Origin of the sequence: Acetobacter sp. UBA5411, assembly GCF_002409645.1 — a bacterium.
In the GTDB taxonomy this organism is placed as follows: domain Bacteria; phylum Pseudomonadota; class Alphaproteobacteria; order Acetobacterales; family Acetobacteraceae; genus Acetobacter.
This window is the reverse complement of sequence record NZ_DHNR01000034.1, coordinates 103,904-161,574: the sequence shown is the minus strand read 5'-3', so window position 1 is coordinate 161,574 and position 57,671 is coordinate 103,904. Positions and strand designations below refer to the sequence as shown.

Here is a 57,671-nt window from a genome sequence, read left to right as displayed (position 1 = left end):
GTTGGGCGCAATGCCGGATTTGACCCTGCGATGGCTGCAAAATTGAAGATCAAGGACTATCTGGACATCTCGTTTAATATGGGATGGCGGCTGAATGGTATGCCTGATGCGCGGCGGAACGAGGGGTGTGGGGATAAAGGCGCTTTTGGGAATGTCGCCGTGACGGTGGGATTGTCATCGCCTCATGACCGGCCCCTCCTGAGCGCGTTTCCTTGCCTCTTCTTCTGCCTTGCGCCTGGCCTCCGCCGCCGCTTTTTCAGCGTCCTCGTCCGACGAAGCCGGACTCACAAAATCCCTCGCGCCCTTCTTCTCTGGCCCAAAAATCCATTCCTCAATCCGCTCGCTTTCAATCTCAGCGGACGACGGCCCATCCTCTTTTTTGCGCTCAATTTCTTTCTGTTTCCGTTCAATCTCGCCCTGCACAGCCAGTTCAGCCGTCGGCGCCGATGCCCAAGAACGCTTGTGCTGAGAAAAGTCTGCGGCATTCCCCTTTTCGCGTGATTGCTCTCCCTCATAGATGATCTGTCTGATCACCGCATCACGATCAACATTGTCGCCAGGATTGTCTTTGTCGAGCGCATCTGGCGCTTCAAGTTGTCCCGACGCACTGATCGATGCCGATACCCCGTCACGCCGAATTCTGTTGTCCCGAACATTCAGACCGATCCGTGTCGCATCGACGTAAAGGTGGCAGTCCTCTTTGTGTCGCGTCATACCCACATAGAGGGATTCCTTGTCCATCCCGGCGGCATTCAGAACGTAAGACCTGTTCACACTTGCGCCCTGAGACGAATGGATCGTCACGGCATAGGCGTGCTGGACACGAAGCGGTCGTGTATCCGGCTCGTTACCTTTTGACCTCGAAAGCCGTTCCAGATCAGACCACCTCGTTGTCACCTCGAAGCCGCGATCGAAGGCCAGGGTCACAACAGGTTGACCGTCAATATTGTCACGGCAAACATCTTTGATTGTCGCAACGTCATTGTTCCTGATCGTGCGCCCTGATGCTCGTATATTCTCGCCGAAAATCAACCGGTCGCCTGTTGCTAAAGACAACGATCCTGACACGGGTTTCAGTCCCCGGCTTAACGCTTCAATCTCAATATCTGACCCCGCGATCCGTCCCTCTTTTCGCAGCAGATTGCGAAGATCGGTGTTCAGATTCCGAACCTCATTATGTGTCCTGGCAAGAACCAGACGTGTCCCTGTCGGGTCGCTTTTGACGTCCTTGAGGTAGTCCTCGATCAGTCTCGCCCTCAGTTCCTCTCCTGTTCCGATCACGATCCGATCCCTGTCTGCGTATGCCGTTACCGCTCTTTTGATCTCGCCCGAAGCGAAGTCCCGGCTTGCGTTCCTCTGCCAGTCCACTTTCTGTCGCCGAATTTCGTTGATTCGTGACGAATCAATTGTTTCTGAAATCAGCCGTAAGGGTGACCCTGGCGCCACAGGTTTAAGTTGCCGCGTGTCGCCAGCAAGAATGACCTTGGCACCCGCTTTTGCTGTTTCCCTGAGCAGTTCATTCATTTCCTTTGTGCTGATCATTCCGGCCTCATCGACGATCACGACATCGTTCCGTGACAACCTGATTCCTTGCGTGTGATCGGGATCGGAAATGCGATTCAGGAATGACCGCAAAACGGCGGCCTGCGTCTGATCTGTGTCTGTGTCCTTGGCGATGACTGATACCGCTTGATGACTTGGCGCTGTTACCCAGACACGAAGGCCGGCGTCCCGAGCGGCTTCGGCAGCCGTTCCCAGAGAGAACGACTTGCCTGTTCCGGCTGACCCTTCGACAACAGATATTCCATCCCTATTCAGAGCGTGTCTGACCAGTTCCGCCTGTTCCTCGGAGATTGTATCTTTTGACGCAATCGCTTTATCGATGACGTCTTTCGATACGAATACCCGCTCCTTTTTTCTGTCGAGGGAAATACGCACGATTTCCCGTTCCGCATCGATGACCTCTGGTGTTGCGAAAAACAGGTCTCGTGATTTGCTTTTGTCGTTCCCTGTCAATTCGATAATCTGTTTTGAATTGCGAGCGTTTCGTGCGTGATAGATAGCCTCATCAACGCTCACAGATCGTCCCTGAAAATGCTCAAGGATTGTTCCGATCAAGTGCCGATCTTCGATAACTGATTCTGTCTGCGTCAGTTGATTTAATGCACATTCAAATGCCGTTTTGGTGTCGCGCGGCTTGGCCCGTTCTTCTGCTGCAACCGCTAATGCCGATTCCCAAATTGATTCCTTTGTCCAGCCTTCCTCTTTGATTTCTTTGTCCCATCGTTCGTTCAATTCTGCTCTGGACGGCAGGTCTTTTTTTGCGCCTCGCGTGTTCCGTGAAATATTGTCTGACGCTTCCCGGTGAGAGGCGGTGTCAATTCCCATCTCACGGGCTTCTGAGAGAATATCGTCCCTGCGTTTTGAGAATTTCTGTTCTATTGATTCTGGAACGCCGACGATACGGAAGTTCCTCTCGTACTTGACGGCTTTCATCCCAAGCCTGCGCTCCAGTCCCTGAATCAATGCCAGACGATAGATGGCACCAATTTCCTGTTGGTGTTTTAGAAGTTCCATGTTGTCGATGGTTCCTGTCGTGCCGTCTGCCCTTCGGCACACGTTCAGCAATACCGCATGAGTGTGAATCTGTGGATCACCAGAGCGACTGGTTGTGTGCAGAAATGTCCCCGCCATCAGTTCCGCCGGTGTCTGACGATCATTCCCGTTGTGTCCGCATCGCGTTACGATCAGGCCGTTCTGCTGAATGTATTCCAATGCCTTGAATACGGCTTCCTGTTGCACATCTTCGATAGTCTCGCGTTGATTCCTGTTCCCGGCGGCATAGAGAACCGATACCGATTTGGGCGCAGCAAATTGCAGATCATATCCGACGCGCCGCCTCCTTCCCGTCTGAATCAGAGTTTCCTGAGTGAGGGGGTCACGTCCTGATGCGAGGTTCCTGAAGTCTTTCGCTTGGACTTCCGTTTTGTGGAAAACGAATGGCAGAACGTGTCCCACGTCAGCGCGGGCATTTGTCCACCAGACGCCCGGTTTTTCTCCGGTTCCGTTGTCCAGATAATAGGCGGCTCTGTCACGATCAGACCAGTCTCCGCGTTTCCGGTTGACGGGAAGCGCTGCCACGTGCTGGTTCAGATGTGGTTCCGATTCGCCAGAGTTTGGTTGTTTTACCAGTTTCTGATTCACAGACTCAATGTAATATTCGACGTCAGAAATCGGTGTGCATGTGAACATGATGTTGTGTTCCCTGATGGGTGTATCTGTTCACTTATTTTAGTTCCGATTCATGAAAGTTTCCGGTTCCTGACGGGAAAGGATTCCGATCACGAATGAAAACGGCGGATAATCGCGGATATGAGTTTCGTTCTGCGCGGAATCGAGTCGGGAAAATAATGGGGTGTGACGGAGCCGGATTCCGGCGGCAGCCGGGAATTGTTGCCCACGTCTCAACCCCCGAGAGGATTTTCGTATTTAGATTTATTGTCCTGAAACGCGAAGATGGCCGTTCCTGAAGCGTGATCTGATTCCGTCCTGAACGTGCGTATTTTTCGTATCCAGACTTGTTTCCCGAAACGGGGAATCCTGTCGGGCAATCGTCAAGATTGTTCCCGACATTTTCACGAAGGAATGGCGGTTTACCGCCGTTCCGAGTTCTTGCGGGCGTCGAAGATGCGTGGTGTGTTGCTAAATTATTCTATCTTTTATGTTGTTTAAGGGTTTCGTTTTCGTGACTGTATTCTGTAATCATATCTGTCTGTAAATTATGAGAGAAAATGGGAGATGAGAGATGGAATTGTGAATGAGAGATTTGTGTGAATGTTGAGGTAATAGATAAGGAACAGAATGATGATTTTTACAGAGATGATTCTGCGTTTTGAACGAAACTGAAATTACGGAATCAAGGCTTCTTTCTGTTTTCGTTTCTGTCTATCGTTCTCGATCTGAGATGCAGCATGGACATGCAGACAGTGTGACGTTTTTGGCGCAGCAGTCGTCAATGTCTGATAAAGATGCGTGATTACGTTATACTATCAATCTAAGGCATCAGCCTTCTTAATCAGCAACAGGGAATTTTTGTCATGGCAAGAGCAGTAAAACGATCAGCAGTGAATCTGACAATGACGGTCGAGGAACTGACAGCAGACCTCGCGAAGGAACATGAAGAATGGCTGTCGCACAAACCGCAGACTGTCTATGACGTCATTAAACAGATTTACGAACCGCTCCTGAAAATGAAGCAGGACGGTCGCACGGATTCCGAAATCTGTGACATGCTGACAAAGCGCGGCATCGACATCAGCGCCGGCACGTTTGCAACCTATATGAAACGTGTTGCCAGGGAATTGCGCGGCGGCTCTCGTCCTCGCACGGCACGCAAACCGAAACCGGATTCAGAAGGCCAAGTCGCTCCCCGCGCCACACGCGCCACGCCAGATTCTCGCGTCCAGAATTCCACCCCCGATTCAAAAGTGGATTCCAGCGCACAACAGGCGTCGCGCCCGAAACCTGATTCCGCGCCCGCACAATCTGCTTCACCATCCATGTCCGGATTCACGTCACGTAAACCGCCCGCCCTGGACGCTTAACACGTTATCAGCGGCGTTTGTCGTTATTGAAGGCGGAACTGGGCTTCCCCGGTTTCGCTTTTTTTGTGTCTCGTTGACGCACCCGATCGCGCACCGATCCGTCGTTTTCAAAAATGCACACTATAATGTTTCTAGGGAATGCGGATCGCGTTCCAAAGGAACAGGAGTGTGTAAAAATGGGAGACAAAGCAAAACGTCTCGTCCTCGTCGTCTCAGGAAAAGGCGGCGTTGGTAAAACAACCTTCTCTCGCCTGATGACCGACATCTATCGTGAACGCAACGCGAGGGCCGCGATTTTCGACGCTGACGGCCAGATCGGCGGACTGGTGCGCGTCTATCACGATGCCGGCGTCAATTTCTATGATCTGCGCCAGGACGCAGAGCGTGTCACGCTTCTCAATTCGATTGCCTCGGACGCGGATGTGATTCTGCACGATCTCCCCGGCGGCTCTCGTTTTGAGATCAGCAAGATCGTTGACAACGGCGACGGGGAACAGGTCGAGGGATTCCTTGCCGCACTCGCCGAGAACGGTGTTCGTTTGACCTTGGTGCATGTTATCGACAACGAAATTGAAAGCGCACAAAGCGTTGGTCAATACATGAGCGCATTCGGAACTGATTCCGTTGACCATGTCGCTGTTCTGAATATGCGTGAGAGCCGCGACATGAAGTCCGATTTTCCTTACTGGTTTGGCTTCGACGTGAATGGCGAACGGCGCTACGGCAAAGGTCGCGATCGGCTTCTGGCTGCGGGCGGTATCGAAGTCTCCATGCCCGCGATGCAGGTCGGGGCGCGGGCAAAACTGAACGCGCTCAATCTGAAATATTCTGACTGTGCGCGGCATCCCGAATTGACGATCACTGAACGCACGATCGCATCGCAATTCCTGCGCGGATTCCGCAAGGCGATCGACCCGGCCGCCGGCTTTCTCGGTCTGTGATGGGAGGATGATGCAATGACCATTTTCAACGACACTGCCGCAGCCCTCTCCGTTGATCCCGATGCTCGCAATCGCGCTTGGGCTGCTGTGGGCGCGTCAGGATTAAGCCCCGACGATCCAGAAGTCGTTCGCCTTCTTATCACGGAACACGTTACTTCGCAGATCGAGAAACTGTCCGCTGAACTCGCGTTGTCAGCGGGTAGAGCGATTAGTGATTTTAATGATGCCCAGACGCGAAGTGAGGCAGCGGCGCAGGCACGTCTTGAGACGCGCACGACTGAATTGGCTCAGACCGTGTCGGCACGAATTGCGACTACGATCGAGCAAGCGCTTGAAAAACGTGCCGATGCAAAACTTGATAACGCGCAAACTACGCAATGGGCGTGCGGTGCGATCCTGTTCGGAGTTGGTCTTTATCTGGGGATGGCGTGCGAGGGTTACGTCAACGTGCCAGATGATCAGCTAAATCGATGGCTCCAGGCACAGTCGCCCTATTTTCTCCTGCTCGCCGGCACGGTCGCTTTTTTTGTGATCCGCCTCGCCTTCGCGTGGACATCAACGTCTCCCGTTATCCGCTTCCTTCTTGCTCTGCCTCCTCGCGATGTGACGCGCCGTTGGGGCAAGCGCGAACGCGATTACTGAAAGGTCACGACAATGAAAATCATCAAAACAGGACTGAACATAGCCGCAGGCACGCTGTTTCTGTCTGCTGTCAGCCCGGCAGTCAATGTCATGAATCAAGTCGGTCTCGGCGCCTCTGTGCCAGTGCCGATTCAGACACTGAACAGCGTAAGCAAGACGCTTCATCAATTTGCTGAAAGCGCAATCGCCGCATCAGGGCTTCCGACCGCGCCTGCCGGAATGGCGATCGGCACGGATATGCAATCGCCGGGCCGACTGGAGTTTGCACAATGACGAAAGACGCAAGACCAGATCGTTCTGCTTCGTGTGCAGCGTATCGCGCAAAGAAGATTGCTGAGGGCTGGGTTGATTTACGTCGATTTGTGCCGCGCGACCTGAAGCCGGAGATCAGCGACATCATCAAACGCAAAATCCGAAAATGGCGCGTCGATCAGGACAGCAGAACAGAAAACAACTCAAACGAGAAAGTATGAAGCAATGTCAAACGCACACAAACGTAATCGCATTTTTGCAGCGTTCCTCGTCTCAACTGCTCTGTGTTCTGTGCGTGCGTCTATCGCATTCGCCGGCACCCTGCCAACTGACGGCTCGTTCGTTGCCGGCGCGGGCCAGATCACCACCCACGGCGACCAGATGACCATTAACCAGTCCTCGGCGCGGGGTGTTATTGACTGGCGCGGATTCTCAATCGGTTCTGGCAATTCTGTGCAGTTTAACAACGGCTCAGGCGCGACAATGAATCGGGTCACCGGCGGTCAGATGAGCCAGATCGACGGGCATCTCGGAGCAACAGGTTCTGTCTTCTTGATAAACCCGAACGGGATCGTTGTCGGGCCAGGCGGTCAGGTTGTCACGAATGGGTCGTTCGTGGCATCGACCCGAGACATCGACAATGCCCAGTTTATGCGCGGCGGGTCTATGACTGCTTCGGGTAAATCCGCAGGCGCTGTCGTCAACAAAGGCACGATCAAGGCCAAAGACGGGAATGTCGTTCTCATCGGTCAGAGCGTGACGAACGAGGGCGTCATCGTAACCGGGCATCGGACTGCGGCCATGCTCGCGGCAGATTCCGTTGTCCTGAGTGAGAGTGGCGGGCCGTCTGGGATTTACGTTGCCGCAGGATCGACGGGCAAAGGTGATGTCACGAACGCGGGCCGGATTCAGGCGGCGGTCGTTGAACTGGCATCAGCGCATGGGAATGTCTATGCGCTCGGCGGGAACCATACCGGCGCGATTCAGGCGACTGGCACGAAGGAAGTGGATGGGGAAGTTTACCTGACGGCCGCTGATGGCACTGTCGATGTCGGCGGCGAGGTGACGGCCCATAACGCGGATGGCTCCGGCGGGAAGATCGTCGCAAATGGTCATAATGTGACTGTCGCATCTGACGCCGTCATGGATGCGGGGGCACGGGTGTCGGGCCGGCCTGGCGGAACCATTCTCGTCGGCACATCAGGGCATGGCCGCGATCTGGCACAGACCGTTACGCTGGCAAGCGGTGCAAGGCTGACCGCAGGGGGCAAGGGCGCGGGCCTGATCGAGACGTCCGGTCATCACGTCAAGAACGGGCGGCTTACTGTCGATGCAGGCCATGGCGGAACATGGCTCACAGACCCTGATGATCTGACGATTGATTCCGATGCCGCTTCGACGATTCAGACTGCCTTGAACGCCGGCACGAATGTCACTGAACAGACGACTGCGTCTGGAACGTCCGGTGCAGGAACGGTTGCCGGCGGCAATGGTGACATCAACGTCAATGCCGGGATTGCGTGGTCAGGGAAAGCGACGCTCACGCTCGACGCTTATCGCAATGTGAATGTGAATGCGCCGATCACTGTGAATGATTCTGGTGCCGTCGTGATCAAGACAGGTGGGGATGATATTTTCAATCCAGGTGGGTCGTTGACATACGCGACCCAGAACGCCGGTTCTCTGAGCGTGAATGGCGCGGCTTACACTTTGGTCTGGGGGCTTGGTGGTCTGAACAGCATTGGCGACGGTTACATCACGAACAATTACGCCTTGGCTGGAGACGTTGATAATGCGGGAGCCGCGTTCACGCCCATCGCCCACACAGGCCGTTTTGCTGGGATTTTCGACGGCCTTGGTCACTCTGTCAGCAATCTGAATGTGCATGATACAAGCCATGCAGCAAGCGGTTTGTTCGGCATTTCTTCTGGCACAATCGCCAACATCTCAGTGTCCGGCATCATCGACGGGCGCGGTGGCCCGACCACGTCCTATGTCGGCGGCATTGTTGGTCAGAATAACGGCATCGTGCGTGATTCCCATTCGTCTGCGACCGTATATGGCTATTACGCTGGGGGTCTGAGCGGTGGTTCAGCGACGGGAACCGCGACGATCAAGCGCTCGACTGCGTCCGGCAATGTCTATGCGTTGGATGGATCACCCTATGCCGGCGGGCTTGCTGGAACGGGTTATTCCGTTATTGATTCCTCTGCTTCTGGTAACGTGATTTCCACGGTTGCCAGTTCGTATGTCGGCGGCCTTGTGGGTTATATGACAGGCGATGTGTCAGGGTCATCCGCATCGGGCAACGTCACCGCATCGGGGAGCAGCGTCAAGGTCGGCGGTCTGGTGGGATTCACATCTGGCGCGATTACTGATTCTATTGCAACAGGCTCCGTCACCGCAGGCACGAAGGCAATGGCCGGCGGGCTTGCTGGTCAATCAAACGCAATGACCAATGTCCGCGCGTCTGGTGACGTTGTCGCTGGCGATGGCGCGACCGTGGGTGGTCTGGCTGGAAGTAATTACGGGGTTGTCACAAAAGCGATCGCGATCGGGGATGCAACCGCAGGTGTGGGCGGTGTGGCCGGTGGCCTGGTCGGTAAAAATGCGGCCGGGATCAGCGTCTCGTATGCGACGGGCGCGGCCTCGGCGTCGGGTTCTGCTGACACCATGGGCTATGCCGGCGGGCTGATCGGGGATAATGAAGCGTCCGTCTCTCAAGCATATTCGACCGGGGCGGCGACGGGGCTTGTCAACGCTTACACCGGCGGGCTGATCGGGAAATGGGGTGCAGGCACGGTTTCGGACACGTATGCAACGGGCCTCGTCACCGGCCAGACCAGCCAGATCGGCGGTTTTGCTGGCGTGCGTGTGGGGAATCCGGGGGCGTCTGACGGTTACTTCGATACGACAACGACCGGCACGAAGACGGCGATCGGGAAGGTCGATCAATACACGTATGTCATCAATATCAATGGCCTGACGACTGAACAGTTTGCCCAGGGCCAGGCGTATCTGTCAGGATCGTGGGTGACTGGGGCGCCATACAAAGTGTTGTCGGCGCTGCCTTATATCGTTGTGACAGGCACGGGAAATGCTCATGAGACGTATGGTTCCGCTACCGTAACCGCTCCGAAGACGGTCACGGCGACGGCTTCAGACGGGATCGATACGACGTCTGCCCTGGCTGGGATCGGCCCGTGGCACGGCTATACCCAGAGCAAAGCGGGCAACGCTTATGCGACCTGGGCTGAGGGGGTGACCGCGCCGTGGCATCAGACAGTCTATCGCGCGAATGTCTCGATCGACTATGCGTCCCTGACGATCAAGGCCGGCAATGCGACATCAACGTATGGTCAGGCGCCGGACGTGTCGGGGGCTGGATACACGGTTTCCGGCCTGCTCAATAGCGATTCCGTTTCGGGCGTGAACCTGTCCACGATCGCGACCAAGGGCAGTCGTGTCGGCACGTATGACATCACCGCGTCTGGGGCAACAGGCACGGGGATCAGCAATTATATTGTCGTGTATCAGCCGGGCACGCTGACGATCGATCCGGCCGCGCTGACTGTCATTGCTAATGACCAGAGCGGCACTTACGGCCAGACGCCCTCGCTCGGCACGACGGCTTTCACGGCGAATGGTCTGATCAACGGCGACACGATCTCCGGGGTCAATCTTTCGACCTCAGCAACCGGCGCGAGCGGGGTCGGGACATACGGGATCACGGCTTCGGGCGCGGTCGGGTATGGCTTGGGGAATTACACGATTGCTTATCAGCCGGGCACTTTGACCATCGATCCCGCCACCCTGACGGTGACCGCTGGGAGCGGAACGTCCGTGTATGGTGAGGCTGTGTCCACGCCCGGTTACAAAGTCTCTGGGCTGGTCAATGGCGATACGGTCGCGGCCGTATCTGTTGACAACACTGCTTCGTCAACCTCAGCCGTTGGTCATTATGCGGTCAATGCTTCGGGGGCGACCGGGTCGGGTCTGGGCAATTACAATGTGCAGTATGTCGCGGGGGATTGGTCAATCACGCCGCAGATGCTGACGGTCAAGGCCGGCAGTGGTTCGGTCGAATATGGTCAGACGGCGGGCGGATACGGCTTTACCGCAACCGGCCTGGCGAACGGAGACACTGTCGATAGTGTCACGTTGTCAACCCCGGCGACCGCGCAGTCCAGCGTGGGGCAGTATGCGCTCAACGCCTCCGATGCGGTTGGCACGGGCCTGGGAAATTACACGATTGCGTATCAGCCGGGAACGCTGACGATCACGCCCGCGCCGCTGACGGTGACGGCTGGGAGTGGTTCGAGTGTGTATGGAACGACACCATCCTCCGCCGGGTATAGCGTTGCCGGGCTAGTGAATGGCGATACTGTCTCAGGTGTCTCTGTGAATCAGCCCGTGACCGGGGCTTCGGGGGTCGGGTCGTATGTGACGACCGCTTCTAATGCCGTAGGCACGGGCCTGGGGAATTATGCGATCGACTATGAAAACGGATCGTGGAACGTCACGCCCGCGACGCTGACTGTTGTCGCCAATGATGCTGTATCGACGTATGGTCAGGCGCCGAAGACTGCCGGATTCAGCACAAGCGGTCTGGTCAATGGCGACGCGGTTTCAGGTGTTGATCTGACAACGAAAGCGACGGCGGCTTCCTCGATCGGCGATTATGCGATCGATGCGAGCAATGCGACGGGAACGGGCCTGAGCAATTATGACGTCACGTATAAGAGCGGCACGCTGACGATCGATCCGGCGGCGTTGATCGTAACGGCTCTGAACCAGTCATCAACGTATGGTCAGAACCCGACCCTTGGCACGACCGGCTTCAGCGCGAGCGGTCTGGTCAATGGCGATACGATTTCGGCTGTGCGACTGACGACTGCGGCGACGGGCGCTTCCGGGGTCGGTCAGTATGGGATCGTTGCAAGCGATGCGTCTGGTAAAGGACTTGGTAATTACTCGATTTCTTACCAGAGCGGCACTCTGACTGTTGATCCTGCTGCGCTGACTGTGATTGCGGGGAACGGGACATCCGTTTACGGGCAACAGGCTGAACTGCCGGGATGGACGGTGAACGGGCTGGTGAACGGGGATCGTGTGACTTCGGTGAATGTCTATACCGGGCATACGGTGCAGAGCGGGGTTGGGGTTTATGCGACGACGGCTTCCGGGGCGACCGGGACTGGCCTGGGCAATTACACGATCAGCTATCAGAGTGGGTCGTGGACTGTAACGCCGGCTACGGTTGTCGTAAAACCCGACGATCAGACAAGCGTTTATGGAACGACGCCGCTCAGTCAAAATCCGGGTGTCATTGCGACGGCTGCTGTTAATCCTGTTGTGAAGCCGGCGGAGAAAGACGACAAGGTTACGGCTGAGGCGACTGTGTCGTGCAATTCTGGAGGGAATCTGGTCGGTGAGACAGAGATGACGTGTCAGACGCGCGGGAAGTGATCTGGGTCGGCGCGGCTTCGGGCTGCGTCTGATAGAAAAGGGGGCGCTCCGGTTTCGGGGCGCCCCTTTGTGTTTCGAGAAGCTGAAGGGGGCCTCGGCGGGGCGGTCAGGGATTGGCCGGGCTGCCGCCGGCCTGGGCGGTTACGTCGTTTAATGCTTTCGCAACACCACCCCGGCGGAGCCGGGCCTGCCCCCATCGCCTTCCGGCCCCCTTGGGACTGCTTCAGCAACAAAAAATATGGGGAAGCGTTTCGCCGGGTATTAGCCCTTCCGTTTGACCAGCGACGCCTTTTTGGGATCATAAACGTATCCGGTTATTGTCCCATCTTTGATTTTTTCCACGGCTTCATTGATGACAAACAAGGGAACAAGGAACCATTCGCGCGGAATGACGGGGTTCCCGAACCTATCTTCGATTTGAATGTCCAGTCGCGCCGGATCAAAAATACGATGGATGATGTTCTCAAGTTTCGTCCGGCTGATATTGAACAGATTGTAAGTCGCCGCGACCTCGACATCAGCTAACAGGAACGTCGGATCAAGTTTTGCATTAGCTATCCGTTTAGCAACGTCTCCGCCAGTTACGCCGATCTTATGAACAAGGTCTCTGTTAGCCGCGACAATGGGATTGTCGGATTCACTTCTCAGAACGTAAATGGTTCCGCTTGCAAGATCGTCGTCGTCGTTGTCTCCGGCGAATAATGGCCCGGCACTGGGTTCTGACACTCGGCGGCTCGCTTCATCTTTGTAAAGCGCACGCTGAAGGGAACGAAGCAGGATGTTGCTTTCGGTTCCATTGGAATAAATGACGCGCAGACGGGCATCACTCTCACCATTGGGCGCTCTGAAGGTCTCGCCAATCTCGGCAACATATGCTGTTTGACCGCCAAGGATAAAGAACTCACCAGGTCTGATGTCGGTCTTCAGAAAACCGGCCTCTTTCCTGATCGGCCGAGTAATGCGCGTCCCGATCTCGATGTCTCTCTGGACTGCATTGAACAGCGGCTTGAAAGTATCGAAATCCTCACAGCGCTCCCGGTTGGCGATTTCCTCGGCTGCCCGCTTTTCTGCTGTGGAACGGACATGGCGCAGTTCAGTGATTGAATTCTGCTCGATGCCGTCCACGCCGAGCATGGAAAGCAGTTCATCGTCGCTAATGTTTTCATCGATCTCTTCAATGACAATAGCATTGGAGAGAATATCCTGATGATCCATAGGCAGAAGCAATGCCATGCAATCGGGTTGCGAGCGAAGCCGATCGAGACGGACTGCATATAGACGCTCGAAAATGTCGTGATCTTCCCCATGGCGGGGAGCGCGTCCGTGTTCATCCACAAACCGCTGGATTTCCTCAAACCCGGCTATAATGCGCTCTTCTTTTGGGGTTTTAGAGGCTTCTTTCTTTGTCTCGACTTCAACGCCCAGCGCCGACAGGAGCGCATCATCTTCGTCGGTAAAACCTTTAGCCACGAGCCGCCTCCGCCTTCATGCGAGCAAGGAACGCAACGCCCTCGGCCATGCTTTTCTCCCAGGGGTCAGTCGATGTTATAAAGGGGAGCCGGCCACGTTCCTGCATGAATTTCAACGCTCGTTTAGATAAAACACGCGCTTCTTCCAATGTCATCGTCGCACGTTTGGCACCGATTACGGCCGCAACCTGCTTCAGACTCTCTTCGCTCATGGCTTTAGCCAGAATGGAATAAGCCTCACCAAACGGATTGACGCGATCAATCAGATCAATGTCCAGTTCTCGCACGTCCATTGCGAATTTACGCACGCCATCGATCAGGGCCGTGTTGGCTCCTGGCTCTCCATCGCCACTCGTCGCAATATGAGCCGCCTGTTGCGTCAGATTCAGAGCCGCGATGGCGTGCTGCCGAACGGCTTCCTGATCTTCCTCATCCAGTTCGGGATATTTGTCTTTGATGATTTTTCCCATACGGGAGATCGTCAATTCCTCTGGAACGAGTTCTTTATCGAAAAGCCCACGTTCAAGAGCGGTCTTGTCTTGAACAAAGGCGGTAATGACTTCGTTCAGGTCTTCTTCGCAGATGCGGGTTGCTTCTTCGCTTTTGGGTTCAGCCAGACCTTTAATTTCGATCTGGAATTTACCTTTCTCTTCGTTGAACCCGACATTGCATTTATCTGGTTGGTAGCCTTCGTCACCATAATCGAATCCCTCAGTCGGTTCGTTGGTTGGCGCTTTCGATCTGAATTCGAATCGTGGCGCGAGAACCTGTTCCATCAGCAGACTGGCGGCAATGGCTTTAAGGGTATCGTTCACGGCCTCGGTTACGGCCTCTTCCGACGCATCTGGCTCGGCGATCAGGTTTGTAAAGCGAGCGCGGGTTTTCCCTGGCGCATCGCGGGTAGCACGTCCTATGATCTGGATAATCTCGGTCAGGCTGGATCGATAGCCAACGGTGAGCGCATGTTCGCACCAAATCCAGTCAAAGCCCTCCTTGGCCATGCCCAGGGCAATGATGATGTCCACATGGTCGCGGTTGTTCTTCTGGGTTGAGTCTTTCAATGCGGTGGATACGCGGTCACGCTTGTTCTTGTCATCGTCCACCAGATCAGCGATCCGCAACGTCCGTCCGTCTTCCGTTTTTACCAACTGAAAGCCGGTAACAGGGTCAGACCCCTGCCAGTCGCCCAGAGCCTCGATGATATGCTCCACTTCCCTCATCTTGTCCTTCGTGCTTTCGCGCGAATTGACGCTGGGGATGTGAATGATGGTTTTTTGCTTTGGGTCGAGAACCTTCAGGATGTCGTCGGCGTAGGAGCCGGAATAGAAGAAATAGCCGATGTCGAGATGCTTGAGATACCGATAGCCGTTTAACTGCTCGTAATAGGTATAGGTTACGGTATCAAACTTGGCCTCGTCCTGTGGTGACAAGACATCGACTGCGTCGCCCCGGAAATATGAGCCGGTCATGGCGACGATATGCACTTTGTCACGGGCAATGAACGCGCCGAGGTGATGACCCAGTTTGTTGTCTGAATCTGACGAGACGTGATGGAACTCATCGACGGCAATAAGACGATCGTCGAAAGCCTCAATGCCGAACCTGTCCACGGCGAAGCGGAAGGTGGCGTGCGTGCAGACAAGCACCTTGTCGTCACTCTTCAGGAACGCTTCGACCGAATTGACCTTGCCCCCATTATCACCGCCGGCTGCATCACACAGGTTTCTTCTGGGTTCTACGTGCCAGTCTTCCCAGAAACCGAACTGGGTCAGAGGCTCGTCATGGAAACTTGCCCCGATGCTTTTTTCGGGCACGACGATAATGGCCTGCTTCAGTCCCTGATTTGCCAGCTTATCGAGGGCGATAAACATAAGCGCCCGGCTTTTGCCCGAAGCTGGAGGAGACTTGATGAGAAGATACTGTTCGCCGCGCTTTTCATAGGCGCGTTCCTGCATGGGGCGCATCCCCATAGCATTGGCCTTGGTTGAACTCCCATTGGCCGCGTAAGAGACAGAGACAGAAGGGACGGATTGAGTTTTAATATTCATCAGGCTTTTACCTTCTTCTTCGATCCGGTTCCGGCGGTCATTTTGGTATAGAGATCGAACAGTTTTTCCAGTCGCTCCGTATCATTGCGAAAACGTCGGCCAATGTAGATGCGCTCCAGCACTTCGTCATTGCGGTCGTGCGCCTCACGCAAATCGGCGGGCATTTTTTCGGGATCATACAGTTCCGCAATGGTCGCGGGGAAATGAGCCTCGCGTGCCAACAGGATGTCTTCAGCGCAACGGGTCAGGTCGGCCTTCATCTTGTCGGTCAGAGTGGGAACGGGGAATGTATTATACACTACGGTATTGCCGTAACGGATGCCATTTCCTAGTCGTCCTGCGATGGTCTCCGCCCATACCCTATGCATAGTTGATACAACCAGTGAAAACTCAATCAAAGATTTTCCGTATATTGTAAATGCCGCATGATTGGAGACATAACCTGATTTCTTCAAGTCAGCAGGAACATAGTCAAAGCCATTACCGATTGTGTTGCCGACTTGTATGAAATCCTGTTCTTCATATGTCGAATAACAAAACGCATATGGTCGGCGTGCAGCCTTTCGGGCGTCCCTCCCTGCGCCTTCTCTGTATGATCGGCATTTATCAACTATTTTACGTATCTCCGGGATTGCTGTTGCCTCCGAAGCATCTGCTTCAGATACCCACAGGCACCAGCGAGAATTTCCAGAAATAAGCTCTTGAGTGCCGCCATATTTTTTTATGAATTTGGCGGCATGCGGATTATTTTCTAATATAGACTTGATACTTTCTTCGTCGAGAATCAGGCGTTTGCCATCGACCGGATTGCTACCCATCTTCATCGGGCTAATGTTAGAGATCGGTTTATCTCGCGGCTCACAAACTACCTTTGGCCCTGAGATGAGATAGGGAGCTATACTTTGACACTCTTGCGCCTGTTCATCAAAAAACAGAAGTTTTGGTTTTTTTTCTTCTGCCTCCAACCCTATGATAGTACAATAAACGCCCGCATTGTTCGCTGCGGAATTTGCCCATCTAAATGGTCGATAAGCAAAGGAAATTGACGCTTGCGAAAATATCTTTGGCCAAAGTAGTGAAACTTGCTCGCCTTGACATATAGAACTGGTCGATACCAATGCCATCCGACATTTTTCTTGTCCGACAAGAGAAAGTCCCTTCACAATGAATGCACATACGTAATCTAATAACTGCGCATTACCTAATCCTACAGCGTCCATATCCTCGGCTTGCGCGGAGCTTTTCTTCTTTGCTCCAAGGTAAGGTGGGTTGCCGCAGATATATATTTCTCCACCTTCATTATCGAAGTCAATCTGGGGTTGATCCAGCGGGGTTTGAAACAGGTCGTCACTCACTAGCTTAGTGCCGGTTCCTGTCGGCGGACATATACTCAACCAGTCCAAGCGAAGAGCGTTACCGCAGGTAATCCAGTTTTCCGCATTTAGCGGCAGAAACTCAGCCAGCGCCAGTTTCTGACCGCGATACAGCACATCGCATTGGAATTCTGCGATAATGAGCGCAAGACGCGCAATCTCGGCCGGGAAATCGCGCAGTTCTATTCCACGGAAATTAGTCAGGGGAATCTCTGAAGGACGATCGGCTTCCCCGCGACGGCTGTTGATCTCAGCCTCTATGGCTCGCATCTCCTTGTAAGCAATAACAAGGAAATTTCCGCTGCCACATGCTGGATCGAACACCCTGATCCTCGCCATACGCTTGCGTAGGTTTAAGAGCATCCGGGCATTGTCACCGGCCTCGTCTAGTCGTGCCCGCAGATCATCCAAAAAGAGAGGATTCAGCACCTTGAGGATGTTGGGAACGCTCGTATAGTGCATCCCAAGTGCGCCACGTTCCTCATCATCTGCCACGGCCTGGATCATAGACCCGAAGATGTCCGGGTTGATTTTCGTCCAGTCGAGGGCGCCGATATGGATAAGATACGAGCGGGCGATCTTACTGAAACGCGGCACTTCGGGACTGCCTGAAAATAGACCGCCATTAACGTATGGGAACCGATCGGCGTAACGAGCAATGCCTGCTTTCTTTCGCTCTGCCGTAGGGGTGTTCATTGCGCGGAACAGTTCGCCAATCACTTCATGGGTGTTAGACGAATCTCGCTCGGTCATTGTATCGACCGTGTTTGTGAAAGAGTGACCTTCCTGGAAAATATCCGTGTCTTCGGCAAAGAAGCAGAAGATCAGGCGGGCCATGAAATGGTTCATGTCATGACGGCGGTCGGCAGTTCCCCAGTCGGGATTGTCTTTCAGCAATTCGACATACAGCCGGTTTAGCTTGCTGGTCGCACGAATATCGAACGAACTTTCGCGGATTTGCTTGACCGTCGTGATGCCTGCAAGCGGAAGGAACGCGCCGAAATGATTCGGGAAGTCCGCATAGGCACAGGCGACGGTCTCGCCTGTATCCAATTCCTCCGCCTCGAAGGTCTCACCATCCGTCGCCAGGATGAACTTGGCCTTGGCCTTAGACGTGGCTGGGCTATCCCGGAGGGCGGTCAAAGTCCGCGTCACCTCACCGGGCGGGCAGGTCGCAATATGGATGTTATTCCGCTGGAGGACGGCACCTGGGATGTCAGAGGCATTGGTTGAGCCTTTGGCGGCCCGGAGACGCTTGATGGTAGTGTCTTTGTTGCCGAAGGCCAGGAGAAAAAGGTAAGGAAACTCTTCTGCATCAAATGGTTGCTCCGCAAGCGCGGATACTGCTTCTTCAATCTCTACGGCGTTCATCGCCTACCCAACCCCATTTCTATCTCGACAGTCACCACATGGCCCGCTGATCTTATATCTGTTTAGAACAAGAGGCTATGGGACGGAATCGTGTTCTGGGTTGCGGTCTGGCAGACTATTCCCGTCGGCGAGTCAATATGTTTACGTAATAATAAAGCATAACGATTTTAAGGCGGAGAGGTTATCAGCACAATGTCGTTCAATGACGAACAGAAGGAGAGGTTTTTGGATGCGGCTAATCCACATCAATGGTATCGCACATCTAATAATCTACATTCGCAGGCTTTAATTCTTTGGAATAACCGAGGGCGGGGTCATACGACCTTAATGAAAGATGGCCAGCCGGTGATGGTTTGGGATGATGCGAATAAAGGCACTTTCCTTCTAGCCGCTTTCGCGATGGAAAATATGCTGAAAGCATTTTGTATTTACGAAGACCCTTCTCTTGTTTCCGAAGGGCGCATAGACAAAAAAATAGCCACGCATAACCTTTGGAGATTAGCCGAGAGAACCTCTCTTATTCCATACAAATCCCGAGATAAATGGGTGTTCGACATGCTTTCAAGTGGGAATGAAAGTTGGGCACGATACCCTTGTGGTCGTCATGCAAACGACATTGAATTTGAACGACAATTCACCATGCGCTTGTGGAAAAGATATTGTTCTATGATTCTGGTGTATCGAACCAAAATGGAGAAATTACTTATTAAGGGGTGGACAGGCCCCTATGGATTCTATGGAAAATGGACTTTCACCTAGACTGTAAAAGGGGGCAGAGGCCCCTTCTGTATTTGTCCGGGGTGTGTGCGCGGCGCTTCGTAAACGCGCGAGCGGCGGCAGCCGCGTCCTGCACCCCACCCCTTCGGAGGCCCCCTTCAGAATATCGTAATCATTATGCCTCTCTGAACCTTCCGTCTGATTCCGCACGATTCAATAAAATCTCGGACTAAACCGGGACATTGTCATTTATGGGTGCGCGATTTATGCGCCATGCGAAAATCGGGTGTATATACTGGTGTTTGGGCATTCGCTCAGGCGCCCCGGCCGCGCGACCGGCCGAGGCTAACTTGCAATGATGGGACACATCAAAATGCAAGCTGACCTGTTTAACACACATTCCACCCATGCCGCGAACTCTCAGATTTCCGCACACCCATTCGAGGGCGTCGCAATCCGCATCGTCATGATCGACAATGCGCCTTGGTGGGTTCTCGCTGACGTGTGCCGCGTGCTTGACATCCGCAATCCATCCGACGCGGCATCTCGCCTCGACGCCGACGAAAAAATGACCCTCGGTAATACCGAGGGTGCAGAAAACCGCCATTTTTTCGGTCATGGCGCAGCCCCGACGCTGATCAATGAGTCCGGGGTCTATAGTCTGACAATCACCAGCCGGAAGCCGGAGGCCAGGCGATTCAAGAAGTGGATCACGTCAGAAGTCCTGCCGAGTATCCGGCGCACGGGATCATACCACACCCAGCCGGCTCCTGAACCATCCCCTGCGCCATCCATGCCGGCGTTGCTTGCTGAACAGGCGCTTGCGGTCATCAATGGACTTCAGGGTCTAGTCGCTGAGAATCAGGCTCTCGCGCAAGAGCGCCTGGAGACTATCCATTCTCAGACAGACCTCTTGAATTACAGTATGCCCAGGGCCGCGATTCACGACCGTCTGATTTATGCGGAAGGCACCCTCACGCTCTCAGATGCAGCCAAAAATATCGGCGTCGCACCACGAAAATTTATGGCATTGCTGCGCCGGGAAGGGTGGCTTTTCCGGCGCGGAAAATCGCCTCTCGCGGCATATCAAGACAAGATCAAATCTGGTTATCTGACACACAAGATTTCAGTGATCATGGCACCAAACGGCGAAGAGAGAATTACAGAACAGGTCAGGGTCACATCGAAGGGTTTGGCAAAACTCGCGCGTCTCGTGCCGGCGGCGCTTAGGGCCAACGCCGATGTTTCTATGCCAGCGCCCGTGCCCTCAACCTTTGCTGGTCATCGCGTCGAGGACGGCACGCGAGCGAGATACAGACGCGATGCAGAGCGGCGCGAACTGCAAAGGCAGGCAGAGTTTGAGGCGTATCAAGCCGAAGCTGAGAAACATCGCACTGAATATTATTAAGGGTATTGCACGGAAACAAAATAAAAGCCCCGAATAATTACGGGGCTTTTATTTTTTGCTAGATAGATCGTCCGCCCTTCTTTTCTGTTTGTTTTTGTTCTGATGCAGATGCGCGCGCTTTGTCTTGCGCTGCCACCATCTTTCCTAAAGCCGTGCGCGGTTGCTGCGATGCGGGTTTGCGAGGCTGCCGGGAAACTGAAGAACGGGGCGGCGGCATGGCCTGAACGGGTAACGGCTTCTGTTTCGATGCGTTATTGATTGGGGCTAGTTTTTTTGGCGGTAAGGGTGGCGGTTTAGGCGGAAGCGGTGGCAATGGTTCTGGTTTGAATTCCGGCTCTTTGATGGGGCCTGCATGTTCGGGAATAGTGAATGTTACTGCTGGTTGTGACGCCTTTTCTTTCTCTTTTTTGTCTCCCTCAGACGGCTCATGATTTTGCGGTTGTCCTGAAAGATTTTGCTTCAAGCGCTTTTGGACATCAGCGCCGGCAGCTTCAGAAAGTCCATTGCTGAGGGTGTCTGCGACATTTGCTGAGAACGAAAATGCTGCGCGAAGAGCGGAAATTATCGACACCTGGCTTTCTCCTGTTTTTCTGAGTCTTGCCTAGCCGCTCGCTCTGCGTCCTGCGCTGAAATCATGCGACCCAGGGCAGATGCGGGGCGGATTGATCTGGGCGGCATGACTTGCTGCGGCCGGGTCACGCCGTTTCTGTGGTTAAGTAGTGCCTGTTTCGTTCGTTCGATATTGCCCGCCACCTTGTGCGAACACATTTTCAACGCATCGTTTAAGGTTTTCTCGCAGAACGTCGATTCGGAATGCTCGATCCTGACGAACGGGTATTCCACGCCCCATGCTTTGCCTTCGACCTCACGGGCATGTTTAGGTTTAACATTGCGATAGCCTGCAAGGCGGATGCCATGGCGAAGGCCAGAAATGCGATGGTCGCCGAAGTCACGATTTAGGGACTGGAAGTATTTATGCAGTCCTTGACGGTCGAAGCAGGAATCATCATTGCCAACAGCGTCTTTGAATCGAAACGGTTCTTTCGGTACACGAAAGATAATCTGATGTGATTTCCATGACGTCTGCAAGGCGAGGCAGGGTTTGAAGCCGGCGTCGATCCATGACTTGACCGGCGATTCAGACTCCCTGCCGTGGCGATCCAGAGCATCGTCAACAAGGATGTAGAAGCAATGCCTGTCCATCGGCGTCAGCAGCACGTTTAGCCCTTCTCCATTGCGATGACGCAACATACCGACCGAGTTCTGAATATCTTTCGTGTTGTAGAATTTCTCGACCTTCTCGCCGTTCTCCATACGCTTCCCGGCCAGGAACCCGAACCGGTTTTTCCGCTTTTCGGGTTCCTCATCTTGCCCAAGATGCGCGGCGGCCAGATCGGATTCTGATATGATCTCGACCTGAGCATCCTGCTGCGATGTTTCGTCGGCTTCCTTGAACATCAGCGTAATCCGTGCTTCGCTGCAACCCAAGGCATCCATCTGCTGTTTGACCAGCCGATTGATTACGATTTCGGAATCAAACAATTCTCGCTCGACCTTTTTGATCCCGACGTTTCGCGAGGCCGTCTGATCGTGTGCAAAATGCTCATGAAGCCATTCGAGCGCTTGATTATAGTCGCATTTTTTGGCGAATTTGACCGCGTCAATGGCGTTTTCTGCCGGTCGCAGATTGCCGATGCGCTTTGGGATCGCTGTGTTTATAGACAGATCACCTGACGCGATCAGCGCCGCATGGACACCGGCTGGATCAAGACGGCGCAGGCGAGCGATTTCGTCTTTTGATATTTCATCCATTTTCATGATCTCGCATGATGTTGTTCTGTTTGATTATATCATCGATTTGTAGATCAGATGACGCTCTGACACCGAAGCCGCGCTTGGACTGCGGCGAGGACTGACTGCGTATGAAGCGATGTCTCTGCATACCAGTCATCAGCGAGCGCATCGTAATGAACCGAAGGAATGTCATGAAAGTCGATACCCGCAAGTATCTCTGACTTTCTGTTGAAGAAAATACTGTATTTATACCAGTATTCGTAGTCATCTGGATCGTATTTGCGAACCTCACGATCTCTGTCGTCGGGGTCGTCGTGCCAGGAGCGGACAGGTTCGGGCGCCTTTTTTTTGATAACAGTGCCGCCGGCGGCGACGAGGCGATTGATGAGGGCAGTATTGATTTTTGACATGATCTGAATCCTGTTTGCTGAATCGTTCGGGTTATTCTGCCGGAATCGCCGGTCGGGCGGCAGTGATTTTCTTACGCAGAGCAATCGCGTCGCTGATGAGATCATCCAGACCACGCAGCACGCTTTGCTCACAGATGATTTCGTTCTGGTTCGTTTTGATCATGAATAGATCAAAAAGGCCGGGCGGCATGGGGCATGTGCCCGCTTCCCACCGCGCCCAGGTCACAAGCGAAACGAAGACGGTTTGGGCGGCTTCTGCCTGGGTCAGACCAGATGTGGCTCGGGCTGAACGGATGGTGTGTGGTTCGGGATTTTTCATTGCTTTAGCTTCCATGATTCGCTAAAAGCGGTGTGTCGATGCGCCGCTTTGGTGATGAACGGTCGCCGGGTTCCCGCCCGGCGACTGCGGTCTTGGGGGGGGTCAGGCTGCGCTCGCTTTCTTCTTTGCGCGAGCCGCCCGACGCTTCTCATTTCTCTTTACGACTGCGAGCGCCTGCCGGGCGTCCTCCGCGATAATTGCTGCGTGAACGCTCTGAGCCACTACTAAGTCGGCCCAAGCCCGCACACAGAGGCTGTATGGGGGATAGTCCGTGTGAAAATTGACGAAATTCTCGCTATCTTGCCCCGCAAATGCGCCGTCTGTCGTCTCGATAACAGCGAAACGATCGTCGGCGCTACGTTCTATAGTCAAGTAATTGCCGTTCGATAGCCGATTTTTATCAAGCTGAAGCATCGTATCGATCTGATATTCGAAGTATTCAACGGTCTTTAAGCTGGAATAAATCGACCACTCTTCATGAATCTTCACGACATTTAGGCCGTTTTTTCGATGAAACAGACCGTCTGTCGTTTCGGCCAGGAATATGCGCTCGCCGGTTCTCCCGACCGTCAAATAATTACCATTCAACAGCCGCCGGGCTTCAAGGCTATGACGATCGCGTTGCCAGCCGTTCCGTTGGACGCGGGCTTCAAGTTCCTGAGTATTCAAATTTGAAGATTTTGACATTTTTTTACTCACGCAAAGGGCGCGGTGTCGATGCGGCGCCAGATTGATCTGCCAGATTCCCGTCTGGCATCAGGTGTTTTTCTCACGCTGACAATTATTATATAGCACCGTGACATACAAAAATCAAGAAAAACGCTAGAAAAATACTTGACTTTTTAGAAGATCGTAAATCTTCAAGCGGAGGTTGATGTGAAAAGCACCCTAGATGCATGCCTAGAAGCCACGTATGGCGACGATTTAGCTTTTTTTGCGTCTGAGCGACTTTTGAGTAAAAAAACGGCATACGTGGCTTCTGTCGCGAGGTTGGGTTCTAGGATCACGTTTTTGTGATCATTCAGCGGCGATAGGATGCGCGTCGGACTGACCGGAGGCTATGGCTGCATCACGTCTGGCCTGGGCTTCTTCTTCACGCTTACGAACTTGTTCGTAAAATTGCCTGCCGGTCATGATCATGTCCGACATGACCTTACCTTTTTTCATTTCCGTTTCGATTTCGGTGCGGCTATGAGCGTCGAGGCAAAGGTATGCGCCAGACGGCCAGGTCAGACGGTCGTGACTGTATGAAAGGCGGTCGCGGCTCATCAGATCAATGATGATGCCTGCCGTGGCATTGATTACGATGTCACGTTTAACGCCTAGGACTATCGCAAGTGACGCTTCTGTTGCGTCGCCAGACACTGTCATTTTGGTGAAAGACATGATTACTTCTCCACGGCTTTTTTTGACTGCGTTTTAAGCAGAAACATTTCAAACGAAGGCGGCGGCATACGATGCGTCCCAGCCTCCCATTTTCTCCATGTCGAAAGCGCAACGGACACTGTCTCTGCGGCGCATTTCTGGGTCAGACCCGCCGCTTTCCGGGCTGATCTGATCGCGGAGGGTGCAGGGGGCATCACGACACGCCCCTTGCTACACATGCGGAGGCGGGCATCAGAGAACGCAAAAAGCGTGCGATGTTTGTGCTGCCTGAAAGATCGATCAGGAAATCGTCGATTTCGAATTCTGCGATGCCATCTGGTCGATGCCAGATTTTTATTGTGTGATTGTCGCGCTGCATGATCAGCATACGCCCCTCCCAGCCGCCCAGAACGCGCATTTCCCATGCCTGCGCCATAACAAATTTGAGGGCAGCCAGGTCGTCTGTCTCGATGACGGCTTTTGTGTCAAATTTCTGTTGCATTTCTGAGATGACCTGATAAAACAGTGTTGTTGAAGACGGCTCCGCAAGGATGCCTGAAGAAAGGCCCGCAGAATCTTCTGGTTCTGCGGGCCTTTCTCGTTCCGTTTAAGCCGCTGCCTGGGCCGGGGCGTCGGCGTCGGGAGTGATCTCAGCGGGTTTAGGCTTGCGGGTCTTCTTGGGGTTCTCAGCGACGAATTTCAGCGTTGCTTCGATCAGGCGGCGCAGATCGCGGTCGTCCGCGCCACGAGCGTCGGCGAAATTCACGATCTGTCGGATTTCCGTTACCAAATCCCCAACTTCAAAAACTTCAGCGACGTGAGCAACAGTCCGCGCGGCCTTCATTTCTGGGAGGGGCCATGCGCGAGATGGTGAACGGCACGACCGGACAGCCTGGGTGCGTTCATCCGCGTAAAAGCGCCCAACGCTGTCAAATGTGCCGGGAGGGTGGGTTTTGCGTGCTTTGCGGCGCATGTATTCGACAGCCGCAGCGACGCAGGCGTCGAATTCGTCTGCGAAGTCTTCCTTGATTTTTGCGATCTTGTAAGCGCGGGGATCACCCTTGAAATTCGTATCCATTTTACGTCTCCACGACTGCCTGCGGCATGTATCGTCCGGCAGGCTCGCATTTCTGGTGTTGCGTCAGTCAGGAGACATTTGTTGAAGACGGCTCCCTGCCTGACTCTCTACATATAAGTCGTTTCGAGCGATTTGTCAAGAAAATATGGAAATAAAAAGAAGGAAAGGCATTATTTTTATTGTTGTAAATTCGATATGTGTTTGAGGATGTTTAGAGTGATTAGGTAAACATGTTTACATTACATGTATCGTGGTGATGATTACCTGAAACCGGGGGGTTTAAGGAAAGGCTGAAGGGGGCTTGAAGAGGGCGTGGGGATTGCCTCGGCTGCCGCCGGGCTGGCGTTTACGAGGCCCGAGCGTTTCTTTTCTGAATCTTCTGGTCGTGAAGACGCGACATCCGCCGGCGGCAGCCGGCCTTTCCTCGTCTCTCTTCGAGACCCCCTTCAGAATCTCGGAATCACGTCGAAGTTTCCCAAACTCTCACCCTGCCCGACTTCTGCCCGACATGCCCTACATCCGCCCGACATACGAAACACATGTCGGGCAGACTCAAACCATTGATAAACATAGCTTTTTTACCATCTGCCCGACTGCCCGACATATTTTTAAGAAAAAGTGCTTTAAGGGCGAATTTCACACCATCTCTGCCTCCCAGCCCCGGCCCCAGCCTCCGCCCGCCCCGCACTCCGCAAACAACACGCGCTTCTCCCTCTATACGCCGAAAAACATGTCGGGCATGTCGGGCAGTCGGGCAGACCTCAAGAAAATGGCAGTTTTCCGCCATTCTGGGCAAAGAAAAACCTCCACCCAATGTCGGGCGGAGGTCGGGCAGAAGTCGGGCGCGTCTGCCTATTGTGTGTCTGAAGCGTCTCCCGTCGTGAATATCGCGGACGTGACGATGTAGCATCGCACTCGATCTGACATGCCTGGCAGTTTCTGTTTTACCTTCAGGTTCCGGCCGTCCACGATGAGCGCTCCCGCGTCACACACGGCTCTCGCGGCGCGGGCCGGGTCGATCCCCTTACAGATCACGTCTTCCCACGCCTGTGGCGTAATAATGTAATCCCAAGTCCCGCTCCTGTTCAATCGCCGGAATCCGACCCGATTGCGTGCGCCTCCGGTAAAGTCGTCCGGCTGGACATCTGACGCAGCGTCAATCGCATTTTCTGCCCGCTCATAACATGTGAACCGTTCCTCTCCGTACATCTCAAGGAATGAGCGAACCTGCCGGACGGCATTGATTTCTTCGGCGGCACCATCGCCGCCTCGGACTTTGCGCCACGACTGAAACGCCGCGCTGACGCCGGACATGGCCGTTCCTTTCGGCCAGGGGAGCGTCCCGTATGAAGTCGCTATTTCGCCCGCCGCCGCCATAACGCCCATCCGGCTCGCTACTCGACGAACCTGTCCGGTTACCCCAACTGGCACGTTCTTTTCGACGAATTCACGCACATATTTATTAAACTTCATGCAGAATTCATCAAAATTTTCACGCTTCAATTCCTCAACAAGATGCCGAAGGAAGTGCCGGGAGGCTGTGCCATGGTATTTCCGGGCCGCCTTTTTAAGTTGGGATGAGAACAGCGCGGGGTCAGTCTCTCCGTGCAGATTGGAGAACAACCCCATGCCGGCCCCGACGTCTGCTGGGATGGAGGGCATACGAGCCTCAACGCCCGGCATGACTTTGCCGCCGACCGAAGCGACCTGGGTTGCCAGGCTATCCTCCCCCGACGACAGGAACGCCAGCACAAAAGTTTTTGTCGTTCTCAATGCTGTGTCAGAAGACATGCGCGTTTTTCCGGACATATTTCCCAGCATATAAATGATGTCGTTGAGTTTTCGTGCGTCGATAGCTGTCATTTCGTCAAGGAAGAGACCTGTCCCATTCGCCCGTTCTGCCATCCCTTCCATCCCGTTATCCGTTGATTTCCATTGCTTCACGACTGATTTGCCACCCCAAGCGCTCGCCGCAACCACAGCCGCTGTGCTTTTCCCCGTCGAAGACGTGCCGTAAAGGTGAACACCACCCGGTTCGACATCATCATCAGCATCTGACATCGCGCTCTGAAGTGGGGCCAGGAGAGGGCTTGTGAAGGCAATGCAGAGAGCCAGAACGAGAAGATCGTTTCCCACGGCCAGCCGGGCGACATTATCCTGCCATTCTTCGAGCGTTCCTGATTCAGAGTAATCTTCTGCCGCTTTCTCTATATCGACGCCTTCTGAACGGAAGACGATCTTGTCTCCATTCCCGTTTCCGACAACCTCCCCGCCCGGCATGATGAACGCCGACATTTCGGATTTGTCCCAGCCGCATTTATCGACAAGACGGACGAAGCTGCTGCACTTGAGCTTCATCAGGAATGTCCGGAGATATGTCGCTTTCGATGGGTCGTATCCGAAGTCCGCGTCAGACATGCGAGAAAATACGTCTGAGCGAGGGTTGGTGATGTTGTATTTTGGCGCAACAAATGTCTGTGGGCGACCTTGATCGTCTCGCCATCTCATGACGATGCTCGACCCTTTGCCGAGATGATCGCTCGCGAGAGATACGACTTCAAACGGCCTGGTCGTTACCTCGATTTCAGTATCCGACGCAAACTCTCTGGATGAAGTCGCCGGCATCAGATAGATCAAGCCTGATGGGGTCATGACATAATTCTTCGGGTATTCTACTCCGCTCTCGTCGTCAGCATCTGTGATTTCCTTCACTTCAACGGCCGCATCGACAATCTCTTGATAATTGACGTTCTCGCCCTCTGCCGACTGCTGTCCCGGTTTCCAGTCTTCGGGCAACGCATCCGGGAGACGAGCGACCTTGACCAGCGGCGATGCGCTGTCTGCCGGTTGATCGTCGTCGATGTGCTGGGCAATCTCACAAGCCAGTTTCAGACCGTCCGCGCCTGCATCGGGCCATACTGTGACGGTGCGACCGCGCAAAGGCGACCAGTCCGTTTTGTTCGCGGCGCCGGGCATGACGGAGACGGCAACCACACCTTGCAGTTCATTTTGCAGGGTATCGGCCGCCGCCTCACCGCATGTTACAACGACAGGCAGTGATTTTGCACGCGCAAGCATTTCTGCTCGATAAATCGGAAGAACTGGCAGGAGTTTATTCTGTTCAGCCTTGTCGATTACATGCCATGCCGGATGACCATCTTTAGTGCCGTAGACTATTGTTTTGCGGTCGCTTCCGCAATTCAGGACGGCGCAAATTACGTTTTGCTCTGCATTGCAATAAACGTAAATAGCATCGGGTTTCAGTCGCTGAAATGCGTCGATCGCCGGATATTTTTTGGTCGGGATTTCAGGACAGAGTTCGCCTGGGCGGATCGCTTTCGGTTGCCGTTTCGGCTTTTTCGCCTTTTCGTCAGCCTGCCGTGCAGGCGGGGGAGAATAGGTCGTCGGCATCTGGATCACATCAGCAGACGCATCAGCAAAGCGATCTAAAGGGCGTTTCCCTTTGAAGGGGTTGGAGGCTGTGTTCATTTGCGTATTCATCATCTTCTCCATATTTTTTCGGAGAAAACGCTTGACTCGCCACCCAAAACACGCATATCAAAAAGGAAGCGATTCTCTCTTCGATATGTGTGTGTTTTTTGTGTGTTTTTGGGTGGCGCTGGTCGTTCCTGGGGCGGGAACGGTCAGCGTTTTCTTTTTGTCGTCATTGCACTGTTTACGCAGCAACAGCATTGCCCGGTTCTGTTTTACGCGGGCGGCCCCTTATCGGACGAGCGGGTGATGTCGCTGGGCGGACGAGACTGTTCTCAATCCATGCCTCAAGATCAGCAATGCGATACCGCACGGACTTTCCCAGCTTTACATACGCAGGGCCTTGCCGCCCGCCGGCATTGTGACGGCACGCTGCACGCAATTTGACCAGCATCGAAACAGAGACCCCGAGCATAGCGGCTGCCTGGTCTTCATTGAGAAGCAGGCGTGAATCGTCGTTCGGAAGATTCATGGCTAGTGTTCCTTTTATATTTCATGATTCATTGATGTTGCGGCTGGGCTTTTTGCCTTGGCGCTTGAAACAAGCATGATGCAAATTCGTGAAATAAGTAAAGAGCAAATCGCTTCAGGTCGATTGTGCAAAAAGTGACAATCTTATTGTGCAAAAACGGTCAAAAAAATAACCGCTTTTGCACAACCATATCTTTCATATCGAATTCGTTTTTAAGAAAAATCGTTCTATAATAAGAGAATAATCAGAAAATATGATAATTTGCCCTGATTAGGTATAGATGACTTCTGTTGTGATTTTTTTCTTTGCTTTTTTGTTATGAACTGCAAATTCAATTATTAAAAAACGTCCATGAATTTGAATTTTGCTCATTTCATGGCGTTTCGGAACATCTCTGGGATGAAGATTCAGGCGTTAGAGTGTTGCGACGCGCTAGGGGGTGGGAGGGCTAGCGCTAGGGCATTTAGGGGTAGCTAGGGGCATCTAGGGGAGTCTGATAACAACTCCGTGATTAAGGAAATATTTATTGGGAACAGAAAAAGAACATGACGGAGCGAATCTTGCGACAATTTGCGACAATCGACCTTCCGTTTGAGGGTATTTCTATCCATCATCATACATCTAGGGGTAGAGAAAATCGTTGTAAAACAACAACATAATTCGATAACCCCTTGATGGGAAAGGGGTTCATTTTTGGTTTGCTAAACCGTTATACGCTTAACAGCGTATCGTGGGTTCGAATCCCATCCCCTCCGCCATTTTTCATAAAATTTGAAGACGATAAAATATCTGCTGATTACATTTGTAATGGCTGGAATAGATGTTTCGCATCCGGCTCAGGATGTGGTTGCAGCCATTCCAACCAAGTGCTTCTTCAGGCTTTTCCAGCATCAAGACACGAGATCCGTGTCATCCCAGCTTTTTGTGGGGTGCTGGAATGGCATTTATTGAGATGGGCGATAACAGAAGGCGTGATGGGGGAATTGGGTTGCCGTGACTATGTTCCACGGCTTTCAGGTCGATTGTTCAAGGCAGGTAAAATATAAGATGTATATTTATAATTATTGGTTGATTCCCCCACCTTGACTGAGGTCGTAGCTGGGTAATGTGAGAGTGGTGACCGTTAAAATCCATGTGTCATCGAGATTGTTGAGGGACATAATTCTGTTTGCTTGTGTTGCGTCCCCCAAATATTTAGCGGCGATATGCCATAGTGAAATATCACTGGCACTTACGTTAATTGTTTTTCCAGCTTTCATTTTCATTTCACGATAATATATTTGAAAGAGAGATATTATTGGAAGAGCGCGTTAAGTAGGAGTTATTCAGTGCTGATGTCGCCAATATTCCGGAATGTGCGGTAGCAGCAATCAGGGATGGTGCTCCTGAGACCAGATTATCACCAGAATTAGCTGAAATAGATGATATTTCCGTGTTGGAAGCATTGAATATTGATGAATTCAAGTTTGTGGATGAAGAAATATTACTTTGAAGATTCGTAAAATCTAGATTTGAACTTAAAGAAGATAGAGCGCCAGCTTGTGTCGAGAGACCTGATAATTTGCTGTTTAGGGTAGATACTTCACCACCCTCGCCAATCAAATTAGCTAAAGGGGTTATTTGTCCGGCATAAGTGCTTGAGACATTTGTGAGATAACTTACATAGGAACTGGCGTCAGAAAGTAAGCTTGTTGTGGTGGAAAATGCGCTTGAAAGATCGGAGTTCAGTAAACCAACCAGAGAAGATAAGGTGGAGGCTGATGTAGCTACAGTCTGGGGAATGACTTCACAAAATATTTTGTAAGGAATAATTGTTCCACAATTTGTATAAGAAGCCTGAAAAGCAGTGATAACGACTTTTCTTGAAATTCCGCCACCTGAGAAAGTATAAGAATTACCACTTCGAGCCATGGCATCGAGTGTTCTTGCTTTCTGAAGAGCTGAACTGCCTCGAAAAATGCCGCTCCAAGTTAGTGGCTGATCATAGTATCCATTAAGAATGACGACTTTCGCGCCACCGATCTGATGAAATGTTTCAGTTGCTTGATAGCCGCCCCAGAACAACTCAGAAGGTACTTCTGTATCCAGAAAAGTAATTGGCCCCAATATAAAATTTTGAGTGCCAAGAGCAGATTCTATAGAGGAAACAATGCCTAAAAAGCTCATTAGATATGTAATCCAGGATAACTTGGAACACTTTGCACCCATGACATTAATGAGCCGCTGGGAGGGGAGCGAAGCGATTGGTTTATTTCAGATTCAACAAAGTTCATTATTTCATGAAAATCAGTTTTGTTGATTGAATTTTTTTGAATATTATTTAATTCGTCTTCTATGTTGTGTGATGGTGGAAGGCTTCCGTTGTCGATTAGTTTATTTAATGATTTTCTTGGTGTGTTTGAGAGGTTTGTTTTAGTATGTCTCCGCTCTGTTATTCCCTTCGTTATTGTATTTTTATTGTTGTTGTATGAATAAATAAAATTCTTATTTATGTTTTTTGAGTCGCCTGTTTTAAATAAATTTGTATTTTTTATCTGTGTGTTTGATTTTGTAAGATCAATATGAGAGTTGTGTGAGGTATGTAAAATTATTCCATTTCGGTTGTTAACAAAAAGTGTTTTGTTTATATGTTTTCTGTTTTCTGTCTGATTGATATTTCCGTTATGTGTTTTGTATTTGTATAAATGTATGGGAGTATTTTTTGTGTTGTTATGGGTTTTTATATTTATTTGTGTTGTTTTTTGTATCTTATGATGTGTGTGAGAAGGTCTCTTTGTTAATTTTTCTATAATTCCTCTTGTTTTGTTGTGTATTTTTTCTTTTTTTATGTGGGTTAATTGTTTTAATATTGTGTAATGAGTTTGAGATATTAAATTCTGTGGCTGAAAATTTCTTGTGCTTTTGTTTAAATTAATTGTGAATTTATTTTTTAGGTAATTTATTCTTTTGTTAAATGTATTATATTGTTTGTTAAATAATTTTTGTAAATTGTTTTTTTTATTGTAGGCATTTATTCGGAGTTTTGCTCCAACCATTGAAGGCGCTCCCACGAAAACTCCCCTCCATCCATTTTCCCTATGACGATAATAGCAGCAGCACGCAAACGCCAGTCCCATTGCATGATCAGGTCATAGGGAATATTCGCCTTTAATAGAGTTATTATTTCTGATAAAGATGAAGAGGATGCTAGTTTTTTATTAAGTTTATATCGTTTTCTTCACTGTCTTCTTTTGATATTAGATAGTCTTCAATGGATTTTATTCCATCCATACCAATATCATTAGCTAACGTATCGAGCATGTTTTTATTTTTCGGAAATGGCACTGGGATGCTGTTAATGGCGCGAATTGAGCACCATTGTTGAACAACATTCATATAAGTTTCATTTTTTGAGCCCTCTGGGCCACAAATCAAAATAACATCAAGAATTTCACTTGGAGTTATTTCCTTGTAGGTAAGTTCTTTCCCAGTTTCACAAACCAGTTTAACCATATTATCCTGCATTATTATATGGCCCTTCTCAGGCTGGCAAAAAAGGTCACAGATTGAGATACCACACTTTCAGCTGTAAACTTTCCTGCATTTGAAAATGCTAAAGTCAGGCCACTATATTCAAACTTAGAAGTGCTCCCGTCACTTTCCTGAATATAACAATATAAAACACCAGATGAAATAGTGTTGGAATTCCAAAAAGCAAGTTCATCTGTATTGAATAAATCGTCTAGAGCAGAATTCCCTCTATCAATCGTGAATGATCCTCTCCACCCTGCAGGTGTGTTGAATTCAACTGGAGGCTTGTTGAGAGGGGAAACTTTTTGAGCACGAATTTCCTGATGGACGCTGAAATCAGTAACATCCTGAATGTCAATTCTGTTTCCATTCCAAATAAGAATAATGGAACCTTGTCGACCAAGTGTATATGCAGTAGCCATTAGTTACTTGAAACCGTTACGCCGGCTCCCCCTGTAATATTTACAATAAATTTCTTATTGATACCAAAATAGGTGACGTTGATATCAGCCTGCAAGAATCCCAAAGAAGTTCGAGATTGTGGGTTGTTCGTCGTTGAGCAGATGACGGAATAGGGCGTGCTACCTGAAGCAGTACCGATGACACCTTGTTGCTCCAGATCCGAAAGAAATCCGGTTAAGGTAGCTTCAATATCAGTGAACAAAGTAGGAGATATTGGCTGGCCAATATATATTCCCATTCCATTGGCGAGTGTTTCACTGATAAAATTAGTGACCCGAGTATACTCATCGCCATTGTTTGCTGAGTTGCTGGAAATATTTATACCTGCTCTTACTGTCCAGTAACTTCCCCCTGGGGCAGGATTGCAAATAACATCAATTCCATTGGTGAAAAGAGAGGTCAGTTCAGCCGAAGAATAAGTTGAATTTTGTCCAGAGCTTACAAGCCCAGATTTCTGACTGCCAATAACACCATATATTTGTTTATTAAGGCTTGGAAGTTGAGGTGAAAGAGCAGCTAGTCGCCCTGCAACAAAACCTGTAGGAGGCACTAATCTGGTAAGTGAGTTCTCGCTATCATACCAATAGAGCCAGTCACCCAACATAGCCTTCAGGCTATAACTGTCTACACCGACCGAATTGCGTTTTGCTGAGGCTGTTTCGACCGATTCACTGGGGGCGCCAGATGTGATCATGTAGATCCCTTCCGACAAACCAAATTCTGCTTGAGTGGACCAGGTCGTATCATCCGTTACACCTGCAAGAACCGCCAGACTGCATTTTTGTCCTCTTAGAGCATACATGCCCGTTCGAGTAAGTCCGTCTGAGCCTAGCAGTGTGCTGGCTGTTACTCCTGAGTTTCCATCTGTACCACCTGTCAGCGCTGTGGTGCTCACTGCGCTTGGAGTTACATCAACTGCGGTGCCAAGTGCTGCAGTGATTATAGAACTTGGTCCTCTAGTAGATGACTGTCCATTATTAATGGCTGAAACAAAGTTATTCCAAAAAACACTGTTATCTGTTTGTTGGATTATGTTATCAAATGTTTCTGGAAGATAGTTTGGCATTGTTACCGTTATCTTCCAGCTTTTAGGGGCCGAGCCTGGAGAAAGATTAAAGCTGATATTGTTTGATTCTGATCCTGTGTACTTTGACTTTATTAAAACCGGATATGTTTCATTGTCGCTTTGTTGAAGAATTGGCGCAGAACCGACTGTGTCTGTGCCATCTGTAACTCTGACTCCAACAAAATTGGAGGCTCCCTGCAAAATAGCGGTAGAGGCAATGGTAGCTAAATCAAAGGAACTGTCTTGCATGGAGCCAAAATAGGCGGCTCGTTCTGCGGATGTTCCAAAAACTAAAGGCGTGTTTTTGGGCCCCCAAGAGCAAGTTCCGACAATACCGACGATGTCCGTTTGAGCGCCAGAGAGTGAAGTTGTTCCACTTGTCTGGATTTGAATATAGAGATCAGGGACCGTAAGTGAACTTGTGTTCAGGGTTCCTGACTGACTTATAACAGTCATTTTTATTTCCTATAGAATTATTATGAATTTTATAGTGTTTCTATGGTGAGGTCTATGTAATTCCGAATATATCAAGAGAATTTACATCTATAGATGGCCACAATAAGGGAGGGCACGACATTGTGGATATAATTGAAAACTCTATCGACCACATAATATCAACGCGATATAGATTCGCATTTAAATTGTTGTCGCATAATTTCCTATCCTGAAAATTTATAATACCTCTATCGAAAGTTGCATTTGATAGAATCTCCGAGGATAACAAAGATTCCATAACAGCATTCTCGACATTGTCACGTAAAATAATAGATGGGGAAAAAATAGAAGTGCAGAATATATCTTCTAGTCGACTAATCTCCTGATACATAGTTCTATTTTCACCACAAAATCCTTTTATGGCTACGCCTTGTTGAGACGTTATAGTTGATCCATCAATAGATATTTGCGTCGGGTAATCTGATTTAATAAGATCGTATATGTTGCTTGTGACTGTATCAGAATTCTGACCTAATTGGACTGGAACAGGATATGCCTTTTCAGCTACGACGATGCCAGCAAGACCATTTTGAAGAGCCGTCCCGGAAAATTCGACTTTATAAGATAGGTCGGTAATATTATTTACTGATAGTCCAAATGAATTATTGGTATCAAGAATTTTCCACTGTCGCCCATATCGTGTTTTGTTTTTTGTCTGACCTGGTTGTTGATTGACGGCTACCCAAGAAATTCCTGATGAAGACATCAAATCCTTTGATAATTCTACCTCTTGAGGCCATCCGCGACAAATTTTTATGTCTTCATTGATTGTTGAATTGAGTGTTCCACTGGAATTATCTGGATAAACATAGCTATTTATAGTGCTGCAAATTATATTTTCTATTTCAGAAACTGAAGACATTATGCTTGATCGCTTTTGGCTACTAAACGTAATCCGAATTCAGTTTCTTCAACAGTTAGTACATGATAGCAGTTTTGATCCATATCCTTAATTCTCAGCCCTTGATATAATGTGACATCAGGAATTTTGGGCATGAGTATTTCCCAATTACCGAGAGAAAGATCCGTTCCTAAACCGGTTGGTGAGCGTCCAGATGCAGATACCTCAAGCATTGACACTTGATAGTTAGATGCCACTTCAACATCTTCTTTCCAAACTGGGCCAGAAGGAGGACGGAGACCAATTGAATTGTTATCAGAAGAAAGATCTGATTCGTAAAAAGATATTGATTTATTAGTTTGTACTATAAGTAGGGGTTTCCATGGCTCGAATCGTGCTACAAAGTAAATATCTGTTGTAATGTTGTCTATGTTTTCGTCTGGCTGTGTTTCAAGATAATCGCCCACATTAATGCCAGTGGTATCAATTGAGGCAAATAAAAATTTATGTCCCCATATAGTCGGAGATACCCCAGTAAAGGATGCCGATGGATCTATGAGACACTTCAGGGTAGCTATTTTTTCTGAGGTTAGCGGCATCGATGAATTTTGTGGACGTGTTTGAATAACAGAAACCCCTACAATGGTTGCTGCCTTTTGAAATCCATATGCTGCTTTTTTCTGTAATTTATCTATATTCATTAGATAGACAATTTTATTAAAGAAGAATTGAATCCTGGACCGACATCAACGCCTATAAATTTAACAAGCTCCAGCCTTTGCTGTTTGAATAAATTTACTCTATCTTGAAATTCGTTTTTATTGTGAGTCCAAATCGCTGCTTTATCTGTATCTAAATTGTCAGCAGAAGTTGCTGGACCTTGCTCGAGAACAGATAATGTCGATAACATAGAGCGGATAACTTGTATTTCTTCTTGTGAAAAATTAGACAGTCTATACTCTAGCATTCCGTAATGAGAAAAATACAGCCAGCTACCCGAGATGTGACTATTTCCACGAACAGGATACCAGCAATAACGCCGTATATTGACTTTTTCTATTTCGCTCAAAACATCTTCTGACATAGATAAAACTTTCTAGAAAATGACCCAGAAATTTTCTGGGTCATTTTAATTATTTAAAGACTTTCAATAATGACGCCACGCTTCAGGTAGCTGTTCGTCGATGTTGGAATGATTGAAGGATTGACAGTCGCATCAGTTGGGAGTGCAAAGCCTCCAATCCAGTACCAGGATTGTGCAATAATCTGCTTCAGGCGATCCAAAGGTTCTCTAGTAATCATCATGATACCGTCGACATTTTCGACCAGAGCTCTGTCACTGTCGGGAATATCAACGGATCCATTATAATCGCCCTCAATTAGAGCGCCCTGGCCGCAAACAATTGCTCTATGAATAACGCCGCTACCAAGGGAAGCCTGCAGTGGAGCCTCCGTCGTAGGAATAAATCTTACTCCCAAAAGTTCCACGACAGAGCCAGAGCGATAAGCTTCACTGCCGTAAGCTCCACGATACAAATACTTAAAATCACCATCACGAAAGAGGCCGAGCATCTGCTGGTCATCGAGGTAACAGTGATAGGCGCCATCGATAGTGGGCACGTTATTCATACGCAGAGCAGCTACAGCAGCGAGGACAGTCTGAATGCCTAGCGTGTCGCCTGTGATGTAATTACTGGAACCGTAATTGCCTTCAGGTGCAACCAGTTGTGCTGTAGTCAGTCGGTTATTCGGACGCAGGACAAGTGGAGCTGTTGAAGCCACGACGGCATTTCCTTCTGCGCCATCGCTAACGGACACGGCAGTAGAGAATGTCAGCACACCCGATACGCCCAGAGGAGCTGTCGAAATATTAACAGAGTCATATGCGACGCTGATGAGGGTGTAGGCGTTGCTTCCCACCGTTACAGTCATCCCGGATGACTGAGCTACCGAAACTACCTGCCCGGTTGCGTTTAAAACTCTTTCAAAACCACGCACATCGTCGACAGAAACCTGTGTGCTGGAGGCGCTGATAGAGGTTGTTACCCGGGTATTGCCGCCCATGTAACCGCCGACACCACCAGACGGACCAGCGAAAAGGGTATTCCGTGCAATTCTATCAAGGGATTGAAGTGCCTGAATGCCATTGGTGTTTGCGTTCGCAAGGAACTGATCGCTGATCCCGACGCCTTCACTGACAACATTGAGATCAATGGTGTCACCGTACTGATTGATTGTCAGTGTATATTGTTCAACAGACCAGGTTGAAGGAGTCAGGCCATTGTCAAAATTGGTGTTTTGCGAAGGCGACATTGGAACGGTGACGGGGGCCTTCAAACCCTTGCGGGTTTTTGTGATGCTTTCACCAATTCTATTTGGAAAAATTTCTCTGTCAGCAATAGCGCGGAAAGCAATTCGAGACTGCAGGCCAGCAGAGAATTCGCGGGCAAGGTAGCCTTCCTGAATAATAGGCTGAAGCTGAGCGGGGAAGTTATCAATAGCCATTAAATTTTGACCTTAATTATAGCGACGAGAGTAAGAAGGCGCTACTCTTTTTAAAGAGCGTTTATATTCAGATTCCGACATATCTTTGACAGGCAGTGCTGCGTTGGCTTTTGCCTTGGGCGTAAGAGCGGAACGCGCCGTGCTGCTGATTTTTCCAGCCCGACTGGTGTCTGCAAAAAGAAAAGGTTTTTTCGATTTCAAATCAGCTATGGCTGTATCAATACCGATAATATTTCCATTTTCATCTAATGTAATTTCAGATGAGTCTAAAAGCGGAAGGCAGTCTAGATCAATAAGCCCGGATGAAATGGCCTGTGATTTGATCTCGGAATCTATCTTGATTTTGGAAATTTCTTGTGCCTGCTTTTCTGCCATTGCCGCTGTTTCAGTCCTTAAATTGAGTAACTCTTCTTCAACAGACAGTGCATAGGCTTTGGATGCGGCAAGATCAGCCTGAACCTGAGCCAGCTGATTTGAAAACGCATTTGCTACACTATCAGCTGCTGACCGGGGGGGATTGGATGCTCCATCTGATGCATTGTTATCTTTGTTTTCAGATGATCCAGAATTTACTTCCATTTATTCTCCGCAGCGATATTGATTTTCTTTTCTTAAGATAATTCATTATCGTTCAATATTTTCTTTATTTCTTCAGCGACATGCTGAACATGCGTCGCAGGCTGCATCATTCTTACTGCGGTGTCCATTGACACGACGCCGGAAGATTTTGCTGACTGCACCGCATTGGCTATAGTCTGCATGTCTCCAAAGGTTGGTTCAAACCATGCAGGCCAAACCAGTGAAATATTTTTTGCCTGGAGTTCGCCATAGTTGTGTCCGGCAATCTGTACATCTGGAAATTTTTGAGTAATCAGAGTAATCAAATTAATAACTGAAACCAGTCCACAATCGCCGTAGGATCTACGTAGACGGCCAACCAGCCATGTCAAACCGAGACACATGAGTTCCATGGCCCGTCCTGATTGTGCAGCACTGACACGGTCTCCATGCGCACGGTTTCCATGCATTGCTTCCAATGCCAGGGAGCGCAAGGCCTGCCACATATTGAGAGCTGCTGCGGCCCCAGTGCCATTAATTTCAAGAAGTTTTGCATCGCTGCCTTGCGGCAAGGCAATCGCATGCGAGGCATCTTTTGTAAATGAAGAGGTTAAACCATTTGAGATTTGATATTCATCAACTGAAAGTACCATCGTTGGGTCAGAGGAATAACGTAGTCCTCTCACTGTTTGTGAAAGAAGGTAATCAGCATCAATCATGGCATCAATACCGGCACTAAAAGTGCATTTTCCATCAGGAGCGTTAGGATCTGCAGACGGAAGATTCTTGATCCAGACGATAGGTATGACTCCTAAACCATGTTGTGTGCAGCGCACTTCATCACGAATAAGCTGTGTATTCTTATCTGCACTGTAGTCGACAGGAATTGGATCGTACCAGATAGTTTCAAATTCAGTAAAATCTCTTGTGAACCAATAATTTCCATCAGGAAATTCGCCAAACCCGGCTTTTTTTAATCCATCAGCATCAACAATATACTGCTCTCTCACATAAACAAGTTTTCTGGGATCGAGAAGTGAGAAGGTTGGCTCAAGAAAACAGGTTCGTTTTAATTCAACTACAAGCTCATTTTCTATCGCCTGAACCAGAATCGCAACCGACCCTACAGATCCCATAACTGCAGCCTGCTCCATAAGAGAGGGCAGGTTGAGATCGAAGCAAATTTTTCGTATTTTTGCTTCGATCTCGCAGTCTTCATTATCATCGTCTTTTTGAACGTGGATGGAAGGCCAGTGAGATGCACTGAAAAGTAAGGAAACAGTATCATCCATTACAACATTGCATAAATGTGTTCTGACGGAAGGACGTCGTTTATTTATCGGGATATATGAACCATCGCCACCACACGTCTTGAAGAAAGGGTATCGAATATGGTCATACAGGCTTCCATCAAGAACTTTTTCCAGAGCAAGAAGATTTCTTGTTCTATTCGAGTATTGTGATGGAAAATTCATACTTTTTTTTAATTCGTGCCAGTCCACTTTATTTCCTATCGATCAAGAATTTTGTTGGAATTTATATCAAGTGTATTTTCAGAGAATCTGAAGTATAAATAATAGCCACTTGCATCTACGAGATGGTCATACCCCTGTTTTTTATCTGGTTCAGAGGTCCCTGTTATGAAAGCATATCTCTCGTAACTTTCTATACTTTTTGTGCATTTCGGGGAAACAAAAGCCCTTCGTTGTTTTAATGAATTCTCAAACATGGAATTCATGAAATTGAGTCTGTCGCGTACTCGTGGCGATTGTTTTCTTGTTTTGACATTTATTCCATATGACAGCAGTATGGATATATCTGTTTTACCCGAAGCTGACGTTTTTCGCGCTTGTCCTGCAGGGTCTGGATAGACTGTTATATGTTGTGCAGAGTATTTTCCTGACCCAGAAAAATCCCTTTCCTTTTTGCCATATCGGTTCAGAATTTCTTTTGAAATTTCATCAGTGTTGGACGTCTGTATAATTATTTCGTCTATTTGTGTAGTAATTGTTATGCCATTCTCATCAACTTCTTCTTGCCAGACAGTTGCGGACATCGGGTTTATGTTGAAATCCATCCCTATATGAACAGATTTGGTCTCATCATATGTGGCATTTTTGATGGAGTATTTTCTTGAGAATGCATATAGGCAACGGCCGCAGAAAGTTTCAAATGAAGCTTCATATTCCTGGCGATATATACGAAGATCGAGGCTGTTCTTGGCATTCTTGATTTCTTCAGCTGAGACGTTTCCTCCATCCAGTGTTGTGTAAGAACAGGACCACCAACCATTTTCATGCGTCTCACCATGCTGACCTTTCAAATAAAGATCATAAAAATGATCTTTGCCTTTAGGTGTGCCAATGAAGAGGGCATGTCCTTCGCATGTTGAAAGCATTGGACGAATAACTTCAGTCCATGCTTCAGGCGGGGTGTCTGCCCATTCGTCACCTAAAAAAAAAACAAGCCACTCCCACGTAATGCATCATAATTTTCTAATCCCACGATGCGTATCGTATGGCCGTATGGCCCAACTTCAAGAGAAAGTTCTGATTCCCTGGGTGGGCGCATAAGCCATTTTTTAGGAATGGTGGCTTTCAGTTTTGGCCAGAATATTTTTTTTGCCTGTTTGTATGTGGGTGCAGCATACCAGATTTCATTATCGGGGCTGATATTTCTCACGACTGTATTTTTTAGTGCTCGTCGAATCTCTTCAGCAGCTTCAAATGTTTTTCCAAATCTTCTGCCGCAGGCGGCGACGCGAAAGCGAGCATGTTTTTTCCAACCTTCCCGATATATACTCATCTGGGGAGATGTTAGCGATATTCTCTCTTCATTCTTCATGAGAATTTGTATTTTTAGTAATACTTTCCTTAGGAGGAGGGTCAGAAATTATTTCATCCCTGAGGCGGGCCGTTTTGTCTTCCGGTGGCGTGTGTATGGTATTTGAAAGGTCTGCCTTTTCTGCGCGAGCCAGACGACTGGAATGATCTCTCAGAAGCGTTGTGATGAGACGTGTATCGGGGATTCTGTCGATGACTGGTTTTCCCCTTTCATCTATAACAATCTTTCCTTTTTCTGTTCGCCTTATTTTGGGAATTCCTCCAAAAGCGAGATCATGGACGGCAGCAGTCATTTCATCATGAAAGAAAGTGCGTGCTATTGTTAAACGCTGGCGTTCTTCTGGATTTTTCTTTAAATAGTAATATAAATCGCTAAGAGGACGATTGGCGAGCCTCATGCAGTTTGCACTGTTTCCTGTTTTTGATACGCAATCACAGATAGAAATAAATTCAGCCTTGGTCATAGGCTTTAGCTTTTTTTTCATTTAATTTTCGTTTAGATTGTAAGTATTTCTTTTGGCTGTTCTGTTTAATTTTATAGCGTTCCAGGAAATTGGATTGCCGGGAGCTAGAGGCTCCCATCCGGCTTCTTTTCGCCTTTCGCTGGCCTGCTTCATTGCGCCAGAAGACAATGCTATTTTAATGGATAATCTGTGGATATAGCTTCGGCTTGCACCAGTTATTTTTGCAATATTTCTTATGGAAAGGCCTTTTTTCTGAAGTTCTGAGATTTTATTGTATACTTCTTTACTGTAATCTTCGTCAAATTTTTTTGCCATTTAATTTTTCATTTTCTTATCGTTTAAACGCTAATTTTTTACGGCAGCACCAAGTGAATCTGTCCATGCTGATCCGTTCCACCACACAGGAATTCCTCTCTGGGCTGAGGTTGATGAACTTGAGTAGCAATCTGAACAGTAGCGTTGGTCACCAGCGTTTGTGTTTGTTGTGGGCAATGAACTGTAAGTGTTGTTAGGTGCGTTGATCGCGCCATTTGATTTCAGAGCGGCGTCAATAACAAATGTGCTTTTTGAAGGGCCGTTTACGCCCAGAACGTGCATGTTTCCATCAGTGCTGGCATAGAAATATCCGGCAAGAGCATTATTGCTATTCATTAAGATAAGTGATTTGCCATCATTAATAACAAGATTATCGTCGACTTCGGGAGTTCCTTGTCGGTTTACGGAAAAACCACAACCCGTGTAGCCGCACAGACTAATTCCATTTGGATAATTGACTGGATTAAACTCGAGATGTTCCTGGGTCGTTCCGTCCATGGAAAGCTGATGCACATCATTGTGTCCATCGACCTGCACGCCCATGCTTGTTGTAATATCGCTGTAGTCATTCTGGTTATTGGTGTCGTCGGCATTACGCGTATTCCAGATTGTCAGACGCATATTGTGCGAATAGGCGGGCCACGCTGTGTCTGCATCCCATCCGGGTCGATTGGATTGAGCAAAATCTGCAACGACCTTTTGGGAGCCTTTTCCATAAGCGGGACCACCATACCCGGCTGATGCAAAGGAGTGAGAGGCAACATTCATTGAATACCATTCACCCGAAAGGACGAGGGTGTTTGCGTTGCCTCCAGCCAGATTCATGTCATAACTGTCAGGACTGGGAGAGGTTGTGCCGCTATAAGCGACAGTAATTCCCTGCATATAGGCGGTTTCTCCGGAAGTATCGTCATTCCAGAGATCGTATTCAATACCTTCGCAACTGCGGACCTGATTGTTGATTTTACCGGTTGGATCATTGATGTCTCCCGGAGAAGCATGAGGCGTTGGACCGGGAAGGTAGCAGATTACATTATTATCAAATGCCTTGGTGTACACTCCAAACATGATTGCCGGATCACCAAAGTCTGACCATACCGTGTCCAGGGCAGGAGTGGTGCCATCCAGTGAAGTCGTCCCCGGCGTTTCTGTGGAGGTGTCAGTGCTTGGAAAATTCTGGGTCTGGTTAAAAATACGCCATCCATCTGTCAGGATGGTTACAACGAGCCCCGATGAATTTGTGTTATAACCCGTCAGTTCACCAACAAAAGTCGCATTTTTATAGCTGGCAGGATTTTCGCCAATTTCATTGGTCATCATCCGTGCATGATTGTGAGATTTAATCCAGTCGGACCACGCCTGAGGAAGAGGGTTTGCGAAAGTTGCTCCCCAGCTATAAAAAGTTGGAATATGCGTTAGACCGTCAGGTGCGGTGACGGCGCTTCCTGTCGTAGTAAAAACCGGTGAACTGGGGCCTGCGTAGGTATAACGGGCAACAGCGTCGTAATTATCGTAAGATGCTGCACCGCTGGCATAGCTGGGGCCGACACCGGCAATCGAACCACGCATGTTTTCCGACTGCATGAAAACACCTTCGACAATTCCCATATTTCCGCCGGAGTAAGGGATATTATGCACAAAGAGTGGAACGCCGTCGAATTCCTGAGATCCGCCCAGACGCAGATGAGTGGGCGGCATATAATCGTCCACCTGAGCAGTGCCGGATGTGTCGTATCCCATTGTCCAGCGATGATTGAAGGCAACTTTGGGATTGCCATACTGGGTGGCTGTCCCGGAGTTGGTGGTCCAGTTGAGCGGATTGTTCCAACCGACAGTAGAGTAATCACTGGCTGTGGAAGCCGTGGTGGAAACGGGCGAGGTGACGTTTCCTGTTGAATCCAGCACCGCCAGACCACCGGCCACACCCATCAGCGATTCCTGGATTGCGCCGACAGCAAGTGAATAAGCGGAACTTGCAGTCGACGTAGTGGATGCCAGAGAATTTGTATTTTTCTGTGTGGTGCTTGCAAGTTGTGAGAGAGTCTTGCCTGTGCCTGTTACAACAGCACTGCCATTGATCTGCGTGACCTGAAGAGTGCTGTCCGCGTAGGCGCTGGATGTGGCTGTTGTCAGGAGAAAAACAAACCAGGGCAGCGGGAAAAGGCAGTGATGCAGGCGCGAGTGTCCGCCTCGCAAAGCGTTAAAAATATTCGGATATGGGAATGTCATTTTATCTCGGCAGGTGAAGACAGAGTGCAATGAATAAATCTTGAGCACATGAAAATGTGTGAGGCTCGAATGCTCGGATATTAACGTGTCCCTACTTGTCGCGCTTCACCGGGACACACCGTCATTCCCCGGTTTTCTGCTCTTCGGGCTTTTCTCCACCGGCCAAAGCGGCTATCCGCGCCCTGAGCAAACAGTTCCGCCCCGCAACAAGAGGGGCATGAGACGCGGACGAGGTCACATGAGCGACGATGTTGATACACTCCGGCAGGACTGCCTCGCGGCCCTGGCTGAAGCCACCGACCAGCGTGCCTGGGATGCCATCCGTGTCTCGTTCCTCGGAAAGTCGGGCCGCCTGACAGGACTGCTCAAGCAGCTCGGACGCATGGACGCCGAAGAGCGTAAGGTGCGTGGCGCCCAGCTTAACCGTCTCCGTGACGAACTGACCCGCGCCATTGAGGACCGTGGCCGCCAGATCGAGGCCGCCGCACTGGACGCACGTCTCGCTGCCGAACGTGTCGATATCTCTGTGCCCGTCGTTGAAACCCCGCGCGGTGGCCTTCACCCGGTCAGTCAGGCCGTCGAGGAAATCACCGCGATCTTCGGCGCCATGGGCTTCACCGTCGCGGAAGGTCCGGACATCGAGACCGACTGGCACAATTTCTCTGCGCTCAACACGCCGGAACACCATGCCGCCCGCACCGACCACGACACGTTCTATCTGCCGCCAGAAGGCGATGGCCGGAACCGCGTCCTGCGCACCCAGACCTCAGGCGTGCAGATACGCACGATGCTGGGCCAGAAGCCGCCGATCCGCATCATCGCGCCGGGCCGCACCTACCGCGCCGACCACGACGCCACCCACTCACCGATGTTCCATCAGTGTGAAGGTCTGGTCATCGATCAGGGCATCACCCTCGGCCACCTGAAAGGCACGCTCATCGAGTTCCTGCGCGTATTCTTCGGCAAACCCGATCTGCCCGTGCGGTTCCGTGCTTCCTATTTCCCCTTCACCGAACCTTCGATGGAGGTCGATATCGGCTGGTCCCGCAAGACCGGTGAAATCGGGGGAGGGGAGGACTGGCTGGAGGTTCTCGGTTCCGGCATGGTCCACCCGCGCGTGCTGGCCAACTGCGGCCTGAACCCCGAGGAGTGGCAGGGCTTCGCCTTTGGCATGGGCGTCGAGCGCCTCTCCATGCTCAAGAACGGCATCCCCGATCTCCGCTCCTTCTATGAGAGCGATGTCCGCTGGCTCACCCATTACGGGACCGATCCGCTCGCGCCCGCCCTGCTGCACGAGGGAGTCTGATCCATGAAGTTCACGCTATCCTGGCTTCACGACCATCTGGAAACCTCCGCCACACTGGAGGAAATCTGCGCTGCCCTGAACCGCATCGGCCTTGAGGTCGAAGGCGTCGAGCAGCGTGGTGCCGCCGTCGCGCCGTTCCTCACGGCCCGCATCCTCTCCGCTGGTCAGCATCCGAACGCCGACCGCCTGCGTGTCTGCCGCGTCGATGCCGGTCCGGGCTTTAATGATGTGCAGGTCGTCTGTGGCGCACCGAACGCCCGTGAAGGCATCGCCGTCATCTTCGCGCCGCCGGGCACCTACGTTCCGGGTCTCGATATCACCATCAAGGCGGGGAAGATCCGTGGTGAGGCCAGCGGCGGTATGCTCTGCTCGCTTCGTGAACTCGGCCTGGGCGCGGAATCCGACGGCATCGCCGAATTGCCGGAAGACACGTTTCCCGGCCAGTCCTACGCCGACTTCGCAGGCCTCGACGACACCGTCATCGAAATCGCCATCACTCCGAACCGTGGCGACGCGCTGGCCGTGTATGGCATCGCCCGCGACCTCGCCGCCGCCGGTCTGGGCAAGCTGAAGCCGTTCCTCGCCGATACGGTCGATGGCACTTTCCCGTCACCGATCAAATGGGACGACACCTACACCGAAGCCTGTCCGTGGGTACTCGGACGCACCATCCGAGGCGTGAAGAACGGCCCCAGCCCGCAATGGCTACGTGACAAGCTGGAAGCCATCGGTCTGCGGTCGATTTCCACGCTGGTCGATATCACCAATCTGTTCACCATCGACCTCGGCCGTCCACTTCACGTCTTCGATGCCGCCCGCATCAAGGGCGATACGCTCACCGTCTGCCGTGGCGGCAACGAGACGATCCGCGCCCTCGACGGCAAGGACTACATCGTCACATCCGATGACTGCGTGATCGCTGATGGCGCTGGCGTTCAGTCCATCGCCGGCATCATGGGCGGCGAGGCGACCGAAGTCACGGACGCCACCACCGACGTGTTCGTTGAGTGCGCCCTGTTCGACCCGATCTGCATCGCTCTGACCGGCCGTCGCCTCGGCATCAATTCCGATGCCCGCTATCGTTTCGAGCGTGGCGTCGATCAGGCCATGCCCGTCATGGCGCTCGAAGCCGCAACCCGCATGATCATGGACCTGTGCGGTGGCGAAGCGAGTGAAGTCGTGTCCGCCGGTGCTCAACCGCACTGGCAGCGCCCGGCGAAGTTGCGCTTCAAGCGTGTCGCGTCCTTCGGTGGCCTTGATGTGCCTGCCGATGAGTGCGTGACCATCCTTGGCCATCTCGGCTTCGAGACCACAGCCCGCGACGAGCACAGCGTCACCGTTGCGGTTCCCTCATGGCGCAACGATGTGGCCCAGCCAGTTGTGCTCGATCCGTCTTCCGATATCCCGGCTGATCGTTGCATGGAGCTTGAAAACGCGGTCTCCCGCATCGAACCGGAATGCGATCTGATCGAGGAAATCCTCCGCATCAAGGGGCTGGATCAGGTCAAACCCGTGCCGCTGCCGACGCGTTCCGTAGTGCCCGGCACGGCACTGACGCCGGGACGCGCCCGTCTGGCTCGCGCCCGTCGTGTCATGACGGCACGCGGCCTGATGGAGACCATCGGCTTCTCCTTCATCGCGTATGACGAGGCCTGCAAGTTCGGTGATGCGCCGGAATCCCTGCGTCTGCTGAACCCTATCGCCGCTGACCTCGACCAGATGCGCCCGACGCCCGTGCCGAACCTGCTCGCCGCCGCCCGTCGCAATGCGGCCCGTGGCTGGCCTGATCTGGGGCTGTGCGAGATCGGTGCAGCTTTCAGCGCTGAAGGTCAGACGACAATTGCCGCCGGTCTTCGTGCCGGTCGCACACCTCGGCAGCCGGGTGTGACAGCGGCCCCCATGACCTTCGCTGCCGCCAAGGCTGATGCGCTCGACGTGCTGACCTCGCTTGGCGTGCCGATGGACGCCCTGACCGCTACACCCGATGCGCCCGGTTATTACCACCCGGGTCGTTCCGGCGTGCTGCGTCAGGGACCGAAGAACGTGCTGGCCCATTTCGGCGAGTTGCACCCGTCCATCCTTCAGGAAGCCGGGTTCGACTCACCGGTCGTGGCGTTCGAGGTGTTCCTCGACCGTATCCCCGAGCCCAAGCGCCGCAAGAAGTCTGCGCCTGATCTGTCGCCGTTCCAGCCGGTGAGACGTGATTTCGCGTTCCTTGCTGCCCATGATGTGCCGGTGGAGAGCATCCTTCGTGCCGCCAAAGGTGCCGAGCGCAACCTGATCACGGGCGTGTCGCTCTTCGACATCTACGAGGGCGACAAGCTGCCGGAAGGCCAGAAGTCGGTCGGCATCGAAATCGTCATCCAGCCGAAGGACGCCAGCCTGACGGACGCGCAGCTGGAAGCCGTATCGGAGAAGGTCATCGCCGCCGTCGCCAAGGCCACTGGCGCTACTCTGCGGTCGTAAGGGAGAAACTCCACATGACGTGGAACCGCCGTGGTGATATGAGCGCAGCATGACCTGCGATCAGCTCCCTTCTCCGGCTCTCCTGCCGCCGGGCTTCATCGACCTCCTCGCGGCGGATGCCCAGACGGAGGCCAATGGCACTCAGGCCCTTCTGTCTGTCTTTGCAAGCCACGGATATGAGCGGGTCGCACCGCCGCTGCTGGAGTTCGAGGACACGCTGCTTGGCGGGGCAGGGGCGGCGCTGGCCGATCAGGCTTTCCGCCTGATGGACCCCGATACACGCCGGATGATGGCGCTGCGTCCGGACATCACGCCGCAGATCGCCCGTATCGCGGCAACCCGTCTGCATGATGCACCACGCCCTCTCCGTCTTTCCTATGCAGGGCAGGCTGTTCTGGTGGGCAATGGCACCGCAGGACAGAATGAACGTCAGATCGGACAGGCCGGAATCGAGCTGATCGGTCCCGACAGCGCACAGGCCGACGCCGAGGTGGTGGCTATCGCTGCCGAGGCGCTGGCCCGTGTCGGCATCACCGACCTGTCCTTCGACCTCACCATGCCGCTGCTCGCGCCTTCGCTTATCGAGCAGGCAGGTCTTTCCGCCGCCACGGTCACCGCGCTGATGCATGCGCTTGATCGCAAGGACGCCGCCGCCGTTGCCGAGCATGGCGGCCCAATTGCCGACGTTCTGATCCGGTTGCTCAATGCCGCCGGTGAAGCGGATCAGGCTCTGGCTGCCCTGCAGGAAGTCGATCTGCCTGAAAAAACACGCGCCTTTAGTGACCGCCTGAGAGACTCCACAGCTGCTATCCGCGCTCGCGTGCCGGGCTGTCAGGTGACGGTCGATCCGGTCGAGTTCCGTGGCTGGAAATATCACACAGGTGTCTGTGTTTCAGTTTATGCGCTTGGGTCGTCGGAAGAACTTGGACGTGGTGGTCGTTATCTGTGCAACGATGACGAGCCAGCCTGCGGCCTGACCCTGCGTCCCAACGCTGTTTTTCGTGTGGCACCCCGCAGAGCACAGCCACAGCGGGTCTATCTGCCGTTCGGTACGGATGAAGCCGTTGGTCGTACGCTTCGTGACAAGGGGCACGTGACCGTTGCGGGTCTCGCTCCTGCCGGAAACGAAGAGGATGAGGCCCGTCGTCTCGCCTGTTCTTTCGTCAGCCGGGATGGCACGCTCGTTCCTGTCAACTGACAGTTCCTTTCCACGGGGGGCTATGGCCTCCTGCATATCTACCCTTCACCATCGGAGAAGCTGCGTCATGTCGAATGTCACCGTGATCGGGACCCAGTGGGGCGACGAGGGCAAAGGCAAGATCGTTGACTGGCTGGCCAGCCGCGCCGACGTCGTCGTTCGCTTTCAGGGCGGACACAATGCAGGCCACACGCTGGTCGTCGGCGATCAGGTCTACAAGCTGTCCCTGCTGCCGTCCGGTCTGGTGCGTGGCAAGATCGGCATTATTGGTAACGGCGTAGTCGTCGATCCGCAGGCGCTGCTGTCGGAAATCGCCCGGGTTGTGGCGCAGGGCCTGCCTGTTTCTCCGAAGACCCTGAAAATCGCTGAAAACGTGCCGCTGATCCTGCCCGTGCATGGTGCTCTCGACCGTGCCCGTGAAGCGGCGCGCGGTGACCGCAAGATCGGCACGACCGGTCGTGGCATCGGCCCGGCTTATGAAGACAAGGTCGCCCGTCGCGCTATTCGTCTGTGCGATCTCGCCGAGCCTGAAACGCTCGACTGGAAGCTCGACGAGCTGCTGCTGCACCACAACACCCTACTTGCCGGTCTCGGTGCTGAAACATTCGAGAAGGCCGATCTGCTGGCCTTCCTGAATGACATCGCTCCCAAGGTTCTGCCTTACATGGCGCCTGTTGCGGACCTGCTGGAAGCCGAGCGCAAGAACGGCAGTAAGATCCTGTTCGAGGGCGCGCAGGCCGTTATGCTGGACGTGGATCACGGCACCTATCCGTTCGTGACCAGCTCCAACACGGTGGCTTCCAACGCAGGCACAGGTTCCGGCATGGGACCGAACGCCGCTGGCTTCGTGCTCGGCATCGCCAAGGCCTACACCACCCGCGTCGGCGAAGGACCGTTCCCGAGCGAACTGTTTGACGAGACCGGTCGCGTGCTCGGTGAACGCGGCCATGAATTCGGCACGGTCACGGGTCGTCCGCGTCGCTGTGGCTGGTTCGATGCAGTGCTGGTGCGTCACGCAGCACAGGTCGGCGGCGTCAATGGTCTGGCTTTGACCAAACTGGACGTGCTCGACGGTCTGGATGAAATCCGGGTCTGCGTTGGCTACGATCTGGACGGCGAAACGATCAAGCGCTTCCCCGCAGGTCCGGCCGCCCAGAGCCGCGTCAAGCCGGTCTACGAGACGCTTGAAGGCTGGAAAGAATCCACGAAGGGCGCGCGTAGCTGGGCCGATCTGCCAGCGCAGGCTGTCAAATATGTCCGCCGCATCGAGGAACTGGTCGAAGCTCCTGTGACGCTGTTGTCCACCAGCCCGGAACGTGACGACACCATTCTGGTCCGCGACCCGTTCGATTCCTGAGAGAATCGTTCTCTTTTATAAGAGTCCGTTAAGAGCTGCCCGCTACCCTTTGCGCATTATGGAAAGCGTAAAGGGTGAGCATGGCCGAGGCGGACGAAGTCGGGCAAACTGAAACAGACGACGGTCGGAGCCTTACGATCGACGGTCGCTATGTTATTGATCTCGACCAGAAGCTCCCTGATTTCGTCAATTGTCCTGCCTATCACGTCAAGGATACGGTCTCCCCGACAGCCGAACTCCTTGCCCTGGCGCCAGCGGCTCTCCTGCCACCGCACGCCGGTGCGGCCGTCATCGCCAAGATACGTGCGCCCAATCTGCTGCCGGTCAGGTCATTCAGCGATGCGACCGGTTCGCTTTGGATCCTGTGTGATGCGCCTTCCGGCAATCCGCTGAGCGAGGGCGGTACATGGACGGAAACTTCCGTTCTTGAGCGCGTCATCGTGCCGATTGCGAGCATCCTGCACGCCTATAACGAGGCTGGTGTCACGCACCGCGCCATCCGTCCTGACAATGTGTTCGATTCAGGTGGCCGCAGCGCTGTATGCCTCGGCCCGGCCATCACGGCCCCACCAGCCTATTTCCAGCCGGACCGGTTTGAACCGCTGACATCAGCCCTCTGTGAGCCTGCCGGGCGTGGCAGCGGCAGCATAGTGGATGATATCTTTGCTCTTGGAGCCCTTGCGGCATGGCTGCTGGGCGGCTGTACGCCCTATCGGGATGACGTGCCGGGTGGTCTTCTTGAAGAACGCTTCCAGAAAGGCAGTTTTGCAGTGCTGGCGGGGCACCTGCCGCTTTCGCAGGATGTAGCGCCTCTACTGGCGGCCATGCTGTCGGATGATCCGGCTGCCAGACCCTCGCCGAGAGATCTGCTGCATGCGGCGGACCACAAAGGGTATGTCGTCCGGCGTTCCTCTGTTGCGACAGCCCCGATCATGCTGGGAGCCGTCCGGATCAAGACAGCCCGCGCGCTGGCCTGGTATGCTGCACGGTACAGGAAAGAATTCGCCAGCCTTCTGGTCAGAGGCGTTATCGAGCGGTGGATGTCCTACGAGCTGGGGATGCCTCAGGCGGCAGCCAGACTGGCTCTCCTGGCTCGGGATGCAACTCTGGCTGAAGACGGCACACTCGCTTCTTCCGCAACACTTATGGAAATCATCTCCGTTATCGATCCAGCCATGCCTTTATGCTGGGGGGAGATATGGTTCTGGCCGGATGCTATCGGTCAACTGCTGACAACCGCGCTGGCTGGAAAAAGCACGGCTTCCGTTGATCCCACGACGGCTGTTTTCGAACTTATCCGCACCGGTCGTCTTGATAAGTTTGCGCTCGTTACGACGGTTCCTGCGCAGGCCGCAGCCTGCGCAGTGGTCCAGAAAGCAGCCAGGCAGGTTTCTATCGAAAACCTGTCAGACCTCGACAGATTGCCTTATGTCCTCAACCCTTATCTCCCCTGCCTGTCGCCCCGTTGCCAGAACGATCGTCTGATAGCGACATGGGCTCTTCTGCAATGGCTTAATGCTGGAGAGGATACGGAGATCTCCGGGACGACTGCGCTGCTCGACCGGCAGATGACAACCTTCATGGCGATTGCTGCTTTGAGAAGTCGTCTTGTGGAGACTTTCAGCGATCTGGCGATATCGAAAAACAGCTGGGCGCTGGATCTGGCATTTCTTGCGAAACTGCAACACCTTTATATGACCGGACCACTGAAAGGCATCGGTCGCAAGCTGTTGCCGCATCTGACGCCGGAACTGAAGCGCTGGCGCAGTCGTAGTACAAGAACTGCTCGCGGAGAACAGCTTGCTGTTGCCGCAGGCGAAGGCGATCTGGGCCTCATGCAGAAAATTCTTGCTGATCCGCAGGCCCTGCGACGCGATCAGGCTGCTTATAACGCTGCGCGCAAACTGGAGAGTAAGCTCAAAGCAGAGAGCGCGCGGCTCGATCATCAGGATACAGACGTGCCCTTGCCCATGAGGAACGAAATGATTCGTCTGGCTACAGCCGTTGGTGTGGTCTGCGCCATCGGTTCTCTTTGTGCGGAGATTGTGTTGTGACGGCCTCTGCAGCCAAGGGGCAACGTGGCTCCCTGACAAAATGGATCAATGGTCTTGCCTGTGGTGCCGCTCTGGCATGGCTTCCCGGATATTCCCTGCTGATCGGGGTCCTGTTGATCCCGCTGATTGCTGTCTGCCTTCTGGACAACAATCGGGGAGAGGTGATGGCCAGAATGATGATGCCTTATGCCTTTGCCGCTCTCGTGCATCCGTTTCATATGTTGTGGAACGCGGACGGATCGATGGACGCTGCCGTCATGCTGTTGATGAATCCCATGACCAGCGTTGTCGGCTGGTGTGCGGCTGGAGGCGGCTGGTTTGTGTTTGAGGTGGCAATTCTGGGAGTGAAACTGACCCGTCAGTTTCAGGTTCGCCAGCGTAAGGCCACCATCGCGAAAGAGTTGGCGACGCTGGCGGAAGAATGGGATGAACAGGCGGCTGAAAGGTCGTAAACTTGATACCCAGATCGTCTGGCTGGTGAAAACCTCGTATCCATCAGGCGAGCGATCTCTACGCAATCATTTCAGCTAGCGACGCGGGCACTCAAATCAGTGGAATAGGGCTTTCCACTCGTAGGTTCTGGGGCCGAGACTAATGCCAGACCTGACAAGAAACTCAGGCGATAGCGCTTTCCCGACTTTTACAGTCAGTCATAGAGCATAGTCCTTAGGGGAGTTTCTTCTGCTCAGGAAGCACTTGTTTGACACTGTCTTTGATCGGCAAGAAGACAATAATAATGAAGGCAGTGTCGTCTGACTGCTCCCGGAGCGTCTCTGGAAAATACTATTGCCATCAACATAGCCATCAAGCATGAAAGCCAGAAACTTTCCTTTTGAAGGCAACGAGAAAGGAAAAAGGTCGGTCAACAAAGGGTGGGAATGTGAAAAGAATACGAGGTCTCGAAGGAATTCGGGGACTATTGGCTCTTGCTGTCGCATATCAGCACACATTCGGTATCATGATAGGCTGGCAATCCGGACGCTCACTGATTACGAACGCGCCTTTTGCTGTCGATGTTTTCTTCGCCCTATCCGCCTATGTTCTCATAAAATCCTATGACGAGAAATTTTCCCGCGTGAATATCCGGGAAAGTATCAATTTTTACTGGTCCCGTTTTCTCCGGTTGTACCCGCTCCATTTTGTCATGTTGTCTGTCGTGGTGGGTATTTTCTACGGAATGGTACACGGTATCCCATCCTATTTCAGTAACAATGTAAAACGTGACCTGATCAGCAATTATCTGATGACCCAGTCTCTCGTCACGTCTGAGTCCTTTTCGATCAATCTGCCTTCCTGGTCCATTTCTCTGGAGTTCTATCTGGGGTCACTGGTCGTGCTGCTGGCGGTGTTCTGTCGCCCATTATTCTATGCTGTATTTGCGTTTTTTCTGTTTATTGCAGAGCAGCACGGATTTCGTGTTGCAGGGAATAATGATCCGGTATTCCACGGTATAAGCGCCGGAATGTTTCGGCTTTTACTGAGCATGGGCATTATGGTTCTCGTCATGGACGTCGTAAAACGCCTGCCAGTCAGAGAGAGTGTTGCTGAAGCCCTCTGTGCATTCGGCGTTTTCACGATTGCTGTCTCAACCATCTGTCTTCCGCCACCATTTCACCCGGTACCGATCTATCTGGTCTCGGTGCTGTTTGCCGCTGTTGCCATAGCGTTCATGGATAAAGCCGCTTTTGTCGACAAGGTCATGGGAAACCCGGTCTTCTTCCTGCTGGGAAAGCTGTCCTACAGTATTTATCTGGTGCATTTCCCGGTCTGCATGTTTCTGGTGTACCTGTTCCACATCGACCTGTCCTATGACGCAGGCAACTGGATCGTGCATTTCTCCATTCTGGTGTCGTGTCTGACGTACGAATTTGTAGAAAAGCCCTTTATTCTCATGGGGCGAAAAGTCCGTCTTTTCGGCAAGGGCAGGCCAGAAAAGTAGGTGCCAAGTATGAGATCGTGGCAATCTCCGGATACTGTTCAGAAAGCAGCATTCACCGTCCGGAACGCATCGGCATCTAGCACAGATATTTGAGTTAATGGGTTGTCGGCATCAATAAAGTTGTAGTGCCTGTAAAGGATACACGACAAACTTTCTGCCTTCAGGATATCGGTAGAGCATCCTGACATCGCTCTAGCGCAAATGCGCCAACGTTAGCACTCTTCGAAAAAATCGCTTCAGTAAAGATTGTATAAGGTGTTTCCTCTCCACATTCTCCGGAGAGGAAACACCTTTAGTAGCAGAAATCAGCCAGTCTCAACGGGTCTGCTGGATAGCCGAAAGTAGCCAGCTCCCGCCTGCGGCCGGACGCACAAACGTCCAGAGTTCCGTCACCGTCACCGGATCGGCGGAGCTGCCGCTGACCACGCGGCCCATCATGTCCGTCGTCAGATCAATCAGGCTGTAACGCAGCGCCACTGTGGCATAGTCATAGCCATTTTCCGACCAAGCTTCAGACAGATCGCCCTGAAGAAAACGGACGTCGGACACCACATTCCGTTCGCCACGGCTCGCCAGTCCCGCCAACTCCTGATTGAAGTAGCTGACCATTTCCGGGGTCGCCATACCCTGCAAAGCCGGAATGTTCTGCTGGCTCCATGCGGCCTGCACATTCAGAAGAAGCTGCTGGAAAGCCTGATAATCCTGTGGTCCGATCTGAACAGTGCGCTGATTACCCTGAGCAGGCTGTCGAACACTGCCTGTAGGGACAAAACCACCGTTACCACCGGATGCGCTGCCACCCTGTCTGCGCATGAAGAGACCGAATAGCCAGCGCACGAGGAAAATACCCAGAGCAATCTGGATCAGCAGTCCGATAAACCCGAAGAAGCCATGCACACCGCCCATCAGGCCATGACCTGACATCAGACCAAACAGGCCTGCTCCCAGCAAACCACCAGCAAACCCGGTCAGAAACGGATGGCGCGACGGAGGACGCATCATGCCGTTATTGTAGGCCGGTGCGCCGTATGTGTTGCGTCCGTAGGCTGGAGCCTGCTGCTGTGGGGCGATGGACCGCTCCATCGGTGCCGCGCCGTAGGGCGAAGTCCGGGTTGGTGCCGGTGCGGACCATGTCCGGCTGCCGCGGCTTCCCATGGAGCCGCCATTGCCCGGCCGCGCATCCGCAATGCCTGCGAATGACGCGAGGGAAAGCGCAAGAACTACCGCTGTCGTCAGAACGGGGCGAGTCTTCATGAGGGTCAGGGGTCAGTCTCCGGTAAGTCATGGGTGGGTAGCGCGTGAGAAAGTCAGCGATACCCGATGTAAACGATTGAGATCTGTCTCAGTTTCCAGCGATGCTCATGGCGTCGATACGGATTGTTGGTGCGTCGGAACCAAACCGGAAAGAGAGATCGTCCGCCACTTGTAGCCGTCCAAACATGTCCAGAAGATTGCCGGCAACTGTGAATTCCGCAATCGGTTCAGCCAGTTGTCCGTTGCGGATCATGAAGCCGGACGCACCGCGACTGTAATCGCCGGTCAGACCGTTGATCGACGACCCCATCATCTCGGTGACATACACACCTTCCGCAATATCCGCGATCAGTTCGGCAGGCGACACGGAACCGGGCGCAAAATACAGGTTGGAAACGCCGGGAGACGGAGGCGAGGATGTGCCCCGACTTGCCCGCCCATTGGTGGTGAGACCAAGCTGACGCGCACTGCGGCAGTCGAGCAGCCAATGCTGCAATACACCGTCCGCGATGAGTTCGAGAGGCTCGCACGCCACGCCCTCACCATCGAAAGGCTTGGAGCGCAGACCACGCTTTCTGTGCGGGTCATCCAGAACCCGGATGCCGGGTGCGAAAACTCGCTGCCCCATTTTCTCTTTCAGGAACGAGGTGCCGCGTGCAATCGCAGCACCATTGATCGCTCCTGTCAGATGCCCGAGCAGTCCATTGGACACACGCGGCGCATAGACCACCGGCATGGTGCCGGTGCGGGGCTGCGTGGGATTGAGCCTCGCCACCGCATTGCGACCGGCCTTTTCGCCAATCACCGCAGGATCTTCCAGATCGGACAGATAGACCGTGGAATGGAAATCCCAGTCCCGCTGCATGCCCGTGCCCTGACCGGCGAGCGCACTCATGGATACGGAGTTGCGTGTGCGTTCATAATAACCGGCAACGCCCGCCGAGCTTGCCAGTGCGACAAGGCTGCGGCCCCATGTGGCGCTGGCCCCCGCGGAATTCGTCACGCCTTTAACGGCATGCCCCGCTTCCTCCGTGGTGCGCGCCCGAGCCAGAAGTTCTTCAGCCGTCGGCTCGGTCGTATCCACGAGATCGAGATCGTTCTCGGTCAGGCGACCAATCAGCGGAATACCTTCAGGCAGGCCCGCATACCCATCTTCCGGCAGAACATGCGCCATCGCCAGCGCCTGATCGACCAGCCCGTCGAAACGATTTCTGTCCAGCGTCGAGGTCGAGATAATGGCGGAACGCTTGCCGACAAAAACCCGCAGGCCAAGATCGGTCGTCTCGGAGCGTTCCAGTTCGTCCGTTACGCCATTTCTGACGCTGACACCGAGCGACGTGCTGCCGACACAGATTGCATCCGCCGCATCGGCCCCTTTCTTCCGGGCCAGTTCGGCAAGCTCGCAGGCAAGATCGAGAGGAGTCAGAGTAGGCGTAGAGTCTGTCATGCAGCCAGTCGTCCTTGCAGGGTGTCGAGCGTCATCACGCCGTCAATCGGGCCGATGGAGGCCAGTGTCGGCTGGCCACTGAAAATCTTTGCAGCCACTCGGCAGATATCAGCAGGCGTCACTGCATCAATCTTGGCG

General features: G+C 52.1%; 48 protein-coding genes (1 of these 48 cut by a window edge). 15 read left to right on the top strand and 33 right to left on the bottom strand.

All coding sequences use genetic code 11. The features are described 5' to 3' along the window. Positions 1-174 precede the first annotated feature (174 nt). Positions 175-3,141, bottom strand: coding sequence for a MobF family relaxase (mobF, locus tag B3759_RS12485; RefSeq protein ID WP_291366206.1), 2,967 nt, complete (start codon positions 3,139-3,141; stop codon positions 175-177). Positions 3,142-4,097: 956 nt separating this feature from the next. On the opposite strand from mobF, the gene B3759_RS12480 reads away from it, so the two are divergent. From B3759_RS12480 to B3759_RS12455, 6 genes are all read left to right on the top strand, one after another. Continuing rightward, complete coding sequence (locus B3759_RS12480) at positions 4,098-4,604, top strand: hypothetical protein (protein ID WP_291366205.1); 507 nt, start codon at positions 4,098-4,100, stop codon at positions 4,602-4,604. A gap of 176 nt (positions 4,605-4,780) precedes the next feature. Then, entirely contained in the window at positions 4,781-5,545 is a 765-nt protein-coding gene (locus tag B3759_RS12475) for a P-loop NTPase (RefSeq protein WP_291366204.1), read from the top strand. Between the two features lie 15 nt (positions 5,546-5,560). After that, complete coding sequence (locus tag B3759_RS12470) at positions 5,561-6,187, top strand: hypothetical protein (RefSeq protein WP_291366203.1); 627 nt, start codon at positions 5,561-5,563, stop codon at positions 6,185-6,187. A 12-nt stretch (positions 6,188-6,199) separates the two neighbouring features. After that, entirely contained in the window at positions 6,200-6,460 is a 261-nt protein-coding gene (locus B3759_RS12465) for a hypothetical protein (protein WP_291366202.1), read from the top strand. Next, positions 6,457-6,660, top strand: coding sequence for a hypothetical protein (locus tag B3759_RS12460; protein ID WP_291366201.1), 204 nt, complete (start codon positions 6,457-6,459; stop codon positions 6,658-6,660). Before B3759_RS12465 ends, B3759_RS12460 begins: the two co-directional genes overlap by 4 nt. Positions 6,661-6,664: 4 nt before the next feature. Continuing rightward, positions 6,665-11,908 (top strand): beta strand repeat-containing protein, encoded by a 5,244-nt coding sequence (locus B3759_RS12455; RefSeq protein WP_291366200.1) that lies wholly within the window; start codon positions 6,665-6,667, stop codon positions 11,906-11,908. Positions 11,909-12,169: 261 nt separating this feature from the next. On the opposite strand, the gene B3759_RS12450 is transcribed toward B3759_RS12455, so the two are convergent. Genes B3759_RS12450 through B3759_RS12440 form a run of 3 tightly spaced genes read right to left on the bottom strand, consistent with a single transcriptional unit; the run spans position 12,170 to position 18,169 of the window. Beyond that, positions 12,170-13,378, bottom strand: coding sequence for a GIY-YIG nuclease family protein (locus tag B3759_RS12450; protein WP_291366199.1), 1,209 nt, complete (start codon positions 13,376-13,378; stop codon positions 12,170-12,172). Further along, positions 13,371-15,425, bottom strand: a complete 2,055-nt coding sequence (locus B3759_RS12445; protein ID WP_291366198.1) for a DEAD/DEAH box helicase — start codon at positions 15,423-15,425, stop codon at positions 13,371-13,373. The genes B3759_RS12450 and B3759_RS12445 overlap by 8 nt, the downstream gene beginning before the upstream one ends. Next, complete coding sequence (locus tag B3759_RS12440; protein WP_291366197.1) at positions 15,425-18,169, bottom strand: class I SAM-dependent DNA methyltransferase; 2,745 nt, start codon at positions 18,167-18,169, stop codon at positions 15,425-15,427. Before B3759_RS12440 ends, B3759_RS12445 begins: the two co-directional genes overlap by 1 nt. A 192-nt stretch (positions 18,170-18,361) precedes the next feature. On the opposite strand from B3759_RS12440, the gene B3759_RS12435 reads away from it, so the two are divergent. Together B3759_RS12435 and B3759_RS12430 are read left to right on the top strand one after the other, a co-directional pair. Continuing rightward, positions 18,362-18,928: a hypothetical protein gene (locus B3759_RS12435; protein WP_291366196.1), complete on the top strand. Its 567-nt coding sequence runs from the start codon at positions 18,362-18,364 to the stop codon at positions 18,926-18,928. Positions 18,929-19,241: 313 nt separating this feature from the next. Then, on the top strand, positions 19,242-20,294 hold the full coding sequence (locus B3759_RS12430) for a phage antirepressor KilAC domain-containing protein (RefSeq protein WP_291366195.1): 1,053 nt from the start codon (positions 19,242-19,244) through the stop codon (positions 20,292-20,294). Positions 20,295-20,352: 58 nt separating this feature from the next. On the opposite strand, the gene B3759_RS12425 is transcribed toward B3759_RS12430, so the two are convergent. The 26 genes from B3759_RS12425 to B3759_RS12295 all read right to left on the bottom strand — a co-directional run bounded on the left by B3759_RS12425 (position 20,353) and on the right by B3759_RS12295 (position 44,512). Next, entirely contained in the window at positions 20,353-20,865 is a 513-nt protein-coding gene (locus tag B3759_RS12425) for a hypothetical protein (RefSeq protein ID WP_291366194.1), read from the bottom strand. Then, positions 20,856-22,112, bottom strand: coding sequence for a DNA-primase RepB domain-containing protein (locus B3759_RS12420; protein WP_291366193.1), 1,257 nt, complete (start codon positions 22,110-22,112; stop codon positions 20,856-20,858). Before B3759_RS12420 ends, B3759_RS12425 begins: the two co-directional genes overlap by 10 nt. 47 nt (positions 22,113-22,159) lie before the next feature. Continuing rightward, complete coding sequence (locus B3759_RS12415; RefSeq protein ID WP_291366192.1) at positions 22,160-22,498, bottom strand: hypothetical protein; 339 nt, start codon at positions 22,496-22,498, stop codon at positions 22,160-22,162. A 31-nt stretch (positions 22,499-22,529) separates the two neighbouring features. Next, complete coding sequence (locus B3759_RS12410; protein ID WP_291366191.1) at positions 22,530-22,817, bottom strand: helix-turn-helix domain-containing protein; 288 nt, start codon at positions 22,815-22,817, stop codon at positions 22,530-22,532. Positions 22,818-22,919: 102 nt separating this feature from the next. Further along, the gene (locus B3759_RS12405; RefSeq protein WP_291366190.1) at positions 22,920-23,504 is read right to left on the bottom strand and encodes a hypothetical protein; all 585 of its coding nucleotides are present in this window, start codon (positions 23,502-23,504) and stop codon (positions 22,920-22,922) included. A 330-nt stretch (positions 23,505-23,834) separates the two neighbouring features. After that, positions 23,835-24,203, bottom strand: a complete 369-nt coding sequence (locus B3759_RS12400) for a hypothetical protein (protein WP_291366189.1) — start codon at positions 24,201-24,203, stop codon at positions 23,835-23,837. A 193-nt stretch (positions 24,204-24,396) separates the two neighbouring features. Continuing rightward, on the bottom strand, positions 24,397-24,684 hold the full coding sequence (locus B3759_RS12395) for a hypothetical protein (protein WP_291366188.1): 288 nt from the start codon (positions 24,682-24,684) through the stop codon (positions 24,397-24,399). A gap of 105 nt (positions 24,685-24,789) precedes the next feature. Then, positions 24,790-25,260, bottom strand: a complete 471-nt coding sequence (locus B3759_RS12390; protein WP_291366187.1) for a hypothetical protein — start codon at positions 25,258-25,260, stop codon at positions 24,790-24,792. A gap of 852 nt (positions 25,261-26,112) precedes the next feature. Further along, a complete protein-coding gene (locus B3759_RS12385) occupies positions 26,113-28,749 on the bottom strand; it encodes a DUF927 domain-containing protein (RefSeq protein WP_291366186.1) in 2,637 nt (878 codons plus the stop codon). Between the two features lie 187 nt (positions 28,750-28,936). After that, positions 28,937-29,224 (bottom strand): helix-turn-helix transcriptional regulator, encoded by a 288-nt coding sequence (locus tag B3759_RS12380; protein ID WP_291366185.1) that lies wholly within the window; start codon positions 29,222-29,224, stop codon positions 28,937-28,939. A gap of 1,266 nt (positions 29,225-30,490) precedes the next feature. Further along, a complete protein-coding gene (locus B3759_RS12370; RefSeq protein WP_291366183.1) occupies positions 30,491-31,390 on the bottom strand; it encodes a hypothetical protein in 900 nt (299 codons plus the stop codon). Further along, the gene (locus B3759_RS12365; RefSeq protein ID WP_291366182.1) at positions 31,390-32,274 is read right to left on the bottom strand and encodes a hypothetical protein; all 885 of its coding nucleotides are present in this window, start codon (positions 32,272-32,274) and stop codon (positions 31,390-31,392) included. The genes B3759_RS12370 and B3759_RS12365 overlap by 1 nt, the downstream gene beginning before the upstream one ends. Positions 32,275-32,410: 136 nt before the next feature. Then, positions 32,411-32,716 (bottom strand): hypothetical protein, encoded by a 306-nt coding sequence (locus tag B3759_RS12360; protein ID WP_291366181.1) that lies wholly within the window; start codon positions 32,714-32,716, stop codon positions 32,411-32,413. A gap of 14 nt (positions 32,717-32,730) precedes the next feature. Further along, a complete protein-coding gene (locus B3759_RS12355; protein ID WP_173575318.1) occupies positions 32,731-33,156 on the bottom strand; it encodes a hypothetical protein in 426 nt (141 codons plus the stop codon). Then, the gene (locus B3759_RS12350) at positions 33,156-34,718 is read right to left on the bottom strand and encodes a phage tail protein (protein WP_291366180.1); all 1,563 of its coding nucleotides are present in this window, start codon (positions 34,716-34,718) and stop codon (positions 33,156-33,158) included. Before B3759_RS12350 ends, B3759_RS12355 begins: the two co-directional genes overlap by 1 nt. Positions 34,719-34,770: 52 nt before the next feature. Then, positions 34,771-35,619: a hypothetical protein gene (locus B3759_RS12345; RefSeq protein WP_291366179.1), complete on the bottom strand. Its 849-nt coding sequence runs from the start codon at positions 35,617-35,619 to the stop codon at positions 34,771-34,773. Continuing rightward, a complete protein-coding gene (locus B3759_RS12340) occupies positions 35,619-36,299 on the bottom strand; it encodes a hypothetical protein (RefSeq protein WP_291366178.1) in 681 nt (226 codons plus the stop codon). Before B3759_RS12340 ends, B3759_RS12345 begins: the two co-directional genes overlap by 1 nt. Beyond that, positions 36,299-36,682 carry a hypothetical protein gene (locus B3759_RS12335; RefSeq protein ID WP_291366177.1) on the bottom strand — a complete coding sequence of 128 codons (384 nt, stop codon included), beginning with the start codon at positions 36,680-36,682 and terminating at the stop codon, positions 36,299-36,301. The genes B3759_RS12340 and B3759_RS12335 overlap by 1 nt, the downstream gene beginning before the upstream one ends. A 53-nt stretch (positions 36,683-36,735) precedes the next feature. Continuing rightward, entirely contained in the window at positions 36,736-38,103 is a 1,368-nt protein-coding gene (locus B3759_RS12330; protein ID WP_291366176.1) for a DUF4043 domain-containing protein, read from the bottom strand. A gap of 12 nt (positions 38,104-38,115) precedes the next feature. Continuing rightward, positions 38,116-38,682 carry a phage scaffolding protein gene (locus B3759_RS12325; RefSeq protein WP_291366175.1) on the bottom strand — a complete coding sequence of 189 codons (567 nt, stop codon included), beginning with the start codon at positions 38,680-38,682 and terminating at the stop codon, positions 38,116-38,118. A 32-nt stretch (positions 38,683-38,714) separates the two neighbouring features. Next, positions 38,715-40,163, bottom strand: a complete 1,449-nt coding sequence (locus B3759_RS12320) for a phage portal protein (protein ID WP_291366174.1) — start codon at positions 40,161-40,163, stop codon at positions 38,715-38,717. Between the two features lie 8 nt (positions 40,164-40,171). Then, positions 40,172-41,059, bottom strand: coding sequence for a hypothetical protein (locus tag B3759_RS12315; protein ID WP_291366173.1), 888 nt, complete (start codon positions 41,057-41,059; stop codon positions 40,172-40,174). A 53-nt stretch (positions 41,060-41,112) separates the two neighbouring features. After that, positions 41,113-41,505, bottom strand: a complete 393-nt coding sequence (locus B3759_RS12310; protein ID WP_291366172.1) for a Terminase-like domain protein — start codon at positions 41,503-41,505, stop codon at positions 41,113-41,115. Then, complete coding sequence (locus tag B3759_RS12305) at positions 41,495-41,989, bottom strand: hypothetical protein (protein ID WP_291366171.1); 495 nt, start codon at positions 41,987-41,989, stop codon at positions 41,495-41,497. Before B3759_RS12305 ends, B3759_RS12310 begins: the two co-directional genes overlap by 11 nt. Further along, positions 41,990-42,283, bottom strand: coding sequence for a hypothetical protein (locus tag B3759_RS12300; protein WP_291366170.1), 294 nt, complete (start codon positions 42,281-42,283; stop codon positions 41,990-41,992). A gap of 30 nt (positions 42,284-42,313) precedes the next feature. Then, on the bottom strand, positions 42,314-44,512 hold the full coding sequence (locus B3759_RS12295; RefSeq protein ID WP_291366169.1) for a hypothetical protein: 2,199 nt from the start codon (positions 44,510-44,512) through the stop codon (positions 42,314-42,316). Positions 44,513-44,750: 238 nt separating this feature from the next. On the opposite strand from B3759_RS12295, the gene pheS reads away from it, so the two are divergent. From pheS to B3759_RS12260, 7 genes are all read left to right on the top strand, one after another. Then, the gene (gene pheS, locus B3759_RS12290; RefSeq protein ID WP_291366222.1) at positions 44,751-45,818 is read left to right on the top strand and encodes a phenylalanine--tRNA ligase subunit alpha; all 1,068 of its coding nucleotides are present in this window, start codon (positions 44,751-44,753) and stop codon (positions 45,816-45,818) included. 3 nt (positions 45,819-45,821) lie between these two features. Then, positions 45,822-48,284: a phenylalanine--tRNA ligase subunit beta gene (gene pheT, locus B3759_RS12285; RefSeq protein WP_291366168.1), complete on the top strand. Its 2,463-nt coding sequence runs from the start codon at positions 45,822-45,824 to the stop codon at positions 48,282-48,284. A 49-nt stretch (positions 48,285-48,333) separates the two neighbouring features. Then, positions 48,334-49,482, top strand: a complete 1,149-nt coding sequence (locus B3759_RS12280) for an ATP phosphoribosyltransferase regulatory subunit (RefSeq protein WP_291366167.1) — start codon at positions 48,334-48,336, stop codon at positions 49,480-49,482. A gap of 67 nt (positions 49,483-49,549) precedes the next feature. Continuing rightward, positions 49,550-50,839, top strand: coding sequence for an adenylosuccinate synthase (locus tag B3759_RS12275; RefSeq protein WP_010668402.1), 1,290 nt, complete (start codon positions 49,550-49,552; stop codon positions 50,837-50,839). A 74-nt stretch (positions 50,840-50,913) separates the two neighbouring features. Next, a complete protein-coding gene (locus B3759_RS12270; RefSeq protein ID WP_291366166.1) occupies positions 50,914-52,893 on the top strand; it encodes a hypothetical protein in 1,980 nt (659 codons plus the stop codon). Continuing rightward, positions 52,890-53,345, top strand: coding sequence for a hypothetical protein (locus B3759_RS12265; RefSeq protein ID WP_291366165.1), 456 nt, complete (start codon positions 52,890-52,892; stop codon positions 53,343-53,345). The genes B3759_RS12270 and B3759_RS12265 overlap by 4 nt, the downstream gene beginning before the upstream one ends. 428 nt (positions 53,346-53,773) lie before the next feature. Further along, a complete protein-coding gene (locus tag B3759_RS12260; RefSeq protein WP_291366164.1) occupies positions 53,774-54,832 on the top strand; it encodes an acyltransferase family protein in 1,059 nt (352 codons plus the stop codon). A 315-nt stretch (positions 54,833-55,147) separates the two neighbouring features. Here the strand turns inward: B3759_RS12260 and B3759_RS12255 are convergent, their stop codons facing one another. The 3 genes from B3759_RS12255 to B3759_RS12245 form a co-directional block, all read right to left on the bottom strand. Beyond that, positions 55,148-56,086 carry a Tim44 domain-containing protein gene (locus B3759_RS12255; protein WP_291366163.1) on the bottom strand — a complete coding sequence of 313 codons (939 nt, stop codon included), beginning with the start codon at positions 56,084-56,086 and terminating at the stop codon, positions 55,148-55,150. Between the two features lie 88 nt (positions 56,087-56,174). After that, the gene (locus tag B3759_RS12250) at positions 56,175-57,533 is read right to left on the bottom strand and encodes a TldD/PmbA family protein (RefSeq protein WP_291366162.1); all 1,359 of its coding nucleotides are present in this window, start codon (positions 57,531-57,533) and stop codon (positions 56,175-56,177) included. Further along, positions 57,530-57,671 carry the 3' end of a M16 family metallopeptidase gene (locus tag B3759_RS12245; RefSeq protein WP_291366161.1) on the bottom strand. The gene runs 1,124 nt beyond the window's last position, so only the last 142 of its 1,266 coding nucleotides appear in the window; its start codon lies beyond the right edge, outside the window — the gene reads right to left on this strand; it ends in the stop codon at positions 57,530-57,532. Before B3759_RS12245 ends, B3759_RS12250 begins: the two co-directional genes overlap by 4 nt.

Bases quoted from the DNA above. Each gene is read 5' to 3' on its own strand.
- B3759_RS12480 (WP_291366205.1), top strand. From the start codon at position 4,098: ATGGCAAGAGCAGTAAAACGATCAGCAGTGAATCTGACAATGACGGTC.
- B3759_RS12475 (WP_291366204.1), top strand. From the start codon at position 4,781: ATGGGAGACAAAGCAAAACGTCTCGTCCTCGTCGTCTCAGGAAAAGGC.
- B3759_RS12470 (WP_291366203.1), top strand. From the start codon at position 5,561: ATGACCATTTTCAACGACACTGCCGCAGCCCTCTCCGTTGATCCCGAT.
- B3759_RS12465 (WP_291366202.1), top strand. From the start codon at position 6,200: ATGAAAATCATCAAAACAGGACTGAACATAGCCGCAGGCACGCTGTTT.
- B3759_RS12460 (WP_291366201.1), top strand. From the start codon at position 6,457: ATGACGAAAGACGCAAGACCAGATCGTTCTGCTTCGTGTGCAGCGTAT.
- B3759_RS12455 (WP_291366200.1), top strand. From the start codon at position 6,665: ATGTCAAACGCACACAAACGTAATCGCATTTTTGCAGCGTTCCTCGTC.
- B3759_RS12445 (WP_291366198.1), bottom strand. From the start codon at position 15,425: ATGAATATTAAAACTCAATCCGTCCCTTCTGTCTCTGTCTCTTACGCG.
- B3759_RS12440 (WP_291366197.1), bottom strand. From the start codon at position 18,169: ATGAACGCCGTAGAGATTGAAGAAGCAGTATCCGCGCTTGCGGAGCAA.
- B3759_RS12435 (WP_291366196.1), top strand. From the start codon at position 18,362: ATGTCGTTCAATGACGAACAGAAGGAGAGGTTTTTGGATGCGGCTAAT.
- B3759_RS12430 (WP_291366195.1), top strand. From the start codon at position 19,242: ATGATGGGACACATCAAAATGCAAGCTGACCTGTTTAACACACATTCC.
- B3759_RS12420 (WP_291366193.1), bottom strand. From the start codon at position 22,112: ATGAAAATGGATGAAATATCAAAAGACGAAATCGCTCGCCTGCGCCGT.
- B3759_RS12415 (WP_291366192.1), bottom strand. From the start codon at position 22,498: ATGTCAAAAATCAATACTGCCCTCATCAATCGCCTCGTCGCCGCCGGC.
- B3759_RS12410 (WP_291366191.1), bottom strand. From the start codon at position 22,817: ATGAAAAATCCCGAACCACACACCATCCGTTCAGCCCGAGCCACATCT.
- B3759_RS12405 (WP_291366190.1), bottom strand. From the start codon at position 23,504: ATGTCAAAATCTTCAAATTTGAATACTCAGGAACTTGAAGCCCGCGTC.
- B3759_RS12400 (WP_291366189.1), bottom strand. From the start codon at position 24,203: ATGTCTTTCACCAAAATGACAGTGTCTGGCGACGCAACAGAAGCGTCA.
- B3759_RS12395 (WP_291366188.1), bottom strand. From the start codon at position 24,684: ATGCAACAGAAATTTGACACAAAAGCCGTCATCGAGACAGACGACCTG.
- B3759_RS12390 (WP_291366187.1), bottom strand. From the start codon at position 25,260: ATGGATACGAATTTCAAGGGTGATCCCCGCGCTTACAAGATCGCAAAA.
- B3759_RS12385 (WP_291366186.1), bottom strand. From the start codon at position 28,749: ATGAACACAGCCTCCAACCCCTTCAAAGGGAAACGCCCTTTAGATCGC.
- B3759_RS12380 (WP_291366185.1), bottom strand. From the start codon at position 29,224: ATGAATCTTCCGAACGACGATTCACGCCTGCTTCTCAATGAAGACCAG.
- B3759_RS12370 (WP_291366183.1), bottom strand. From the start codon at position 31,390: ATGAGCTTTTTAGGCATTGTTTCCTCTATAGAATCTGCTCTTGGCACT.
- B3759_RS12360 (WP_291366181.1), bottom strand. From the start codon at position 32,716: ATGGTTAAACTGGTTTGTGAAACTGGGAAAGAACTTACCTACAAGGAA.
- B3759_RS12355 (WP_173575318.1), bottom strand. From the start codon at position 33,156: ATGGCTACTGCATATACACTTGGTCGACAAGGTTCCATTATTCTTATT.
- B3759_RS12350 (WP_291366180.1), bottom strand. From the start codon at position 34,718: ATGACTGTTATAAGTCAGTCAGGAACCCTGAACACAAGTTCACTTACG.
- B3759_RS12345 (WP_291366179.1), bottom strand. From the start codon at position 35,619: ATGTCTTCAGTTTCTGAAATAGAAAATATAATTTGCAGCACTATAAAT.
- B3759_RS12340 (WP_291366178.1), bottom strand. From the start codon at position 36,299: ATGAATATAGATAAATTACAGAAAAAAGCAGCATATGGATTTCAAAAG.
- B3759_RS12335 (WP_291366177.1), bottom strand. From the start codon at position 36,682: ATGTCAGAAGATGTTTTGAGCGAAATAGAAAAAGTCAATATACGGCGT.
- B3759_RS12330 (WP_291366176.1), bottom strand. From the start codon at position 38,103: ATGGCTATTGATAACTTCCCCGCTCAGCTTCAGCCTATTATTCAGGAA.
- B3759_RS12325 (WP_291366175.1), bottom strand. From the start codon at position 38,682: ATGGAAGTAAATTCTGGATCATCTGAAAACAAAGATAACAATGCATCA.
- B3759_RS12315 (WP_291366173.1), bottom strand. From the start codon at position 41,059: ATGCTTTCAACATGCGAAGGACATGCCCTCTTCATTGGCACACCTAAA.
- B3759_RS12310 (WP_291366172.1), bottom strand. From the start codon at position 41,505: ATGAAGAATGAAGAGAGAATATCGCTAACATCTCCCCAGATGAGTATA.
- B3759_RS12305 (WP_291366171.1), bottom strand. From the start codon at position 41,989: ATGAAAAAAAAGCTAAAGCCTATGACCAAGGCTGAATTTATTTCTATC.
- B3759_RS12300 (WP_291366170.1), bottom strand. From the start codon at position 42,283: ATGGCAAAAAAATTTGACGAAGATTACAGTAAAGAAGTATACAATAAA.
- B3759_RS12295 (WP_291366169.1), bottom strand. From the start codon at position 44,512: ATGACATTCCCATATCCGAATATTTTTAACGCTTTGCGAGGCGGACAC.
- pheS (WP_291366222.1), top strand. From the start codon at position 44,751: ATGAGCGACGATGTTGATACACTCCGGCAGGACTGCCTCGCGGCCCTG.
- pheT (WP_291366168.1), top strand. From the start codon at position 45,822: ATGAAGTTCACGCTATCCTGGCTTCACGACCATCTGGAAACCTCCGCC.
- B3759_RS12280 (WP_291366167.1), top strand. From the start codon at position 48,334: ATGACCTGCGATCAGCTCCCTTCTCCGGCTCTCCTGCCGCCGGGCTTC.
- B3759_RS12275 (WP_010668402.1), top strand. From the start codon at position 49,550: ATGTCGAATGTCACCGTGATCGGGACCCAGTGGGGCGACGAGGGCAAA.
- B3759_RS12255 (WP_291366163.1), bottom strand. From the start codon at position 56,086: ATGAAGACTCGCCCCGTTCTGACGACAGCGGTAGTTCTTGCGCTTTCC.
- B3759_RS12250 (WP_291366162.1), bottom strand. From the start codon at position 57,533: ATGACAGACTCTACGCCTACTCTGACTCCTCTCGATCTTGCCTGCGAG.